Raw genomic sequence first — 57,671 nt, forward strand, 5'->3', positions numbered from 1 at the left:
CGGATGATCTTGCCGTCGTTGACCGGCGTCAGGCCGAGGTCGGACTTGAGGATGGCCTTTTCCACGTCGTTGAAGGCCTTGCGGTCCCAGGGCGCGATGGTGATGGTGCGGCTGTCCGGGGTGGACACCGAGGCCATCTGGTCCAGAGGCGTCGGGGTGTCGTAGTAGTTCACGCGGATACCGTCGAGCAGCGACGTGGAGGCCCGTCCGGTACGCAGACGCGAAAATTCCTTATCCAGCGAAGCCAAGGCCTTTTGCATCCGGTCTTCGGCGTCCTTGAGCACTGCCTGCATGTTATTCCTCTCCTTTGACCACCGTGCCGACGGGCTCACCGACCAGCACCCGCTTGAGGTTGCCCGGCGTGAACATGTTGAAGACCACGATGGGCAGCTTGTTGTCCATGGCCAGGCTTATCGCCGTGCTATCCATGACGCGCAACCGTTTTTCCAGCACGTCCATGTAGGTCAGGGTATCGAACTTGACGGCGTCGGGGTGTTTGACCGGGTCCTTGTCGTAGACGCCGTCGACTTTCGTTCCCTTGAGGATAGCCTCGGTTTTGAGCTCCATGGCCCGAAGCGCCGCGGCAGTGTCCGTGGTGAAGTACGGATTGCCGGTGCCGGCGGCGCAGATGACCACCCGGCCCTTCTCCAAGTGCCGCAGGGCCCGGCGACGGATGTAGGGCTCGCAGACCTCGCGCATGGTGATGGCCGACATGACGCGGGTGGACAGTCCCTGCTTCTCCAGGCCTTCCTGCACGGCCAGGGCGTTTAAGACAGTGGCCAGCATGCCCATGTAGTCCGCCGAGGCCCTGTCCATGCCGGCGGCCTGCTCGGAGACGCCGCGAAAAATGTTGCCGCCGCCGATGACCAGGGAGATCCTGGCTCCGGCCTCGGCCGCCCAGGCGATCTCCTGGCAGAAGTTGGTGATGGTCTGGTTGTCGATCCCGAAGGGGCGACCACCGGCCAGCGCCTCGCCGCTTATCTTTAGCAAAACCTGGGAAAACCGCAAATTCGACATGGCGCCCCCTTGCTGGCTGCGGAAAGTGTGGGGGGAGGCCCTGGCGTCCTGGCCTCCCCGGGAACGGATTGCAAAAAAAACGGGCCTTACGGCCCGTTGTAACCTCGATGCGCGTCGACCTAGGCGGCGTCCTCGCCCAGGGCCATGCGGCAAAATCGCCCGATCTGGACGTTTTCGCCAAGTACGCCGATCAGCTCGTTGAGCAGATCCTTGATGGCGACCTTGTCGTCCTTGATGAAAGGCTGCTCAAGCAGGCAGACTTCCTTGTAATACTTCTTCATGCGCCCTTCGACGATCTTCTCGGCGATGGCTTCGGGCTTGCCCTCTTCCATGGCCTGATGCTTGTAGATTTCCTTTTCCTTGGCCAGAAGCTCGGCCGGCACTTCCTCGGGGCAGAGGCAGACCGGATTGGCGGCGGCGATCTGCATGGCCACGTTCTTCGCGAACTCCTGGAAGCGCTCGGAGCGGGCCACGAAGTCGGTCTCGCACTTGATCTCGACCATGACGCCGAGCTTGCCGTTGGAGTGGATATAGGAACCGATCGCGCCCTCGGAAGTGGCGCGGCCGGCGCGCTTCTGGGCCTTGGCCAGGCCTTTCTCGCGCAGCCAGGCGACGGCTTTTTCCTCGTCGCCGGAGCACTCGCCCAGGGCTTTCTTGCAATCCATCATGCCCGCGCCGGTTTTGTCACGCAGGGCTTTCACGGAGCTGGCGGTAATATCGGCCATGAATCGGTCCTCCTACTCGGCGGTGGTTGCGGATTCGGTTGACGCCGCGGGAGCGGCGGCAGCGGGCTCGGCGGCAGGGGCGACAGCGGCCTCGGCTTCGAGTTCAGGCTTCTCGTCCTTGTCCGGGACCGGCTCGTCGTCCTTATCCTTGTTCTGGGCCGCGCCTTCAAGGCAGGCTTCGGCCACGCTGGAGGCAAAAAGCTTGATGGCGCGGATGGCGTCGTCGTTGCCGGGGATCACGTAGTCGATGACGTCGGGGTCGCAGTTGGAGTCCACCACGGCCACGATGGGGATGCCGAGCTTGCGGCATTCCTGGACGGCGATCTCTTCGCGCTTGGGGTCGATGATAAAGGCCACCTGGGGCAGCTTCTCCATGTCCTTGATGCCGCCGAGGTTGGCGTTGAGCTTGCCCACCTCGCGGCTCATCATCACGATTTCCTTTTTCGGAAAGCGCTTGATGGTGCCGTCCCCGAACATGCGTTCCAGGTTTTTCAGGCGATCGATGCTCTTCTTTATGGTCTGGAAGTTGGTGAGCATGCCGCCCATCCAACGGTTGGTGACGAAGAACTGGCCGGCGCGCTCGGCTTCCTTTTTCACGGATTCCTGGGCCTGGCGCTTGGTGCCGACGAAAACGACCTTGCCGCCGCCGGCAACGACGCCGGCCACGAAGTCGTGGGCCTTCTGGTACAGGCGCACGGTCTGCTGCAGGTCGATGATATGGATGCCGTTTCTGGCCCCGAAAATGAACGGGCGCATCTTGGGGTTCCAACGGCGGGTCTGGTGTCCGAAGTGGACGCCGGTCTCCAGAAGCTGCTTCATGGTTACGTAAGGCATGAGGACTCCTTGGGTTTTCCCTCCGCTTCGCCGGGGAGCGACCGGACCGTCCGGCACCCAGGGAAAAGGCGAAGCGTGCGTGTTTGGTGAACGGGAGTTTGTAGTCATCTTCCCGAAAAAAGGCAAGCCCCCGGCTCCCGGAAATTTCCGGACGCCAGCAGGGCTATTGCAGCGGCGCGAGCTCTTCTTCGGACCTGGCCGCGTTGATGAGCACCCCCACCGCGTCGATCTCCACCCGGACCTCGTCGCCCGGGGCAAGCCGTCCGCCGCCGGCCGGGGAGCCGGTCAGGACCACGTCGCCGGGGAGCAGCGTCATGATGGTGGAGATGAAGCTGACCAGCTCATACGGGGAGAGCACCATGTCGTCGGTCGAGGATTCCTGGGTCACGGCGCCGTTGACCGTGGTGCGCAGCCACAGCGCCGTGGGGTCGGCCACGGCGGTCTCGATCCACGGCCCGATGGGGGCGAAGGTGTCGAAGCCCTTGGCCCGGCCGAGCGGTTCATCCGGGGCCAGGAAATCGCCGGCCGTGACGTCGTTGGCGCAGCTGTAGCCGAAAAGATGGCGCGGCACGTCCTCGGGCGCGACGTTGCGGCAGCCCCGGCCAAGGACCAGGGCCAGCTCCCCCCAGGCCTCCACCCGGGTGGTGGCGCGGGGCAGCATGATGGACTGGCCGTTGCCGATGACGGCCGAGGGGGGCTTGAAAAAAAGCATGGGCGCGTCGGCCGGCCCGCGACCGATCTCGTGCAGGCGGCTGCGGAAATTGCCCTGGGCGCACACCACCTTGGACGGCGCGACCGGCGCCAGCACCGAGACATCCGTCAGCGGCAGCACCTCGGGCAGGCCAAGCGTGCGGTCAAGGCACTTGACCGCACGCTCCTCCAGCAGCAGCTGGGCGTAAAACGTCGTGTTCCCCCGACGCACCCGCAGGACTTTCATGCCGCCACGCCCCGGTTACAAGGTGATGACCAGCGGCACCACCACCGGATCGCGCTCCAGCACCTTGCGGAAAAACCGGCGCAAGGCCGAGCGGATGCGCTCCTTGAGCAGATCGGACTGGCCCGGCGGCACGTTTTCGTAGATGTCGAGGACAATGCACTTGGCGTCTTCCAGCACGTGGCTGTAGTGCTGCTCGAAGACGAACCCCTTGGACAGGATATTGGGACCGAAGGTCAGCTCGCCGGACTTCTCGTCCACCACCATGACCACGATGACCAGCCCCTCGCCGGCCAGCAGCTGGCGCTCCTTGAGCACGGTGACACCCACGTCGCCGACCCCCTTGCCGTCGACATAGATGTGCTCCACCGGAATCGGGTCCTCGAGCCGGATCAGCCCGCCGGAAAAGGTCACGGGCTGGCCGTCCTCGATGACCAGCGCCCGTTCCGGGGCCACGCCGCAGGAGACGCCGATGCGGGCGTGCTTGACCAGATGGCGGTATTCGCCGTGCACGGGGATGAAAAACTTCGGCGAAACGGCCCGCAACATCAGCCGCAGTTCCTCGGCGTGGGCATGGCCCGAGGCGTGGATGGCCTGGACGGACTCGTAGAGGACCTCGGCCCCGAGCTTGTAGAGGCGGTTTATAAGCCGCGTTATGGCCCGCACGTTGCCCGGGATGAACCGCGAGGACAAAAGGACGGTGTCGCCCTTTTGCACCTTGATCTGGCGATGCTCGCCGTAGGCCAGGCGCGACAGGGCCGAAAGCGGCTCGCCCTGGGAGCCGGTGACGAGCAGCACCACCTGGTTGTCCGGCAGGTTCGGCAGGTCGTCGAGGCTGGCCTCGGTCTCGGGCGGCACGCGCAGGTGGCCGAGCTCCCGGGCGATCTCGATGTTGGAAAAAAGACTCTTGCCCGAGACCGCGACCTTGCGGCCCGTGGCGTGGGCCAGGTCGTATATCTCCTGCATCCGCTGGATATGGCTGGAAAAAAGCGTCACCACGATGCGCCCGGAGACATCCTTGAAAATGTCGGCCAGAGCGGATTTGATCTCGCGCTCGGCCAGGGCGAAGCCCTCGCGCTCGGCATTGGTGGAATCGGACAACAGCAGCATGACGCCTTTTTCGGAAAAGGCCTTGATGGCCGGCAGGTCGGTGGCGTGGCCGTCGAGCGGCGTGCGGTCGATCTTGAAGTCGCCGGTGTGGACGATGCGCCCGGCCGGGGTCTCGATGCCGAGGGCAAAGCCGCGCACGATGGAATGGCACACCGGAAAAAAGGTGACCTTGAAATCGCCGAGCGTGATGGTCTGGCCGCCCTCCACCGCCTCGAAGTGCGTGAACTCCTTGAGGCTGTGCTCCTCGAGTTTCTTGGCGGCCAGGGCCAGGGTAAAAGACGAGCCGTAGAGCGTGGCGTCGCAGGAGCGCATAAGCCAGGGCAGCGCCCCGATATGGTCCTCGTGGCCGTGGGTGAGGATGATGCCTTTGAGTTTGTCCTTGTTGGCCAAAATGAAGTCGAAGCGCGGGATGACCACGTCGATGCCGAACAGGGAATCGTCGGGGAACATCAGGCCGCAATCCACGACGATCATGGATTCGCCAGACACCAGGGCCATGCAGTTAAGCCCGATTTCGCCGAGGCCGCCCAGCGGGTAGAGCGTCACGGCGGGGTTGGAATTCATTGTCGCATCTCCTGGTAGGCCCCGTTCATGCGGGCCCAAAGGTCGTTTTTAAAAGCTTCACGCTCCTTGAGCGTATAAAGGGCATGGGGATCGAAGGGGGGCAGGGCGCGCACGGTCACTTCCCCCCCGCGCACCAGCCGGGCGTGCTTGGGCAGGATGTTCCCGGAGCCGGATACGATAAGCGGGGCCACCTTGGCCCGGCACTTGAGCGCCACGATCATGCCCCCGGTCTTGAATTCGCCAAGGCGCGAGTAGTCCATGGAGCGCGTGCCCTCGGGGAAGACGAGCAGCCCCACCCCGCGCGAGACGAGCCCGGTCGCGCAGGCGATGGATTCCATGGCCTTGCGCCGGTTGGCCCGGTCGATGGCCACATGGCCCACCCGGCGCATGGCCGGGCCGAAGACCGGGATGGCGAACAGGCTTTCCTTGGCCAAAAACCGGAAATTATACCCGGAAAGCGTGGCGAAAAGGATCGGGATGTCCATATGGCTCTGGTGATTGGCCATGAAAATATAGGTCTCGCCCGGGTCGAGGGCCGACAGGTCGACAGTGACGCGCACGCCGGAGCACCGGACCAGGCATCTGGCCCACAGGCATTCCAGCCGGTGGGACAGGCGGCCGTCAGTCCCCACGCGGGCGAACAGCCAGCACAGGGAGCTGAAAACGAGGGTCAGCGGCGCGAGGCAGGCCGTAAAAAAAAGCGATCGGATCATGTTTTCCATCGTTCCGTGTTGACAAGTGGGCCAGGCGGGCAAGGATGCCGGGCGGCATCCCGATACTAGGGGCGACGGCGGAAAAAATCCAGCCTTCCCGCCGGGGCCGCATGTCTTGCACAGGTTATTCTTTTTTGGCAACAGTGCCCCGCAGTGCGCAGCGTGCGCAACGCAAGGGGACTTTGCATGAAAATTCTCATTGTCGACGACGACCCCATCTCCCGCCTGACCATGTCCACGACACTCAAACCCTACGGGCAGTGCGACTGCGCCGAACACGGCCAGGACGGACTGGCCCGCTTCACGGCCGCCCTGGACGGCGGCGAACCCTTCGACCTCGTGTTCATGGACATCCAGATGCCGGTCATGGACGGCCACACGGCCCTGGTCGCCATGCGCGAGGTCGAGCGCGCGCGCAGGGTCGCCCCGGGCCGCGAGGCCAAGGCCATCATGATCACCTGCCACGACGACGTCAAAAACGTCAGCGAATCCTTTTTCCACGGCAATGCCTCGTGCTATTTCACCAAGCCCATCGACCTGCGGGCCATGGTGGCGCGGCTCAAGCAGGACGGCCTGCTTTAAGCTGTTCTTTATCCTTCTTTTTCCAAAAAAGATTTTACATCGTCACAAAGAGGCGATACGGCAGAGTTAAGTCCCAAGTTGCGCCGCGCGACGCGATTGCGCTTCGCCGCGGCAAGGCCATTTTCGAGGAGGATGTCCCATGTCGCTGAAAAAAAAGTTCCTGAAAAGCAAACCCGTCTGCAAGGTAACTTTCGTTTTGGCCAAGGAGCAGGCCAAGGACGCCGGCAATGTCGGCCTCGTCGGCGAATTCAACGATTGGGAGATCGACGCCACGCCCATGCGCCGGCAAAAGGACGGTTCCTTTTCCGTCACCCTTGACCTCCCGACCGGTCGGGAATACCAGTTCCGCTATCTGATCGATGGGGAGATCTGGATCAGCGACCCCGAATCGGACAAGCACGCCTTTTCCCCGTTCGGCGACTGCGAGAATTCCGTCGTCACGGCCTAGGCCCGCGCCGATGACCGTGTGCCCGACCCGCGTCCTCCGCCCCGCTCCCCTGCCGGGCCGGGCACGCGGGAATCGAACGGAACCCCGCCGACGCGGGACACGCCGCAACGACATGCCGGCGATCGGAAAGAGCTCGCCCGGGGACGTGTGGAACGCGCCGCGTCGCTGCGGAACGCCATAAACGAACCGCCGCCCTTCCCCGGACCGGACCATGGCCGCCCGGATACAAAACGTCTGCCTCATCCACTCGCACCTCGGGCCGGCCCTTGCGCGCCTGGGCGTGCGCGCAACGCACCTCGACCCGCCCCAGGGAACGGCCAGCCTGCCGGAACTTCTGGCCGGCCTGCCCGAACCGCCCGACTGCATCATCCACCAGGAACACCTCGGCACCCGGCTGGTGTTGACCGACCTCGACGCCGCGCCCTGCCCGGTCATCTACTGGGCCCTCGATCCGCACCTCAACTTTTTCTGGCAGCGCCACTACGCCCGGAGCTGTTCCGCCGTGGCCTCCACCCAGCCCCATCTGGTCACGGCCTTTGCCGCCGCCGGCGCGACAAACGCGACCTGGGTGCCCTGGCACGGCGCGATCCGTCCGTTCGTTCCCCATGGCGGCCGCGACATTCCCCTGGCCTTCGTCGGCCGCATCACCCCCCAGCGTCGGCGCCGCCAGTGGTTCATCGACCACATGGCCCGCCACGGACTCGTCCGGCGCGACGACGTTCACGGCGAGGCCCTGGCCGCGATCTACGACGCCGCGCGGATCGTGCCCAACGAATCCATTGCCGGCGAAATCAACCTGCGCCTGTTCGAGGCCGCTTCCAGCGGTTGCCTGCCCGTGGCCGAACGCCGGCCCGAGGCCGTGGCCACGCTTTTCGTCCCGGACCGGGAAGCCGTTTATTATGATGATGTGCTGGAGCTCGACGACCGCATCCGCTTCGCCCTGGCCCATCCGGGCCTGACCGAAAAGATGGGGCGGGCCGCCCATGCCGCCGTGGCCGCCCGCCACCTGCCCATCCACCGGGCCGCCGCCCTGCTCGAGCTGGCCGCCCGCTGCGGCCCGCCGCCGCGCGGTCCCGATGCGGCCGCCGCGGAAGCCCTCGCCCTCTACCAGCTGCGCCGGTCCGGACAGCTGGTCCTGGCCGGATCGATGGTCTGGCGACGGCTCGCCGCCGGGCCGGACACGCCGGAGGTCATGGCCGCCCGCATCCAGACGGCGCTGGGAGCCCGGGACCGCGACGCCGTACTGGCGCTGATCGGCATCTGCCTGTCCCGGCCGGAGCTTTCGGGGCATCCGCTGACGGCATCGGCCTGCTGTCTGGCGGCCTGCCGCCTGGACGCGCCCGAAGAAGCCCGGCTGGCCTACGTGGCCCAGGCCGGACGCGGACGCCGGGACATCCCGCGCCTGTCCGGCCCGCGCGACTACCTGCTCCACTTCGCCGGGGCCCTGGAAGCGGCCGGCTACGAAGCCTCGCCAGGCATGGTGTTCGACCCGGCCCGCCAGTTGCCGGAAAACGCCGTCCAATGTCTGGTGGCGGCCAAGGCCCTCGACCCGGACAATCTCGAGCTCGACCGCCGCCTGGACAGGCTGCTGGCGCGCCTGCCCGGCAACGAAGCCCAACGCGTGGCCCTGCTCTCCAACCTGACGCTCCACCGGCCGGACGACTGGGCCCTCGGGCTGATGCTCAGTCTGGCCGATCTGGCTGCCTTCCGCCTGGAACCCGGCCTGGAGGAAATCGCCCTAGCCGCGGCCACGGCCGCGAAAACGGGACAGGAAAAACGTTTCGCCAGGCGTCTGGCCCTGGCCGATCCTTCCGGCCGGCTATCCGCGGCGCTGCATTCCCTATTGGAGGTCGCCCCCGCTCCCCAATGGGAAAAATAAGCGCGCCGCTCCCGTACCCTTGACTGCCGACCAACGGCTGGCTACAGGCATACTATAAGCGGTATCGACAGTCGGCCGCACCCAGGCCGGCAAGGAGAGGACGCCATGAGCGCCATCAACTTTTCGAGCGCCGCGGGGGCGGAAGCCTCCTACGGCATCGTGTCCAAGACGCTGGACACCATGAACAACGCCGTTTCCTCCTCCGCCACATCCTTTACGCCGACCGACAAAGAAACCATCGGCGCGGCCGTGGTGAGCAAGACGCTGGATTACTTAAACAGCGGCGGGTCGGGCTCCGCGTCTTCCACCAGCAACGATATGAGCCAGACCTACCAGGCCTCCAAGGACGTGCTCGGCGCCTACACCTCGGGCATTGGCTCCATCGCCGACGCCAACGCCTAGAAGCGGGGCAGACGATCGAGAGGGGAAACCCTTGAAAAAGGGCTCTCTCCTTTTGCGCCCGCCCCTTCCGCAATTTTTCGACCGGCCTTCGGAGGACGACATGGATGATTTGGTCGAGGTCACCATCATGGGGACGAAAGCAGGCTATACCCTCCTGACCATGACGTTGGACAAGGTGGCCGATACGAAACTCTTTGCCGTCACCAACTACGGTTTTTCCCCCGGCGGTCCGGCCTCCCAAGCCCCCAGGGACGCACTCGGCGCGTCCACCTCGGGCGTCGGCTCCATCGCCGACGCCGACGCGTGATAAGAGGATAAGAGAAGAGGGGAAAGAGATGCGAGAGGGGAAACCCTTTGAAAAGGGTTCTCCCCTCTCGCGCTCTCCCCTTCCTCAACTTTTCAATGGGTTGCCGGGATATTGCGACAAAGCGTCCCTGGGCGGACGTTGCCGTCATCCCCATTTCCCGTTAGGCATCTTCCCAATTCCCGTGTATCCCCCAAACCCTTTATGGGGGGTCCGGGGGGCCCTCGGCCCCCCGGCGGAGGGGTGCAGGGGAGGCAGCGCCTCCCCTGCCGGAAAGGTCAAGGAGAGGCGGAGCCTCTCCTTGTCTGATAAAGGAGTACCTGTGCGGACGTTATTGCGAGTGGACATCACGGTTCCCGATGCGGGCGATCTGGCCGAGCGGGTGGAGGCTTGGCTGGCCGGGCGCGCGGCCCAGGGCTGGGAGGAAACGCCTAGCGACGACGGCGCAACCGTGCGTTTCCGGGTGCATCTGGAAGACGGACCGCCGGCCCGGGATTTCGCCGCCGCCGTGGCCGAGGACTGGCCGGAGCTTCCCGTTGCCCTGGAAACCATCGAGGAAGAGGACTGGGGCGCGGCCTGGAAGGAATTTTTCACGCCCATCGCCGTGGGCGGCATTTACGAGATCCTGCCGCCCTGGCTGGCCGACACCGATACCGAAGGCCGCGCGCCCATCCTCATCGAGCCCAAGATGGCCTTCGGCACCGGGCACCACCCGACCACGGCCCTATGTCTGGAAGCGTTCGCCGCCTGCGCCGCCACCGGCCGCATCGCCGCCGGGAAGCGGTTCCTCGACCTCGGCACGGGCTCGGGCATCCTCGGCATAGGGCTCACCAAGCTGGGCCTTACCGGCTTCGGCCTGGACATCGATCCCCAGGCCGTCTGGTGCGCAGCGGAAAACCTGCGCCTAAACGCCGTGGGCGACGCCATGACCCTGGCCGTCGGTGGGGTGGGAGCGGTCACACCGGACGCCGCCTTCGACGTCGTGGCCGCCAATATCCTGGCCGCGCCGCTTATCGCCATGGCCCCCCGACTGGCCGGCCACATGGCTCCGGGCGGCGTGCTCATCCTGTCCGGCATCCTGGTGGAGCAGGCCCCGACCGTGGCCGCCGCCTACCGGGCCACGGGCCTGCCCGAGCCCGAAACCCGCATCAGCGGGGAGTGGGCGTCGCTGGCCTGGCAATGAGTTTACATTCGGAAAAAACGGGTTTACTAGGTCGCCTTGCTTCGCATAACCTTCTACCACAACCGTATTTCAAGGCTTAAGCCATGCACCTGAAAAAACGCGTTCTCGTCACCGGCGGCGCCGGTTTCCTTGGTTCGCATCTGTGCGAACGTCTGATTAACGAGGGTTGCGACGTCATCTGCCTGGACAATTACTTCACCGGTGCCAAGCAAAACGTCAAACACCTGCTCGATAATCCTCATTTCGAGCTCATGCGCCACGACATCACCTTCCCGCTGTACGTGGAAGTCGACGAGATATTCAATCTGGCCTGCCCGGCCTCGCCCATCCACTACCAGCACGACCCGGTGCAGACCACCAAGACGAGCGTGCACGGGGCCATCAACATGCTCGGGCTGGCCAAGCGGCTTCGGGCCAAGATCATGCAGGCCTCGACCTCCGAGGTCTACGGCGACCCCTCCGTCCACCCGCAGCCCGAATCCTACTGGGGCAACGTCAACCCCATCGGCTTCCGGTCCTGCTACGACGAAGGCAAGCGCTGCGCCGAGACCCTTTTCTTCGACTACCGCCGCCAGCACAACCTGCGCATCAAAGTCGCCCGCATCTTCAACACCTACGGGCCGCGCATGCACCCCAACGACGGCCGGGTGGTCTCCAACTTCATCATCCAGGCGCTTCGCGGCGAGCCGCTGACCGTTTACGGCCAGGGCCAGCAGACCCGTTCGTTCTGCTACGTCGACGACCTCATCGAGGCCTTCCTGCGCCTGATGGACACGCCCGACGACTTCACCGGCCCGGTCAACACCGGCAACCCCGGCGAGTTCACCATTCTGGAACTGGCCAAGATGGTCATCGAGTACACCGGCTCCAAGTCGGTCATCGACTACCGGCCCCTGCCCAAGGACGACCCCAAGCAGCGCCGCCCGGACATCACCCTGGCCAAGGCCAAGCTCGGCTGGGAGCCCAAGGTGCCGCTGACCGAGGGTCTCAAGAAAACAATCGAATACTTCGACGCCCTCCTGCGCAAACAGTAGCCGGGCACGGTTCGCTCAATGACGCATGACGACGCCAGCCGCCGCGCCCCCGGGCGCGGCGGCAAAATTTCCCTTGTGGTCCCCGTGTACAACGAGGGCAAGGGCCTTTGCGCGCTCCGCGACAGCGTGGTCGCGGTCATGGACGGCCTGCCCTACGACTGGGACTGCCTTTTTGTCGACGACGGCAGCAGCGACGGCTCCTGGGCCGTGATCGAATCCCTGGCCGACGCCGATCCCCGCTTCAAGGGGCTCATGTTCTCCCGCAACTTCGGCAAGGAGATGGCGCTGACCGCCGGGGTCGAGGCCTCCATAAGCGCCGACGCCGTCATCTGCCTCGACGCCGATCTCCAGCACCCGCCCGAGGTCATCCCCGAGCTCGTCGCCAAGTGGGAGGAAGGCTACGACATCGTGGCCACCATCCGCGAGAAGGTCGCCGACTACACCCTGGTGAAAAAAATCGGCTCCAAGGGCTTTTACTGGTTCATGCGCCGGTTCACCGACCTCGATCTGCCCCCCAATTCCACCGACTTCCGCCTGCTGGACAAGAAGGTCGTGCGCACGCTGGCCAAGTTCACCGAAGGCTCGCGCATGTTTCGGGGCATCATCGACTGGATGGGCTACAAAAAAACCTACATCTCCTTTTGCGCCCCGGCCAGAAGCCAGGGCGAGCCGGCCTATTCCGTCAAGAAGCTCTTCAATCTGGCGATAAACAGCTTCACCTCCTTTTCCCTGGTGCCGCTGCGGCTGACCGGCTACCTCGGCCTCGGCATCATGGCCGTGACCATCCCGCTGCTCGTGCTCATGGTCCTGGCCAACTGGTTTGTCGGAGCCAACATCACGCCCATCGCCTTTTTCACCGTCTTCAACACCCTGCTCATCGGCGTGGTCCTTTGCGCGCTTGGCATGATGTCGCTTTACATCGGCCACATCCACACCGAGGTCGTCAACAGGCCGCTTTACATCGTGCGCTGCCGCGCCGGAAACTGGGACGGGCAGCAGTGACCCGTACCGCCATTCCCGACGCGCCTCTTTTTTCCATCATCATCCCCTTCAAGGCGCCCGGCCCCTACCTCGTCGAAAGCCTGCCGCATCTGCTGGGGCTGATCGAAAAGGATTTCGAGGTCATCCTGCTGCCCGACGCGCCCATGGACGTCGCCGCCTACACGGACGACCCGCGCGTGCGCGCCGTGGCCACCGGCCCGGTTTCCCCGGCCGTCAAGCGCGATCGGGGGGCGCTCCAGGCGCTCGGGGCCTACCTCGCCTTCATCGACGACGACGCCTATCCCGACCCGGCCTGGCTGACCGTGGCCCGGGTGGCCTTCGAGGACGCTCCGGGACTTGCCGCCGTGGGCGGCCCGGCCGTGACCCCGCCCGACGATCCCTTCTGGGCCCGGGCCTCGGGCGCGGTGTTTTTAAGCCGCCTGACCGGCTTTCCCGAACGCTACCGCCCCACCCCGCCAAGCCGGCTGGTGGACGACTGGCCGACCGTCAACCTCATCGTCTCCCGCGAGGCCTTTTTCGATGTCGGCGGTTTCGACACCGCCTGCTGGCCCGGCGAGGACACCAAGTTCTGCCTGGACCTCGTGCACAAAAAGGGCGGCGCCATCCGCTACCTGCCCGAACTTTTCGTCTGGCACCACCGCCGGCCGGGACTGAAGAAACACCTGCGCCAGGTCGGCAACTACGGCCTGCACCGGGGGCATTTCGTGCGCGTGCATCCCGAGACATCCCGCCGGGTGCGCTATTTCCTGCCGTCGCTGTGGGTGCTGTTCCTCGCGGCCGCGATCCTGCACGGCCTTTTCGTGGCCGCCGGCGGCGTCTCCGTGCTTCCCTGCGCCGGGGGACTCATCGGCCTGGGGTTTGTCGCCTATGCCGTCTTTTTGCTTTCGATCCTGGCCGATCTCCTGCGTTTCGAGTCCCCGGCCGTCGCGCTTGCCGCCATGCCCTTCGTGGCGCTGACCCACGTCTGGTACGGCCTGCGCTTCCTTTACGGCCTCACCAAGAAAAAACTGATCAGCAGTCTCGGCAGGTAACATGAAAATTTCCGTGGCCTATCCGCCGCTCGCCTCGGACAAGGGGACCCCGCTCCTTTCCCAGAACCGCCAGTTCCAGTGGTTCACCAACCCGACCTACATCTATCCCATGGTGCCCTCCTACGCCGCGAGCCTTTGCGCCGCGCGCGGCCACAGCGTCACCTTCGACGACGGCATCGCCGACGAGATGACCTACGACGCCTTCCTGGCCGATCTGGTCAAAAAGGCCCCGGACCTCGTCGCCATGGAGACCAAGACCCCGGTCGTGACCAGGCACTGGAAGATCGTGGCCGACGTCAGGGCGCGGCTGCCCAAGGCCGCCGTGGTGCTCATGGGCGACCACGTCACGGCCCTGCCCCGGGAAACCATGGAACAGAGCTCCGTGGATTACGTCATCGCCGGCGGGGACTTCGACTTCATCCTGGCCGATCTGGCCGACCACCTCGACGGCAAGGACGTGCCCATGCCGGCCGGCGTGTGGCGGCGCGAGGGCGGCGAGATCGTCGACGGCGGCATGGGCTCGCTCAACCACAACCTCGACGAGCTGCCCTACATCGACCGCGACCTGACCAAATGGCAGCGTTACGCCTATAAGAACGGCAACTTCAAGTACACGCCCGGCACCTATGTCATGGCCGGCCGCGACTGCTGGTGGGGCCGCTGCACCTTTTGCTCCTGGACCACGCTCTTCCCGGGTGCGACCTACCGCACGGTCTCTCCCGAACGCCACGTGGCCGAGATCGAGCGGCTCGTGACCGAACGCGGCGTGCGCGAAATCTTCGACGACTCGGGCTGTTTCCCGCGCGGGGCCTGGCTCGAGGAATTCTGTAAGCGCCTGATCGACAAGGGGCTCCACAAGAAAGTCGTCATGGGCTGCAACATGCGGGTGGGTGAACTGACCCAGGACCAGTGGAACCTGCTCAAGAAAGCCAATTTCCGCTTCATCCTCATCGGCCTCGAATCCATGTCCCAGAATACGCTCAACCGCCTGTGCAAAGGCATCAAGGTCGAGCAGATCGAACAGACCGTGGCCATGGCCAAAAAGGCCGGTCTCGAACCCCACATCACCACCATGGTCGGCTATCCCTGGGAAACCCGCGAGGACGCCCGACGCACCATCGACTTCGCCAAGTCGCTTTTTTCCCGCGGCCTGCTCAATACGCTCCAGGCCACCATCGTGGTCCCCTACCCGGGCACGCCGCTTTTCACGGAAGCCAAGGAAAACGGCTGGCTGACCACGGAGAACTGGGACGAGTACGATATGCGGGCCTCTGTCTGGAAAAGTCCGATATCGAATGACGACGTGTTGCAATTCAAGGATGAGTTGTATAAAGCCGCTTTGACGCCGGCGTTTATCGCACGCAAGATCATGAGCATCCGCGACGTGGATGACGTGAAGTTCCTGTTTCGGGCCGCCGGCAAGCTCATGGGGCATCTGCTCAACAAAAGCCGCAACAAGGATTGCGGCTGTAAATAAGGCGAGCCCGCCACATCCTTGTCGCCGTCATGACCCGAAAATATCGCGCCGCCGCGAAACAACGTCCATACGCCAGCCGTGCCGCAGGCAGGGGGCGCTAACCTTGGACCGCGTATCGGTGGTGGTCACCACCAAAAACGAAGCCGCCAACATCGACGCCTGTCTGGCGTCCGTGGCCGCCCAGGACTACCCCCGGGAAGACCTGGAGCTCATTGTCGTCGATAACGCCAGCACCGACGACACCAAGGCCATCGCCGGCCGCCATGCCGACATCGTGTGCGAGATGGGCCCGGAACGCTCGGCCCAGCGCAACCACGGCATGCTTAAAGTGGCCAGCGGGCGCTACGTCATGTTTCTCGACGCCGACATGATCCTGTCGCGCACCGTGGTGCGCCGCTGCGTGGAGAAAATGGCCGCCGGCCATCATGTCGCCTTGCACATTCCGGAAATCGTGCTCGGCGCGGACTACTTTCCGTCCGTGCGCCGCTTCGAGCGCAGCTTCTACGACGGCACCGTCATCGACGGCGCCCGCTTCATCACCAAGGACGCATTCGCCGCCGTGGGCGGCTTCGACACCTCCCTGACCGGCCCCGAGGACTGGGATCTGGACAAGAAGCTCAAACGTATCGGCACCATAGGCCTCCTGTCGCGCTACGATTTCGACGCGGTGGACGCCTATGTCGCCGGCCTGCCGCGGCAAGACTTTCTCGAGGCCCTCATCCGCTTCGAGGAAAAAAGCGGCCAGGACACGCCCCTTCTTTTCCACAACGAAGCCGCTTTCGACCTCGTGCGCTACCTCAAGAAAAAGACGTATTACACAGGCAGCGCCGAGGCCTATATCGCCAAATGGACCGGTCGGGACCCCGATGTCCGTCGTCAGTACGGCCTGGGCTATCGGTTTTTTGGCGTTTTTGTTGAACAAGGCCGCTACCGACGGCTTCTTTCCCATCCGGGCAAGGCCTTCGGCATGTATTTCCTGCGTTTTCTCGTGGGCGCGATGTTTCTGGCCAGAAGACCACGCCAGGCCGGAACCGCGTAAGCCGTCCCCGGGACGCGCACCCAATCCGTCAAAAGGAGAACTCCTGTGGCAGTCGCCATCGTTACCGGCTCGGCCGGCCTGATCGGTTCGGAAACCGTCAGATTCTTCAGCGAAAAGGGCTTTGACATCGTCGGCATCGACAACAACCTGCGCAAGACCTTTTTCGGCGAGGACGCCGACACTTCCTGGAACCGCAAGCGCCTGGAAGACACCTACAAGAACTACACCCACTACGACGCCGACATCCGTGACAACGAGGCCATTGCCAAGATTTTCGGCCGCTACGGCAAGGACGTCAAAGCCGTCATCCACTGCGCCGCCCAGCCCTCCCACGACTGGGCCGCCTCCGACCCCTTCATGGACTTCACCGTCAATGCCAACGGCACCCTGACGATGCTGGAGAACTACCGCAAGAACTGCCCCGAGTCGGTCTTCATCTTCACCTCCACCAACAAGGTCTACGGCGATACGCCCAACTACCTGCCGCTGATCGAAAAAGAGACACGCTTCGAAATCGACCCGTCCCACGCCTACAAGGACGGCATCGACGAGACCATGTCCATCGACCACACCAAGCACAGCCTGTTCGGCGCGTCCAAGGTGGCGGCCGACGTGCTGGTGCAGGAATACGGCCGCTACTTCGGCCTGCACACCGGCGTCTTCCGGGGCGGGTGCCTGACCGGTCCGGCCCACTCCGGCACCCGGCTCCACGGCTTCCTGTCCTACCTCATGCGCTGCTGCATCAGCGGCAAGAAGTACTTCATCTACGGCTACAAGGGCAAACAGGTCCGCGACAACATCCACGCCCACGACCTGGTCAACAGCCTGTGGCACTACTTCGAAAAGCCCCGCGTCGGCGAGGTCTACAACATGGGCGGCGGCCCCTACTCCAACTGCTCCATGATCGAAGCCATCGCCCTTTGCGAGCAGATCTCCGGCAAGAAGCTCAACTACGAGTACCAGGACGACAACCGCATCGGCGACCATATCTGGTGGATCAGCGGGCTCAAGAAGTTCGAGCAGCACTACCCCACCTGGAAAATCACCTACAACGTGCCGACCATCCTCAAGGAAATCTACGAGACGCAGAAAGACGTCGTCGAGCACGAGTAGAGAAGAAAGAAGATAAGAGAAGATGCCTCCGGCGGCCGGGGGGCCACGGGCCCCCCGGTCCCCCCTTCTTGCGGGGCGGTTTGGAGGCCGGCGGCGCACGTCGCTTCGCGCCGAGCACGCCGGCCTCCAAACCGCCCCGCGACAAGGGATGTCCGACACCCTTCCCAGCCGTATCGTCGCACCCCCTTTAAGAGTTTTTTGGGAGGGTGGGGGTCCGGGGGAGGGAACCTTTTTTTGCAAAAAAAGGTTCCCTCCCCCGGTTCCTCAATCCCCAAAAGGAGTCTCCATTCCATGTCCATGTCCAAGTACCAGACGATGCTTGTCACCGGCGGGGCCGGGTTTGTCGGCAGCAATTTGGCCGTGTCCTTCAAGCGCCGGTATCCGGAGCTTACGGTCATCGTGCTGGACAATTTGAAGCGCCGGGGCTCGGAGTTCAACGTGCCGCGTCTGGCGGCCGAGGGCATCCGGTTCGTGCACGGCGACATCCGCAATCCTGAGGACATGGAGTTTACGGACAAGATCGACGTGCTGCTCGAGTGTTCGGCCGAGCCTTCGGTGCTGGCCGGTTTCGGCGGCTCGCCCAAGTACCTCATCAACACCAACCTGACGGGCACGATCAACTGCCTGGAGGTGGCGCGCAAGAACGCGGCCGACGTGGTGTTTCTCTCCACCAGCCGCGTCTATCCCTACGATCCGATCAATGCCATCCCGGTGCGTGAAGCGGAGTCGCGGTTTGTCTGGGACTGCGCCGACGGCCCGCGCGGCTGGTCCTCGGCCGGCCTGGACATCGATTTCGACCTCAACGGCCCCAAGTCGATGTATGGGGCCACCAAGCTGTGTTCGGAATTCGTGTTGCGCGAATACGAGGCCATGTACGGCGTGCGGGCGGTGATCAACCGCTGCGGCGTGATCGCCGGCCCCTGGCAGTTCGGCAAGGTGGACCAGGGCGTCTTTTCCCTGTGGGTGCAGGCGCATCACTTCAAGCGCAACCTGTCCTACATCGGCTTTGGCGGGCTGGGCAAGCAGGTGCGCGACCTGCTGCACGTCGACGACCTCTTTGACCTGCTCGACATACAGCTTGGCGACCTTGAGAAGGCCAAGGGGAAGGTGTACAACGTCGGCGGCGGGACATTTTCCAGTCTGTCGCTGTTGGAAACCACGCGCCTGTGCGAGGAAATGACGGGCAACGCCATCGCCATCCGTCAGGACCCTGTCAACCGCCCGGCCGATCTGGCCATCTACATCGGCGACAACCGGCGCGTGACCGCCGATTTCGGCTGGCAGCCGAAACGGGACGCGGCAACCATCCTGCGTGACCTGCTGGCCTGGGTCCGCGAGCAAGAAGCAAGCCTGAAGACGCTGGCAGGGTTGTAGCACGGCGGCCTCCTCGAGGCGCGCTACGGCCAAGGGGAGGCTCCATGATGCATCGCAAGGTCGATCGTACGCGCATGCTGGCGGATGCGCGTACGATTCGTGAAAACATCAGCCGCGCCCGGGGCTATCTGCGGCGCGACGATCTGTATCGCTGCATCGACGCGGCCAACGACGCCCTGGGCATCAAGAGTTCCGGCGCGGCCCTGGGGCTTGGCCGCTCCGAGGTGGACCTGCTTTTCGCGGAAATGTGCGACGATTTCAGCCGCCATCCCCGGGTGCTGGCGTTTCTGCAACGCATCGGCATCACCACTTCCCCCTTTCTGCGCTACAAAGCCGGCGACGAGATCATCCTGGTCAAGAAGCTGACCGCCCTGCGCCTCAAAATGGAGGAAGCCGAGCGGCGCGACCAGGAACGCATCACCAAGCGCCACGACACCCAGAAGGAAGAGTGGCTGCGGCTGGGCCGCGAGCATCTGGCCCAACAGAGTTTTCCCAAGGGCAAGGTCTATCTGCGGCGGGTGGCGGAGACGTTCGGCGCGGAAGAAGGCGTCATCCGCGACGTGGGCGCGCTGTTTATGGAAGCCGGGCTTTTGACCGAGGCGGCGGAGATGTTTTCCCTGGCCATCGAGCGTTTTCCCAACGACCAGCAGGCCTGGCGGCTCGGCATTGACGCCTGGGATTCGATGGGCGAATTCAAGAAGGCCGAGGAGCTCTACCTGGGGGCGATCAGGATTTTCGGCGGCCACCCCAAGACCTTTCTCAACATCGCCAAATTCTACCTCAAGTGGAACCGCAAGGACGACGCCTACGACTACGCCAACCGCGCCCTGGACCAGGACCCGAATATGGCCGAAGCCAAGGAAATCCGCGACAAGCTGGATCGGTAGGGCTGTCTATTTGCCGATGCAGAATTTCGAGAAGACGGCATTGAGTACGTCGTCTGGCGTGGTCTCGCCGGTGATGTCCGAAACAAGCGCCGCGGCGGTTTCGAGCCGCACGCCCAGCAGATCGTAGGGCACGCCCGCCCGGATATCGGCCACAAGCCCCGCCAGCTCCAGCCGGGCGGCCTCGAGGCTTGCCGCCTCGCGCGCATTGGGGGCCGTGGCGCCCGGTTCGGGCAGCCCGTCACCGGCGGTCAGGCGCTCGCGCATGGCGGTCAAAAGCCCGGTCAAGCCGAAACCCGTGCGCGCCGAGACGGCCACCGTCTCCAGGCCACGCGCCCGAAGCGCCTCGGCCGCCCCCGGCCCGGCCGCCGGCAGATCGGCCTTGTTGACCACGACCAGCACGCGCCTTGGCCCAAGAAGCGCCAACAGTTCCTCGGCCTCGGGGTCCGGGGCGTACGGGGCCGCGCCGTCCACGACATAAAGCCCCAGGTCCGCCCGGCCGGCCCTGTCCCGGCCGCGTTTCTTGCCGGCCGCCTCCACGGCGTCCGGCGTCTCGCGCAGTCCGGCCGTGTCCGTCAGGCGCACGGGCAACCCGTCGAGGTCGAGCCCCTCTTCCAGATAATCCCGGGTCGTGCCCGGCTGATCGGCCACCAGCGCCCGGTCCGTGCCCAGAAAGGCGTTGAAAAGGCTCGACTTGCCGGCGTTGACCCTGCCGAAAAGCGCCACGACCGCCCCTTCGCGAAAAGGCCTGGCCCGGCGTCCGGCGGCAAGCAGGGCGTCGATGCGGTCCATGATGGCCACAACCCCGTCGGCAAAGGCCTCCTTGGGCTGGCACTCCACTTCTTCGTCGGGAAAATCCACGGCCAGACAGACCCCGGCCCGCAGCTCGCCAAGCGCCCGGCCCAGTTCCCGGGCGGCCTCGCCCATGCCGCCGGAAAGGCGGGTTACGGCAAGGGCCGCGTCCACCTCGCCGCGCGCGGCGATCAGTTCCGCCACGGCCTCGGCCTGGGACAGGTCGAGCCGACCATTGAGATAGGCCCGCTTGGTGAATTCCCCGGGCCCGGCCGGCCGCGCCCCGGCCGCGCAGGCGGCGGCCAGGACGGCGGCCAGCACCACCGGCGCGCCATGGCAGAAGATTTCCGCCGTGTCCTCGCCGGTGTAGCTCCCGGGACCGGGCATGAAGGCCGCCATGACCTCGTCGAGCACCCGGCCCGAAGCGTCATGCACGGTCCCGTGGTGCAGCCGATAGGGCCTAAGCCCGGCGAAATCCGGCCGGGCCGCGGTGAAGAGCTTTGTCGCGACGGCCTTGGCCAGCGGGCCGCTTATGCGCACGATGCCGACGCCGCCGCGCCCCGGCGGGGTGGCGATGGCGGCGATGGTGTCGCCCGGAAGGCGGCTGGCGGGCATGGCGACGCTTTCCCTACGCGACGGCGGCACAGCTGGTCTTGGCCAGAAGCGCCTTTATACCGCGCCCCATGCGGGCGATGCCCTCCACGATGCGGTCCGGGTCGGCGTTGGAGAAGTTGAGCCGCATGGCCCGCTCGCCCCCGCCGTCGACGAAAAACGGCCCGCCCGGCACGAAAGCCACCTTTTCCTTGATGCACAGGTCGAACAGGGCAAAGGCCGAGCAGCCCTCGGGCAGCGTCACCCACAGGAACATGCCGCCTTCGGGTTCGGTGCAGGTGACGCCTTCGGGAAATTCCGCCTGGATGCGCTCGAGCATGAGGTCCCGTTGCGCGCCGTAGGCGGACTTGATCTTGGCGATATGGGCGTCGATGTCGTTGTCGGCCAGGTAGCGCACGAGCACCCGCTGCACGAAGGTGGAGCTGTGCAGGTCGGAAGCCTGCTTGGCGGTGACGAGCTTGGGCAGGGCTTCCGACGTGGCCGCCACCCAGCCCAGGCGCAGCCCCGGCGCGACAATTTTGGAAAACGTGCCGAGCAGGAAGGCATCCCCGCCGGGCAAAAACGACGACACCGGCGGCATGGGCTCGCCGGCGAAACGCAGCTCGCCGTAGGGATCGTCCTCCACGAAAACCGCGTCGGAGACGCGCAGCGTCTCGGCCACGGCCCGCCGGGCGGCCAGACTGTAGGTCATGCCCGAGGGGTTCTGGAAATTGGGCACGGCGTAAAACATCTTGGCTTTCCGGGTAAGCAGCAGTTCCGTCAGCCGATCGATGTCCGGCCCCTGGGGCGTGAGCGGCACGCCGGCAAATTCCGGCTCGAACAGCGAAAAGGCCTGTATGGCCCCGATGTAACCGGGCAACTCCACGGCGAGCAGGTCGCCCGGGTCGAGAAACACCTTGCCGATGAGATCCAGGCTTTGCTGGGAACCGGTGGTGATAAGGATATTGGCCGGATCGATGTCCATGCCCTTGCGGGCCTTGTAGCGGGCGGCGATCCATTCCCGCAGTTCCGGCTCGCCTTCGGTTACGGAGTATTGCAGGGCGGCGGGACCGTTCTCGGCCAATACGCGGGCGGCGGCGTCGGCCATGGGGCCGATGGGAAAAAGGTCGGGCTTCGGGAGTCCGCCAGCAAAGGAGATGATGGACGGATCGGCGGTGACTTTGAGGATTTCCCGAATGAACGAACGGCGCACCTGGGACATGCGTTTGGCGAAAGCGGGCACTGGTAGGACCTCCTGCGTGCAAGTGGAGGCCGGGTCTGGCGGATAAAAGGCGGGGCGACGGGCCGCCAGACACGGCCGGTCGCGGCATACTAGACCGGAGTCCTTGGAGATGAAAGATTTTTTTCAGTCGCCAAAGCCCTCTCCTATCGCCAAGAGCGCCTCCCGCCGTGCCTTCGCCCCATACGCCGCCGCCGTCAGCCGCGCATTTTCCAGCACCGTCGCCAGCTTCCCGCCGCCCTGGAGCCACAGTAAGCAGGCCGCCTCCAGATAGGCCGTTGCCCCGAAAACGTCATTGTCCGCCGCGTAAAATCCGTTCCCGCCCCAGGGGACGTCACGAAGCGGCACATCCGGCGCGTAGCCGCCCGCGCCGGCCTGACGCATGTAGTCGAACCCGCCGAACCCGGCGAACCCGGCCACGACGCAGCCGCAGGCCATGGCCTCGAGCGGCGGCAACGGACAGCCCTCGGGAAACCCGGTGGCCAGAAAAACATGGCAGGAGCGCATCGCCTCGGCCACCCCGTCCGGCGGCAGGCCGTCGATGGGCACGAATTCGAGGGGCATGCCGGTACGCGGCGCACGCGCTTCGACCATCCGCCGGATCATGCCGGCGAGCCCCTTGTTTTTGCGCGGCATGTACCCCACGCGCACCGGAGCGGGCGCGGGCCTGGCCTGGGGCGGATAAAACCGGGCCGCATCGATGACCGGGCGCAAGACCGGCGGCAGGACGCCGAGCGCCCGCTCGATATAGCGCGCCACCGGATCGGACACGGCCAGAAACGTCACCGGCAGCCTGTCCCAGGTCACGCCCTCGGGCAGGCCGTTGAAAAGATAGGCCCAGTTCTGGCAGTAGACCACGCAGCGCACCCCGGCCGAAAGCCCCGGGGCCAGGGCGTTGGGCCAGCCCTCGGGCACGAGATACACGTCCCCCGGCCCCATGCCGGCATCGGTCAGGGACACCACCGGGATGTCGGCCGGCAGCGTCAGCGGCGTGGCCCCGGCCTCGCGCAACACCAGCCTGACCTCGCGGCCCATGGCCCAAAGCGCCCCGGCCACATCGAGCAGCACCGCCAACCCGCCGGAAACGGCGCGCAACGGCGGCAAAAAAACGAACGTGCGTTCCACGAGGTTTATCCTTGAATGCCGGCGCATGGTTGCCGGCCCGGTTTCAAAAGGCTAACACCAAAAGCGGCCGCGTTATGCAGCCGTGATGCCGCAAGGAGTCGCCATGCGCAACAACAAGGATGCCATACCCGACCTGGCGCTGACCCCCGAGGAGACCGCCGTGACAACCCTCGGCGAACCCGCCTGCGACAGCCCCAAGCATGTGGGCACGTTCGTGCCCGACGACGCGGCCGTGCTGGTCGGCATCACCCGGGCCTCGGTCTCCTGCGACGGACAGGTTCCCGTCTTCTTCGAGGAAGCCGGGCCGCGACAGAAAATCTTCTTTTCGCCCCACAAGACCAAGGTCGCCATCGTCACCTGCGGCGGCATCTGCCCCGGCATCAACGACGTCATCCGTTCCATCGTCATGGAGGCCCACCACCAGTACGGCGCGGCCGCCACCCTCGGCATCCGCTACGGCCTTCGCGGCTTCATCCCGGCCTGCCGCCACGACGTGCTGGAATTCTCCCCGGACAACGTGCCCGAAATCCACCAGTTCGGCGGCACGGTGCTCGGCTCCTCGCGCGGGCCCCAGCCCGTGGACGAAATCGTCGACGCCATGGAACGCCTCGGCATCGGCTTTTGCATCTTCATCGGCGGCGTCGGCACCATGCGGGCCGCCCTGGCCATACAGACGGAAATCGCCTCCCGAAACCTCGCCATCGGCATCGTGTGCATCCCCAAGACCGTGGACAACGACATCCACTTCGTCTCGCGCACCTTCGGCTTTTTGACCGCCGCCGAACAGGCCACCGAGTCCATCGCCTGCGCCCACGTCGAAGCCCTCGGCGCGCCCTACGGCATCGGGCTGGTCAAGCTCATGGGCCGGCAGTCGGGATTTATCGCCGCCGAGGCCAGCATGGGGCTCAAACACGTCAACATGGTGCTCGTGCCCGAGGAGCCCTTCTCCCTCACCGGCCCGGGCGGCGTGCTCGAGGTGCTGGAAAAACGTCTGCGTTCACGGGGCCATGCGGTCATCGTGGCCGCCGAAGGCGCTGGCCAGCACCTGATCCCCAAAACCGGCCGCTTCGACCCCTCGGGCAACCCGGTGCTCGGCGATTTCTGCGGCCTCTTCGCCCGCGAAATCAAACGCCATTTCAAGGAACAAAAGCTCCCCATCACGCTCAAGTCCATCGACCCGAGCTACATCGTGCGCGCCGTGCCGGCCAATACCGCCGATGCCGTCTACTGCGGCTTCCTCGGCCGTCTGGCCGTCCACGCCGGCATGGCCGGCAAGACCGGCATCATGATCGGATCGGTCAACGACCACTACGTCCACGTCCCGCTGTCGCTCGTCACCCGCGAGCGCAAGCACATCGACATCAACTCCGAGTACTGGCAGGCCGTGCTGGATTCCACAGGCCAGCCGCGCTTCGCCGCCCAGACCGATCAACCCTAAAGGAGCCCTCATGCCGCTGACCCTGCCCGAGGTCCTGGCCGCCATCCGGCCGGTGGACCCGGCCCTTTTCGACGTCGCCAAGGCCCATCTCGACAGTCTGACCAAGCCCCGCGGCAGCCTCGGCCGCCTGGAAGAACTGGCCCAGCGCCTCTTCGCCATGACCGGCGGCAAAGCCCCGACCGTGGACCCGGCCCGCATCTACGTTTGCGCCGGCGACCACGGCGTGGCCGCCGAAGGCGTGAGCCTGTTTCCCCAGGAAGTCACCCGCCAGATGGTGGCCAACTTCCTGGCCGGCGGCGCGGGCATCAACGTCCTGGCCAATACCGCCGGCATCGATATCCGCGTCGTCGACGCCGGCTGCCTGGGCGACCCGTTCCCGCCCCATCCCCTTTTCGCCGGCTCCCGCGTCGCCTCCGGCACCGCCAACCTGGCCACCGGCCCGGCCATGACCATCGAAACCTGCACCAAGGCCTTGCTCCTCGGCGCATCCCTGGCCGCCCAGGCCGCCGCCGAAGGCGTCAAATGTCTGGGCACCGGCGACATGGGCATCGCCAATACCACCCCGTCCACAGCCCTTTTCTGTGCCTACCTGTTCCTCGACCCGGAAACCGTCACCGGCCCAGGCACGGGGCTCGACGCTTCCGGCGTGCGCCGCAAGGCCGAAGTCGTGGCCAAGGCCCTCGAACTGCACAAAGAGGTCATCGACTCCGGCGACCCCGTGGCCATCCTGGCGGCCCTCGGCGGCCTGGAAATCGCCTGCCTGGCCGGACTCGTCCTCGGCGCGGCCGCCAACAAACTCCCCATCGCCGTGGACGGCTTCATCTCCACCGCCGCCTACGTCGCCGCCCGGGCCATCGCGCCCTACGTGGCCGACTACGCCGTCGTCAGCCACGCCTCGGCCGAACCCGGCTACGCCCCCATCATGAACGCCCTGGACCACAAACCGCTCCTCGATCTCGGCCTGCGCCTCGGCGAAGGCACCGGCGCGGCCCTGGCCATCTTCCTCATGCGCGCCAGCGCCAACGTCTACAACAACATGGCCACCTTCGCCGCCGCCGGCGTCAGCGAAGGCTAGCCGGGGCGCTGCCCCGGACCCCGCCGGGAGGCCACGGGCCCCCCGGTCCCCCCTTCTCGGCTCTGGTCGGGCGGGGGAGGGATGGCGTGTCGGGAAACGGTTGGGTGAAGATGGAGGCGGAATTTTCCGGGACGGTGCCGCCGCTTGCGCGGCAGGCTCGTCCCGAACAAATTCCGCCTCCACCACGCCGGTCGCCCCTGCGGGGCGACATTCAGAAAGAATGGATTCTTAAAATGCGGCGCTTCGCCGCTGGCGCGGTTGTTGCCGCAATCGTGTCCGGCGTCGAGGAGCGAAGCGCCTCGTGCCGCCGGGCCGATTGCGGCAACAAACATACGGCGTCCCGCCGCCCAACAACACCACCCACCTGCCCCCAATCCCACCCCGCCAACCCAACCCGGTAAAAGGGGGTCCGGGGGACATCAAGTCCCCCGGCGGGGTCCAGGGGCGGAGCCCCTGCTGTCCCTGCTGTCCCTGCTGCTGCCCTCCAGGACAGCGCCCCGCTTCTCCTTCTCCCCTCGCGGCATCTCCTGCTCCAGCTCCTTTTCCCCGCCGGGACGCACGATAATGTAGGCCTGCACGGCCAAGCCGATGGGGAGATGCGGCGTGCCGTCGAGATCGATGACGACGTCGAGGGAGCGGGCGTCTTGGGGACCGCGCAGGCTGGGGGCAAGATGGGAGACGACGCCGGTGAAGCGGTGTTTGGCAAAGGCTTCGGGGATGAGGACGGCGCGCTGGCCCACGGCCAGACGGGCGATGTCGCGTTCGGGCACGGCGACGCGCACGCGAAGCCGGCTTGTGTCGCCGACGGTCAGGACCGGGGTGTCGCGAGAGGGGGAGACGACCTCGCCGGGCCGGCGGAAGGTGCGCAGCACGAGGCCGTGTATGGGCGAACGCAGCACGGCTTTTTCGGCCTGGGCCTGGGCGGCCACCAATGCGGCCCTGGCGGCGTCGACAGCGGCTTTGGCGTCCTGGCGCTCTTTCTTGCCGGCGGATGACGGCAGGTCGTCGAGCCGGGCCTCGCTTGCGGCCAGGGCCTGTCCGGCCGCCGCGACCCGGGCTTGATATTCCTCCCCGGCCAGTCGGGCCAGGATTTGCCCCTGTTGCACGGTGTCGCCCTCGGCCACGTCAACCGCGCCGATAATGCCTTCCCTGGCAAAGCCCAGACGAATTTCCCCGGACCAGGGTTCCACTTCGCCGGGCGAGGCGATCCAGGCCGCCGGAGAACCGGGGGCGGGTCGGGCCGGCGAAGGGGCTGGCGGCATGGCCGGAGCCACGACGGAGGGGGGCGGCGGGCTGACGCTCCGGGGGATATGGCCGCCGGTATAGAGCCACCAGACTCCGGTGAATATCATGGCGGCGGCGGCAAGCAGCAGGAGCAGGCGTTGCAGCATGGGGGAGCGCCTCCATCGGCGACGATGCGCGGATGTGGCCGGGCATGGAAGTTCTTTCCCGGCTTTTTGGGGGCTACCCCATCATGCCGGCTCCGTAAAGGGGCGGGAAGGATCGGCGAAAAATCGGCCGGAGGGCGAAGGAGGCGGCCCGCCCCCCGGCGCGAAACACACTGGAGCCTGTTGCGGCGTCAGTTGGCGATGCCGAAATCGATGAGCAGCTTTTCCAACTCGCCGATGGACATGGGCTTGGGCACCACGAACATTTCGTTGTTGTGGATCTTTTCGGCCAGGGCCCGGTACTCGTCGGCCTGCGGATGCTCGGGGGAGTAGTCGATGACGGTCTTGCGGTGGATCTCGGCCCGCTGGACCTGGTTTTCGCGGGGCATGAAATGGATCATCTGGGTGCCCAGGCGGTTGGCCAGCTCCTCGATCATCTCCCGCTCGTTGTCGACCTTGCGGCTGTTGCAGATGAGCCCGCCCAGGCGCACCGTGCCGGCGTCGGCGTATTTCACGATGCCTTTGCAGATGTTGTTGGCCGCGTACATGGCCATCATTTCGCCGGAGCAGACGATGTAGATTTCCTCGGCCTTGCCGTCGCGGATGGGCATGGCGAAACCGCCGCACACGACGTCGCCGAGGACGTCGTAGAAAACGTAGTCGAGTTGCTTGTCTTCCTGGTAGGCGCCGAGCTGTTCAAGAAGGTTGATGGACGTGATGATGCCGCGGCCGGCGCAGCCCACGCCCGGTTCCGGGCCGCCGGATTCGGTGCAGCGGGTATCCCGGTAGCCGACCTTGAGGATGTCGTCGAGATCGACGTCCTCGCCTTCCTCGCGCAGGGTGTCGAGGACGGTCTTTTGTTGCAGGCCGCCGAGCAGCAAACGGGTGGAATCGGCTTTGGGATCGCAGCCCACCACCATGACGCGGTTGCCCATCTCGGCCAAACCGGCCACGGTGTTCTGGGTGGTGGTGGACTTGCCGATGCCGCCCTTGCCGTAGATGGCGATCTTTCGCATGCAGTGATCCTCCGGTCTCTTGATGCTGAAGGTCTTTTGGTATCCGGCGGTCCCGGAAGGAGCGCGCGCATTTCGCCCCTTCCGCAAACCGCCCCCCTGCAAGAAGCGCTCGGCATGAAGCACTTGCCGTACCATTTCCAAATTGTACCGTGATTATGCAACGCTACCCTGCGTACAGACACGAATATTGTAAAAACAGTAAAAACAAAATTGTCGCTCTGTAATAACACAACTTCAAAAACGAATGAACACCTTTTTATGAAAACCAGTGTTCCTTCATCTCTTCCAATACAACAGAAAAAACAAAAACGACGCTGCTCCGTGCAACGTCGTTCTTGCCACCAAACGCGGGACCTAAAAGCCAACACTGAAAATGGAGCGGGATATCGGCCGGCCAGGAGGAGGACGCCCCATCCGGCCGTTTCCCTGGAAACTGGGGTCGCACGAATTATTACAAGCTCCGTGCCAAAATACGTTTTCCCAGAAACATGGCCGGATCAGGCCGATTTACCTTTTCGCCTCCCGCCCAGGGGACACGTTTTCCCCACGTTTTCGTACCAACAGCGACAATTTGGTAGGTAAAACCTGCCCCCCTCCTGAAAGGGCCACGGACGGGGGGGACCGCCCCTGGCGATGGAGCCGGCGAAAATGCGCTTCTTGCCGGCTCAGCGCGGGCAACCGGCCACGATGGAGCCGGCGAGCCCCTCGATTGTGGCCGGAGGCGGCAGCTCGCCGGCGGGGATGGGCTCGAAGGCCGGCTGCCCTTGCGCACAGGCGGCGGGGTCCGCCTTGCGGCCGAACCAGCTTGCGGCGACGCGACGGGCCAAAAGCTCGGCCACCCAGGCGTTGCCTTCCGGGCTCCAATGGGTGTCGCGGCCGGTGTAGGTCCGCTTACCCTCGGGCGTGTCGCCGGCCAGACAGGGCGTCAGGTCGTAGATGTCGTCCTGGGGCAGGCCGACCTGTCGGGCCAGCTCGCGGGTGACGCGGGTGGGCAGGCCGCTATCCGCCTTGGCCGGGTCCTCGCCAAGAGCGCGGGCCGCCTTGGCCCCGACTTCGGGCGAGACGGCGCATTCCGGCGGGGACAGCATGACCATGACCGGCTTGCCCGTGCCGGCCACCTTGGCTGCCGTGGCCAGAAAGAGCGCATACCAGGGCAGGTCATTCTTGTAGGCGAACATGGTGTCTTTATAATACGGCTTCATGCTGGAACGCATTTCCGAGGCCATCTGGTCCGGAGTGAGCGGCAGAAGCGAGCTGTAACGCGGGTCGACCTTGTCGGGCATCACGCCCAGCGCATCGAGGTCCGGCAAAAAGAGCATCCGGCGTAGCGCCTTGTCGCTTTGCAGCTTGAACAGCACCTGCGCCTTGACGAAATCCATGAACCGAAACGGGTACTGATGCGGCACCAGGGTGTAGGGGCCGTAGGCCATGCCGCGACGGCAGGCGTCGGCCAGACGCGCGGCAAAGGCGGCTGGGTCATAGGGCGTATTGCGCACGTCGTTGAAGTCGTTGCCGAAATAGACGTTGAAAATAATCGCGTCGTAGTCCAGGGCCTGGGTCCAGAAGGCGAAGCGCTCCAGATAGTCAGGGAAGGAGATGGAGGGGAAGCCGAGATTGACCACGCGGAACGTGCGGCCAAGGCCCATGGCGTTGAGCTTTTTTTCCAGCACCGCGCAAAAGCCGTATTCCGGCTTGGTCACGGCGTAGGTGTAGGAGTCGCCGAAGACCAGGATGCGATACTCGCCGGCCGGCTTGCGCTTGGCGACCACGCCGTGGACGTCGTTGAGCAGCATTTTTTCCAGGGAATAGCTGGCGGCATCCCTGGAGGCATACGAATAGACATGCTCCTTTTCATAATCGCGGAACACGAAGTCGACGATATAACACGCCAGCAGCACCTGCACAGCCACAAGCAGCACGATGCCGCCGATGCGAAGAAATCGTTTCATAATAAGGTAAGTCGAAAAGGAAGCCGGGGGAAACCCTTTCTGTAGAAAGGGTTTCCCCCGGACCCCCTTCCCAAAGACTTTCAATGGAGACAGGTTGTTCCCTGTTCCACAGTTCTACCAATAATAAGGTTTGGGAAGGGGAGAGCGCGAGAGGGGCTACGGCCCTTTGCAAAAGGGTTTCCCCTCTCGCACCCTCTTCCCTCCTACTCTTCCCTCCCCCTACTCCTACTCCTTGAGCACCGCGCCTTCGCCGGCGAAGAACACGCTGCCGGCCGGCGGCGGCACGGACGCGCCCAGGGCGTTGCGGGCGGAGCTTGATCCGTAGAGGGCCTTGTAGCCGAAGGAGATGCCGTAATTGCCGGCGGCCTGGTCGGCCGGGGCCAGGGTGAAGGCGAAGGGCACGACCGCGTCCGGCCCGAGCGGCACGGCCTTGAAGGTTTTTTCCGCGCTGGCCAGGACGTTGCCGGCCGGATCGCGCAGGTAGGCGGTCAGCGTCAGTTCCTCCAGCCGGTCGACCCAGGGCGGCAGGCTGGAGGTTATGGGCGTGGCCCGGCCGTGAATGACGTAGGCGTCGCCGGAGAGCGCGCCGGTAAATTCGAAGCGCCAGAATTTCATGGTGATGCTTGTGGGCGCGGTGGCGATGACCGGGCGCGACTCGAGGTGGGACACGGAAAGGCTGGAGCAGCCGGTGAGCATCGCCACGGTGAGAATCATCGCGGCCAATACGCGCGGCGCAACCGCCAAGCGGCGTGGAGACGTCATATTTCCTCCCTTTCCGGTTGAAGCCCTACTCCCCCGGCCGACGCAGCATCATTTCGGCCAGGGTCATGTCCACCTTGGGCGGCCGGCCGGCCTTGCTGCCCCAAAGCTCCATCTCCAGCCCGGCCAGACGGCGCAACAGCGGCGTGCGGTCCATGGCCTTGAGGTTCGGATTTCCCGCCGCCAGCCGCTGGCACGGTTCGCAGCCCGGAAATTCCCGCACGCCCATGCCGCCGATGAGCACATTGGGCACCCCGTGCAGCCGGCAGATCATGAGCCGCTGCCCGTAGATCCCGCACAGCCCGTCGTCGTTGAGCGGGCACATGATGCGCGGCGTTTCGCCGCGGGAGAGCGCCTCCCGGGCGGCCGCCACATACTCCCTGGCCCGGCCGAGATAGGCTTCGCGGCGCTCGGCCGGCAGGGCGTCGAGGCCCTTGTGCAGGTAGAGCCACTCCACGAGCGTGTGGTGCTGGAAAAAACTCACGCAGCAATTTTCGGCGCAGCCCTCGCAGGACAGGCCGGCGGCCGCCGCGGCGGCGGCGTAGGCCGCGTCCATGTCGGCATACAGCGTGGCCAACTTGGCCAAAACGGTCCGCCTGCGGGAAGCGGGAAACGATACGGTCACGAAGCTATTCCTTTGAGGATTTCCTCGACGCACGCCTCGGGCGTGACGCCGCAACTGGTCACGGTCACATCGGCCGCCGCCGCGTACAGCGGCTGGCGTTCGGCATAGACGTCGGGCAGGGTCAATCCCGCCGGCACCACGAAGGCGCGGGCCCCGGGGTCGCCCACCCGGGCAAGAAACGTGGGCAGATCGATGGAAAGATGGACCACCGGCCCGCTCGCCCGCAGCCGGGCCACGGCCCGGGGGCAATACACCACGGAGCCGCCCGTGGCCACCACGCAACGCTTGACGCCAAGCCCGGCCACCACATCCTCTTCCAGGCGCAGAAAGCCGGCAAGCCCCAGGCGCGCAAGCAGATCGGCCAGACGCTCGCCGGTGGTGGCCTCGATGAGCCGGTCGGTATCGAGGCTGGCCCAGCCCAGACGTCGGGCAAGCAGCGTCGCCAGGGTGGTCTTGCCCGCCCCGGCCATGCCGATGAGGCTTACGCAGCGCTCATCCGATATCCGGCTAAACAAAGGTGGTTGCATGGGTCCGCGTCGGCCGCCGTTGCGGCGAAAGGGACCCTAGCCTTTTTCCCGCCGATTTCAAAGCCGGCCTTTGCCGTCGACGCCAACGTTGTCAGGGAGGCGGCCTTTGGCTAAGAAGGTGCGGGCGCGACGTTTTCCGACGTCGCCGACCTACGGGAGAATCCATGTCGGAAACGACCCTGCGGCTGATCGCCGCCTATACCGAGGAAGCAAACGCCCTGCGCGCGCGTTTTTTTTCCGAAAACGCGGCCCTTGTGGACAAGGCGGCCCGCACCGTGGCCGTGGCCCTGGCCCGGGGCGGCAAAATTCTTTTTTGCGGCAACGGCGGTTCGGCCGCCGACGCCCAGCATCTGGCCGCCGAATTCGTCAACCGTTTCGAGCTGGAGCGCCCGCCCCTGCCGGCCCTGGCCTTGACCACGGACACGTCCATACTTACCGCTATAGGCAACGATTACGGCTTCGACCTGGTCTTCGCCAAGCAGGTCCAGGCCCTGGCCCAGCCCGGCGACGTGGTGGTCGGCATCTCCACCTCCGGCAACAGCCCCGACGTGCTGGCGGCGCTTCGGGCCGCCCGGGAAAAAGGCTGCGTCACCGTCGGGCTCGCCGGCCGCAACGGGGCCATCGTGCCGCTTTGCGACATGGCCCTGCTCGTGCCCCACGAACGCACGGCGCTCATCCAGGAAGTCCATATCGCCATCGGCCATCTGCTTTGCAAGTTGACCGACCATTATCTTTTCGAGGCTGTGGTGGAACTCGGCCCCTATCTCGACGCGGGATAATCCCGGGCCGCCACCCGCCTCATAGTTCAAGGAGCCTTAGCCTATGCCCATTTACGAATACACCTGCCAGAAGTGCGGGAACCAGTTCGAGGAGATCGTCTCCAGCACGGCCACCGAATGTCCGCCCTGCCCCAAGTGCGCCTCCACCGACACCAAAAAACTCATGTCCACCTGCCGCACCCGCACCGGTGCCGGCCAGACCGGCGCGCGCACGGCCACGTCCGCCTCCTCGGGCGGCGGCTGTGCCGGCTGCTCCGGCGGCAGCTGCGCCACCTGCCACTAGTGTTTTTGCGATTGCGCCACTGAGGCGATCCCCGACAGGCAACCAGGCCGGCCCCGGCAGGACCCGAAACGTCCGCCAGGGCCGGCCCAACCGACGCTTCCCAAGGCGTCCGGACAGCGCATGCGCGATAAACTCGTCATCGCCACACGCGGCAGCAAACTCGCCCTGTGGCAGGCCAATCACGTCGCGGCAAGGCTCCGGGAAACCTATCCCGGCCTGGCCGTGGACCTGCTCCCCATCAAGACCAAGGGGGACAAGATCCTCGACGTGCCCCTGGCCAAGGTGGGCGGCAAGGGGCTTTTCGTAAAGGAAATCGAGGAGGCGCTCCTCGACGGCCGGGCCGATCTGGCCGTGCATTCCATGAAGGACGTGCCGGCCGAACAGCCGGCCGGGCTCGTGGTCGGCATCACGCCGAAACGCGAGGACCCCTGCGACATGCTGCTCTCCGTGGCCTACGACAACCTCGACGCCCTGCCCAAGGGGGCCAAGGTCGGCACCAGCAGCCTGCGCCGCAAGGCCCAGCTCACCGCCCTGCGCCCGGACCTCGTTATCGTCGATTTGCGCGGCAACCTGGATACGCGCGTAAGCAAGCTCACAGACGGCCTGTTCGACGCCATCATCGTGGCCCGGGCGGGGCTCAACCGGCTGGGGATCACCGCGCCCAAATCCGAGCGCCTGTGCCCGCCGCGCTTTCTGCCCGCCGCCGCCCAGGGCGCGCTCGGCCTCGAGTACCGCCGCGACGACCGCGAAACCGCCTCCATGCTGGCCTTCTTCGACCACCCCGAAAGCCGCGACGCCGTGGCCGCCGAACGGGCCTTCCTGGGCCGTCTGGAAGGCGGCTGCCAGGTGCCCATCGCCGCCCATGCCGTCATCGACGGCAAGCTACTCTCCCTGGACGGGCTGGTGGCCGATCCGGAAACCGGCCGCACCTTCCGCGACGTGGCCACCGGCACCCGCGACGACGCGGTGGAACTGGGCAAGCGGCTGGCCGACTCCGTGCTGGCCATGGGCGCGCGGGCCATCCTGGACGCCGTCTACAAAACCGTATCCTGAGCATGGCCAAAACCGCCTTCAAAAACGGCCTGTTCGCCCTGGTGTGCGCCGCCATCCTGGCCTGCATGTGCACCATGGCCGTCCAGAGCCGCCTGAACGCCCACCCCGACGAGCTGGACCACATCAACGCCGGGCGCTATTTCATCCAGTACTGGGATTTTCCGGCCCTGGACGACCCGCGCCTGGCCCACACCTTCAGCAACTACGGCGTCACCTACCTCCAGCAGCTCGACGTGGTGTATTTTTTCGCCGGCAAATTCGCCCGGCTCGTCCTGCCCCTGGTGGGGAAGGACTATCTGGCCCTGCGCTTTTTCAACATCTTCCTTTTCGCCATCCTGATGGCGCTTTTCTTGCGGCTCCCGGACAAGCGCAAGATCGCCTTTGTGCCGCTTTTTATAACGCCACAAATATGGTATATTTTCAGCTACTTCAATGGAGACGCCTTTCCCTTTTTCCTGACGTTCTGCATGGTTTTCATCGCGGCCGGGTTCGACCCGCCGGTCTCTCCCCTGCCGCTCGACCTGCATGATCGCGACTTCCGGCGGCTTCTGTGGCTGGGGGCGCTGCTCGGCATGGTGTGCATCTCCAAGCAGAACTATTACGTCTTCGCCGGCTTTCTGCTGGCCTATTTCGGGGTGTGCGGCCGGGCCGTCGGCAACTTCCGCGCCGCGGCCAAAAACGCCGCCGTGGTGTTCCTCCTGGCCGGAGCGCTTTTCGGGGCGCGCTGGGGCTACAACGTCTACGTCAACCGCACGGTGCGGCCCGAAGTGCCCACGCAAAACGCCGAAAAGTACGCCCGGGATGACTACAAACCCTCGTCCCAGGAAGCGGGCACCCAGTTCTGGGGCCTGCGCATGCGCGACCAGGGCCTGACCTATCCCCAGCTTTTCAGCATCTGGACCTGGCACATCTGGTCCTTTCGCACGTCATTTGGCGTGTACGACTACATGAAGATCTACGCGCCCTACATCTTCTACCGCTACATCGCCTATCTGCTGTGGGCGCTCATGGGGGCCCTGGCCTTGGCGCTCATCATGCGCGGCGGCCCGGGCGGCACTGCGGCCGTGATGACCTTTCTGGTCTTCGCCGGCCTGACCATCTTCCAGTCCACCTGGCACTCGTGGGTCGCGGATTTCCAGGCCCAGGGGCGCTACCTCTTCCCCATCGGGGCCATGGCCGGCATGCTGCTGGCCCGCTTCGCCAAGGCCGCCGACCGCACCCTGCCCGTGACCCTGCCGTTGGCCATTGGCATGCTGCTCCTCTCGTTTTATTCCTTCATCTGGGTGGGACTGGCCAACATCCCCAGGTAGTTGCCCGAACGCAAGCCCTCGCCCCCAAAATGCCGGTGAGCATTTCGGGGGCGACACCGACCACAGCGACAGCGGGAGGCGGCTACGATTCGAGGGCCTGGTGGAACAGGCGGGACACCAGATCCGCGTCGGCCCGGACCGGGGAATAGGGCAGCAGCATGCGCGCCAGCGACGACTTGAGCACCAGCCGCGACAGCGCCGGCACGTCGGCACCGGTGAAATAGCCCCCGATGCCCGTCGGTTGCCCCACGGCCACGAAGAATTCCTTGAGCCTGTCCACGGCCAGGCGGGCCTCGCCGGGCACGCCGGTCAGTTCCGGGGCGATGGGGGCCAGGATATCGGCCAGGATTTCCGGCGCGGCGGGATACAGGGCGCGCAGCACGGCCGGCAGCAGCATGCCCAGGCCCTCGCCGTGGGGGATGTCGGCGCAAAGCGCGGCCATGGCATGCTCCAGGGCATGGGGCAGATGCGGCATGCCGCCGTCGAAGCCCATGCCGGCGATGGCCGAGGCGTACATGAGCCAGTAGCGGGCGGCCAGGTTACCGGGTTGGGCAATGGCCGTCGGCAGGCATGCGGCGATGAGGCGCACCGCCTCCCGGGCCAGGGCCACGGCGTAGGGCGAGGCCCCGACGGCCGTGGCCGCCTCCAGGGCGTGGGTCATGGCGTCGATGGTCGACGAGACGGTATGCCGGGCCGGCAGCGAGATCGTCAGCGCCGGGTCCTCGATGGCGTAGACGGGATAGAGCAGGGGCGAACGCAAAGCCGGCCGGTGCTCGCCGTCGGTCGGGGCCATGGCCAGGGCGGTGCATTCCGAACCGCCGCCGTGGGCGGTATTGATCGCGACGATGGGAGCGGCGGCCGTGACGGGCACGCCCTTTTCCCAGAAATCCGCCGCGCCCCGGATGGGATGGCGCAGCAGCACGGCCACGACCTTGGCCGTGTCGATGACGCTGCCGCCGCCGATGGCCAGCACGGCCTTGGCCTGCATGTCCCGGCCGCGCCGCGCCGCCGCCTCGCAGCTGGAGAAGGTGGGGTTGAGCCGCACCCCGTCGAAATGCTCGAAGGCCACATGGCGCTCGAGCATGGGCCGGACCGTATCCCAGGCCCCGCTGGCCGAGTAGGCCGTGGCGTCCGTGACCACGAGCACCTTGTCCCGACCCGCGGCCGCCATGTCGGCCAGGATATCGTCCAGGCCACCGAGCGCCCCGACACCGCAGGTGATCCTCGGTGCCGTCGGCCGCAGCACAAAAACTTTGTGGATATCGATCTTTCCTTCCCAGCCGCCCATGATCCGCCTCGCCGGTTCGGGTCCGGCCATGCCTGGCGCGGCACGCCGGGTTTCTCTGCATCAATTCCCGTGCCATCGTGATTCGCAAATTATTGCAATGTGTTATCCAAAACGTAGCACACCAGGCCAAGACAACCCTTCCCGCAACGCCCGGCAAGGCCCCCACCAGCCCCTCCCGCAGGCGCGCCAACAGCCGCCAGCCGGGGATTCGCGCCCATGGGTAAAGAAGAAACACCCCCCTGCCGCACCTGGGAATTAATGACCCGTTTTTCCCATAAGGAAATCTATTGCCCAAAAAAATACCGCGGCTTCGTCCGGTTTGACGAAGCCGCGGCGTTTTTTGGGCGCACGAGCAAGGGTGCGGCCCGACCTGCGCCGGGCCGTGCCCGCGACGGAAAGCTCTACGGCGCCACAGTGGTGGAGCGGGTCACGGTGCCGCTTTGTCCCTGGGGGCCGGTCGAGGTGGTGGTGTTGGTCCAGGTCTTGGTGACCGGGTCCCACTGCCCTTGCGACGTACGGTTGACGCTGGCCCCGCCGGGGCCGGTGGCGGTGCCGCTATGGGTATAGCCGCCCGGGGTGCGGGTGGTGGTGGCATTGCGGTTGACCGTGGCGCCGCCGGGGCCGGTGGTCGTGCTGCCCGTGTTCCAGGTCCGGGTGGCCGGGTTCCATTGGCCGGTGGAATTGCGGGTGGCGCTCTGGCCGCCGGGGCCGGTGGTGGTGGCACTGCGGCTGTAGCCGCCGGGCGTGCGCACGGTGGTGGCCTCGTTGGTCACGGTGCGACCGCGGGGACCGGTCGCCGAACTCTTGCGCCGGAAGGCATGGCCGTTTCCGGATTCGATCAACATCAGGCCGATGAACAAAACGATCAGGGCGACAAGGCGGATGGCGTTCATGGGAGCGCTCCTCGTTGTTGGCACGGCTTGGTTGCAAAGGGTGCGCGCCGAGGGCGCGCGGTGCTCCATGCTGTCCTCCTACCCTACTAGCCAGGATCGTGCCAAGCCTTACCCGCCCCAAACATGGCCAGGGGCCTCATTGACGCCCGGGCGCAAGCAAGGCGAAGGCGGCCTTGAGCTTGCGGACAAAGCCAGATGCATCAGGCTGCTGAAAAGGTTCGAGTGCAAGACGCAAAAAAACTCCAAGACCGACGCGTAGATAACTACGCGAGGGTTTGGAGTTTTTGAAGCAACGCAGCAATCGGGCCTTTGTCGGCAGTCTGAAGGCCGCCCGAAGGCGGCCTTGAAGGGCCGGCGTATTGCCGAAATGTCGTCGATTCGACCTCAGTCCGTGCCCGCGTCCAGCTTGGCGCCCATGGGCGGCTTTTTCATGATCCACATGAGCACGGCCAGCCCCATGAACATCATGGCCTGGGCGTGGAACACGTCGCAAAAGGCCATGGCGTTGGCCTGCTGGAGCATGAGCTTGTACAGGGCCGCCCCGGCCATCTGCGAGGCGTCGTAGAGCCCCAGCGACTTGGCCGCCAGGTAGCTTTTGATCTGCTCGAAGGTCGACTGGTAGGTCAGGTTGTAGGGCGTCATGTTCTCGATCAGCCGGGCCTGGTGGAACTGGGCCCGGCGGGCGAGCAGCGTGGTGACGAAAGCCACGCCAAAGGAGCCGCCGAGGTTTCGCAGCAGGTTGAACACGGCCGAGGCGTTGTTCATGCCCTTTTTGGGGATGAAGGCCATGGTCAGGTAGGAAAGCGGCACGAAGAAAAAGGCGATGCCCACGGCCTGGATGTTGCGGGCGGTTATGGCGGTGCCGAGGTCGATGTCGAGGGAAAAGCCGGCCATGTTGAAGAGGGAATAGGCGCTGACCAGCAGGCCCACGAACAGGATGAAACGGGCGTCGACCTTCTGGGTCAGCTTGCCGACCACAGGCAGGATGACGAGCATGATGAGCCCGCCCGGGCCGAGCACCACGCCCGACAGAAAGGCCGTGTAGCCCATGAGGTTTTGCAGGTAGAGCGGCAACAGCACGATGGCCCCGAAAAAGGCGAAATAGCCGAAGAACATGACCACGTTGCCCATGGCGAAACTCCGGTCCCGAAACACCTTGAGGTCGACGATGGGATCCTTGCGCATCAGCTCCCAGACCACGAAGGACGTCAGGCTGATCGCGGCCACGACCGAAAGCGTCAGAATGAAGTCGTTGTTGAACCAGTCGTCCTGCTGTCCCTTGTCGAGCACCACCTGCAGGCTGCCAAGCCCCAGGCTCAGAAGGGCCAGGCCGATATAATCCACGGTGTCGCCCTTTTTGCGCCGCTCCAGGTAGTCCGGGTCCTTGATGTAGAGCCAGATGAGTACCATGGCCAGCATGCCGACGGGCACGTTGATGTTGAAAATCCAGCGCCAGGAATAGTTGTCCGTGATGTAGCCGCCAAGGAGCGGGCCGAGGATCGGGCCGAGCACCGCGCCCATGGCGAAAATGGCCATGGCCAGCCCCCGCTCCTTGGGCGGATAGGCCTCGAGCAGGATGGCCTGGGACATGGGCTGGAGCCCGCCGCCACCGACACCCTGGACGATGCGGAAAAAGATGAGCATGCCGAGGCTCGTGGCCAGCCCGCACATCATGGAGGCGATGGTGAAGACCACGACCGAGAGCATAAGATAGTTGCGCCGGCCGAAGATCTTGGAAAGAAAGCCGCTTATGGGGATGACGATGGCGTTGGACACGAGATAGGACGTGAGCACCCACGTCACCTCGTCCTGGCCGGCCGAAAGACTGCCCTGAATGTGCCCCAGGGCCACGTTGGCGATGGAGGTGTCGAGGATCTCGATCAATGTCGGCACCATCACCGCGAGGGTGATGAGCCATTTGCTGGGGACGCGCTCTGCCATGGCCTCGTGCCGTGTCCTTGAAAAACAGTTGCGAAAATACGGACCGCGACACTAGTCGGTGTGAATGGTGGGCACGACGCTCATGCCCAGGCGCAGCTTGGGCAATTCCCCGTTTTCCTTGTCGAAAACGATCTTGACGGGGATGCGCTGCACCACCTTCACGTAGTTGCCCGTGGCGTTTTCCGAGGGGAAAAGCGAAAAGACCGAGCCCGTGCCGGCCATGATGGACTGCACATGGCCCGTGATCTCGCGCCCGGGGTAGGTGTCGACCTCGATGGTCGCCTTCTGGCCGGGATGCACGTGCTTGAGCTGGGTTTCCTTGTAGTTGGCCGTGACCCACAGCTCTTCCGGGTCCAAGGGGACAACCGTCATCAGCGCCTGGCCGGCGGCGACGAGCCGCCCGGATTCGATCTGCTTCTTGGTCACGTGGCCGGCCACCGGGGCCACGATTTTGGTGTACTTGAGATTGAGCTCGGCCTGCCGGACCTTTTCCCTGGCCAGATCCACCTTGGCCCGCTGGGCCGCCGCCTCCTTGGTCTGGATGACGGCCTGATCCTCGCCGGTCTTGGCCAGGGTGATCTGGGAACGCAGCCGCTTGATGCTGGCCTGGATCGATTCCACGCCTTGCCCGGCCGCCAAGACTTTGGCCCGAAGCGCCCGCAGTTCGGCCTCGTGGCCACGGCGCTTGTTCTCGATGGCGTCCAGGTCGGACTGGGACACCACGTCCTGGTGGCGCAACCGGCTGATGCGGGTGTAGTCCAGCTTGTCCTGGTCCACCTGGGCCTGGATCTGGGCCACGCCCTCCTCGGCCGCGTCGCGTTCCTTGACGGCCTGGTCGAGGCTGCGCTGCTGCCCTTCCAGATCGGCCTGGGCCGAGGCCACCTTGGAGGAGGTCTGGGAGCGCTGCAACGGCACGCCGAGATCCAGGGCGGCAAGCGAAGCCTCGGCCGCGGCCAGATCCGCCCTGGCCTGGGCCAGGGCGACTTTGTAGTCGGTGGGATCGAGGGTGACCAGCACGTCGCCCGGGGCCACCAACTGGTTGTCCTCCACCGGCACCATCTCGACGTAGCCGGCCACGCGCGGCGTGATGGGATGGACCTTGCCGTCGATAAACGCGTCGTCCGTGGACACCAGCCCCCGCACGTACAGGTAGTAGCCGAAGCTGCCGATGACGGCCACGGCCACGGCCGCGATCAGGATGCGCTTGCGCTTGCCCGGCGTCCCATCGGGTTTGTGCTTGGGACGGAAAGAAAACTTCATGGTTTGTCCTTTGCGTCGAGGATGGCGTCCAGGCGCGCCTCGATGCGACCGAGAGCGGATTTGAGGCCCCGCTCCTCGTCTTCCGTCACATCGACGAAGACCTCGGCGGCGTAACGCCGCACCAGCGGCACGAGTTTTTGCACCAGCGCCTCGCCGGCCGGAGTCAGAAAAATGCGCTGGCTGCGACGGTCCCGGCTGTCGCGGCGGCGCACGAGCAGCTTTTTCGCCTCCAGGCGGTCCAGGATCCGGGTAATGGTGGTCTTGTCCTTGACCGAGCGTTCGCCCAGGCCGCACTGGGTCAGGCCCTGGGTCTCGAACAGGCGGTAGAGCACCACCCACTGCTCCGGGGTCACGTCGCAGCCGGCAGCCACAAACCGCCGCCGCAGCCCTATCTTGAGCCTGGCGGCGGCATGGCCGATGGCGTAGCCCACGGCGTTGTCCATATCGAAAAAGAACGTGTCATCCATGGCGGCGGTCCATATAGTTGTCGCGCTGACAATATTCATGACAACCATTGCCGTCAAGAAAAACTCCCGCCCATTCTTGCCCCCGCCTGCCGCTTCTGTCAGAGTTTGCCGTGGATTTTACCGCCATGGGGAGACGTAACAATGCATCCGCTTAGGCAACTTACCCGGGCCATCGGCGACATGGCCCATTTTCGCGACCGGGTACGCCCGAGGCTCACGGCCCTCGAGATCTTCAAGTACGTGGGGCCGGGGCTGCTCGTCACGGTCGGCTTCATCGACCCGGGCAACTGGGCCTCCAACGTGGCCGCCGGCTCGGAGTTCGGCTACCATCTGCTGTGGATGGTGACGCTATCGACCATCATGCTGATCGTGCTCCAGCACAACGCCGCCCACCTCGGCATCGCGACCGGCCTTTGCCTGTCCGAAGCGGCGGTCAAGCACATGCCGCGCCCGGTCGCGGTCTCGGCCCTGGGCACGGCCGTGGCCGCCGCCGTATCCACGGCCCTGGCCGAGCTTTTGGGCGGGGCCATCGCGCTGCGCATGCTCTTCGGCCTGCCGCTTGCCGTCGGCACGCTGCTGACCCTCGTCGTGGTGCTGTGGATGCTTTTTTCCAAGTCCTACCGCCGGCTCGAGCGCTACATCATCGGCTTCGTGTCGCTGATCGGGCTGTCGTTTATCTTCGAGCTGTCGCTGGTGCACCTCGACTGGGGCGCGGCGGTTACGGGCTGGGTGGTGCCCACCCTGCCGGCCGGGTCGTTGCCCATCGTCATGAGCGTGCTCGGCGCGGTGGTCATGCCGCACAACCTCTTTTTGCACTCGGAAATCATCCAGAGCCGGCAGTGGAACCTGGACAAGCCGGAAATGATCCGCCGTCAGCTCAAATACGAGTACCTGGACACGCTTTTTTCCATGCTGATCGGTTTTTGCATCAACAGCGCCATGATCCTGCTCGCGGCGGCCGTGTTTTTCACCCATGGCACCGCAGTCGGCGAACTGGAGCAGGCCCAGTCCCTGCTCACGCCGCTTTTGGGCCCGTCGGCCGGGATCATCTTCGCCGTAAGCCTGCTGCTGGCCGGCGTGGCCTCGTCGGTGACGGCCGGCATGGCCGGGGGCAGCATCTTCGCCGGCATCTTCGGCGAGCCCTACGACATCCGCGACAGCCACTCGCGCCTGGGCGTGGTCATCACCCTTGTCGGCGCGGCCGTGGCCATCCTGTTCGTGGGCGACCCGTTAAAGGGGCTCATCTGGTCCCAGATCGCCCTGTCCATCCAACTGCCCATCACCATCCTGCTGCAAATCGGCCTGACCTCGCGCAAAGCGGTCATGGGCGAATACGCCAACCGGCCCTTCACCAACGCCGTCCTGATCCTGGTGGCGGCGGTGGTTATAGCGCTCAACATCATGCTGCTCATCGACATCCTGGGCTAAACGGCCCGCAACGCAAAGCGCCGCCGGCCGGACGCGTCTGATGCATCCGGCCGGCGGCGCTTTCCCCTCACACAAAAGCAGCCGCGCTTACTTCTTGGCTTTCTTGGCCTTCTTGTGGGCCTTCTTGGCCTTGACCGGGGCGGCCTTGTCCGGGCCGGGGTAGTTGGCGACCATGCCGCCGAGCTTCATGCACTCGCCAACCGAAGCCGTCATCATGGTCTGACCGCCGACGTTGCATTCCCAGGACTTGGGAGCGACCTTTTTGTGGGACTTGCCCTTTTTGGCGAAAGCCGGAGCGGCGGACAGGGCCAGGGTGAGCGCGGCAACCAAAACGATGATCTTTTTCATGGGAACCCTCCTCGAACGGATCATTTTTCGCGTAACTATAACGCCCCGTGTGGGAGTGCAAGCAAGGCGGCCGTATCCGAAGGACACCATGCTGCACGTCCGGGAAAAATAGAGCCAGGAAGACATATGGTACGCAAACAACATGGGAAAGCATCGTCTGTTGCAGATAAAATTCCCCGGAAAATTCGAACAACCCTTATGTTTTTCCAAAACAATAGCCTGGAATAATCTAAAATGTCACAGATATCCTACGGAAATAAATTCAATCCGAGCCATCCATGCGAGAAATCCATCACATTTTTTTTGTTTCCACCCGGAATACTGTGGCGAGAGGACGGGATGCAGAAGGCCCTTGCCGCAACGGAAAGGGCAGCGGAAAAAATAGGGGTTTCCCGGCAGCGGACGCGGCCGCCGGACGCCCCCCGGCCCAAAACCTGGACCCCAAACGCGCCGGCCCAAGGATAAAGCCGTCGCCGCAGCCGAAATCGGGCGGCCTGGGCCGCGTCCAGGCCTTGCCCTTCGCCCAAAAATCCGTAAACGATGCGGGCCGCGCTTGCGAAAGGGCCTTTCGACCCGTCGCCCTTCGCGAAACGTTGCGAGCCGGGTTTGGCGAACGCGCTGCCGCCCGGAATGTTGCCGCAAAGCCATGGTCCCGCCCGCCGCAAGACACCGTCCGTGTCGTTTTCATGGCGGTGCGGCCCGCTTTTTTATAAGACGCTGTAAAATTACGGCGGAATTCCCCAGCCGCCATCCACCCCCAACCGAGGAGTGCGCCATGCCCGTCACCATCGTCGATCATCCCCTGGTGCGCCACAAACTTGGCCTGTTGCGTGAAAACGGCATCAGCACCAAGGATTTCCGCGAACTGGCCGGAGAAATCGCCCGGCTTCTCACCTACGAAGCCACCAAGTCCCTGCCCACGGAAAAAGTCACCATCAACGGCTGGGCCGGCCCGGTCGAGGTGGACCGCATCGCCGGCAAGAAAATCACCGTGGTGCCCGTGCTGCGGGCCGGCGTCGGCATGATGGACGGCGTGCTCGACATGATCCCCGGCGCCAAGGTCAGCGTGGTCGGCATGTACCGCAACGAGGACACCCTGGAACCCGTGCGCTACTACGTCAAACTGGCCAAGAAGATCCACAAGCGCCGGGCCATGATCCTCGACCCCATGCTGGCCACCGGCGGCACGCTCATCGCCACCATCAACCTGCTCAAGGAAGCCGGCTGCCGCAGCATCCTGGGGCTGTTTCTGGTCTGCGCCCCGGAAGGCCTGGCCAAGCTCGAACGTGAACACCCGGACGTGGCCGTCTACACCGCCGCCATCGACGAGCGCTTAAACGAGCACGGCTACATCCTGCCCGGCCTCGGCGACGCCGGGGACAAGATTTTCGGCACCAAATAGCGGCCCCACGGCCAAAAGGAGAAGGTCATGGCCCCGATTCGGCCGGGTAGTGATTACAACTTGCGGGCGCGGGACATCCCCGTGGGCGCGCAGATGCTGTTCGTGGCCTTCGGCGCCCTGGTGCTGGTGCCGCTTCTGACCGGGCTCAACCCCAACGTGGCCCTTTTCTGCGCCGGCGTGGGCACGCTCATCTACCAGGTCCTGACCAAGGGCCGCATTCCCATCTTCCTGGGCTCTTCCTTCGCCTTTATCGCGCCCATCATGTTTTGCGTCAAAACCTACGGCGTGTCGGCGACCATGGGGGCGCTCGCCGCCGTGGGCGCGGTCTACGCCGTGGTGGCCGTACTCATCCGCCTGCGCGGCGTGGGCATCCTGTCGCGCCTTTTGCCGACCATCGTCACCGGCCCGGTCATCATGGTCATCGGGCTGATCCTGGCCCCGGTCGGCGTCTACATGGCCATGGGCAAGACCGGCGACGGCGCGGCGGCGCTCTTCCCCGAACCGACCGCTATGACCGTGTCCTTCTTCTCCCTGGCCGTCACCGTGCTCGTGGCCATCTACGGCCGGGGCATGATACGGCTGGTGCCGATCCTGTGCGGCATCGCCGCCGGCTACCTCCTCAGCCTCATCCTCGGCATCGTGGACTTCACCCCGGTCATAAACGCCCCCTGGTTCGCCGTGCCGCACTTCGTCGGCCCCACCTTCAGCCTCGACGCCATGGTCATCGTGGTGCCCGTGGCCATCGCCCCCATCATCGAACACTTCGGCGGCATCCTGGCCATCGGCCAGGTGACGGGCCGCAACTACCTGGAAAACCCGGGCGTGCACCGCTCGCTCATGGGCGACGGCGTGGCCACCGCCCTGGCCGGGTTTCTCGGCGGGCCGCCGCTGACCACCTACGCCGAGGTCACCGGGGCCGTGGCCCTGACCAAGATCTACAACCCGGCGCTCATGACCTGGGCCGCCCTGACCGCCATCTGCCTGGCCTTTGTCGGCAAGCTCGGGGCCCTGCTCCAGACCATCCCCACCCCGGTCATGGGCGGCATCATGCTACTGTTGTTCGGCACCATCATGGTGGTCGGCCTCAATTCCCTGGTGCGCGAGGGCGCCGATCTGATGGAGCCCCGCAACATGGTCATCGTGGCGCTCATCATCGTCCTCGGCATGGGCAAGATGACGTTTTCCTTCGGCGGCATGCACCTGGAAGGGATCGGCCTGGCCGGCGTCGCCGGCGTGCTGCTCAATTTCGCGCTGCCCCATCCCAAACGCCGGGAGGCTCCGGACCGCGACAGCGCCTAGACCCCGCATGGCACGGCGAATGCAAGGCATAAGGGCAATCGGAGGTTGCCATTATGTTCATCGATAAAGTCATCCTTGCATCGACCGTGGTTGCCTGCTGTTTGGCCCTTTCCTGGCTGGCCGACATGTTCATGAATAACAAACACGCCGATTAACGGACTTATACATTCCCTCCCCAAGCCGTGACCGGACGGACGGGCCCCCCGTCCGGTCACGACCACTCCTCCCCCCCATCCTCTCCGCCTTCCCCCCCGACTCCACGACTTCGTGACGCCGGTTTCGGTTTGCGTCCGCTTCGTCCGAAAACGCCTTCTCCAAAGCCCGAGCTTGGCCCAGCCATTGCACATAACATGAAAAATTGGTTATACGTGGCAACATTTGGACGATGGCAGCCTTTTATCGGGAAAGGCGCCGAACATGGCCAAGCAATTGGAATTTATTACTAACAAACCGATATGTAAGACTATTTTACCATAGCTTACGAGTATGAAAAGCGGACATCTTGCAGGGCGAAGGCCCGACCGATCGGCAGCGCGGCGAGAGGCCCCGTGAATAAAAAATTAAAAAAATAAAACGCCAGGCCGGCCCATACCGCCAGAGACGGCCGGCAGCCCAGCATTCGATCCAGGGAGTAAGCAAATGCCGCAAGTGGAAGTGTTTCCTCGAGAAAAACCCGACAGGCGCTTTCTGCCGGATATTCCCACCAAAAGCGCTTCCCGAAGAAGTTCCGACACCCGCTATTTCTCCGAGGGAAAGGTCGACGTCTACTCCAGCAACGGCAAGTACCGCTATTGCTCGGGCCGCATCATCAACCTGTCCGAAAGCGGCATGCTCATCGAGCCCGACCGCAAGCTGCGCGTGGGCGACAAGGTGGTGCTGCGCTTCTTCCTGGCCGCCGGGACCATGCCCGAAGGCTACGAGTCCTTCGTCAAGCTGCCGGCCCGGGTGGTGCGTCTCGACGCTTCCCTGGGAGGCGCGGCCTTCACCTTCGAAAAAAACCTCACCGAATACCTGCGCCGCCGCCGCTGGCGCTACTTCGAAGCGGCCTCGCTGCTCGGCATTATGCTCACCCTTGTCGGGGTGTGGTTCATCAAAAAGGAAAGCATCTTCTACTTCTGGTTCGACGTGCCGATCTTTCTCTACGGCCTGTGCGCGCTTTTCTACCTGCTCTCGCGGTTTTTCTTCGCCGCCCTGTACCGGCCCTACCCCGTGGACCCGCAGTTCACCCCCTCGGTCACCATCGTCATTCCCTGCTTCAACGAGGAGGAATGGATCGAAAAGACCGTGCGCGGCTGCCTCAACCAGCAGTATCCCGAGGACCGTTTGCAGTTGATCGTGGTCGACGACGGCAGTTCGGATGGCACCCTGGCCGTGCTCAAAGAGGTCCGGGACAAGATCTACGACGAGGTCGGCGAACGCTTCACCATCCACGCCTTCCCCAAAAACCGGGGCAAGCGCCACGCCATGGCCGCCGGCGCGCGCATGGCCACCGGCGACATGGTGGTCTTCGTCGACTCCGACAGCTTCCTGCAGCCCCTGTCCATCTTAAACGTGGTCCAGCCCCTCAAGAACCCCAAAGTGGGGGCATCCACCGGCCGCTGCGAAGTGGAAAACAAGTGGACCAACCTGCTGACCAAGATGCAGGCCGTGCGCTACTTCGTGGGCTTTCGCATCTTCAAGGCCGCCGAAAGCATCTTCGACACCGTCACCTGCCTGTCCGGCCCCCTGGCCTGCTACCGGCGCGACGTGCTCATGCGCTACCTCGACGCCTGGGAGCACCAGACCTACCTGGGCCAGCCGGCCACCTTCGGCGACGACCGCAGCCTCACCAATTTCGTGCTGACCAGCCATTACGCCGTCTACCAGCACTCGGCCGTGACCCACACCATCGTGCCTTCCACCTACCACACGTTTTACACCCAGCAGATGCGCTGGAAACGCTCCTGGCTGCGCGAGAGCCTCAAGGCGAGCCTGTTCATGTGGCGCAAGGAACCTTTCATGGCCATCTCCTTCTACCTGGGCCTGCTGTTGCCGGTGTTGGCCCCGTTCGTGGTGCTGCGGGCCTTCATCTTCGTGCCCGCCGCCTACGGCGTGTGGCCCATCACCTACATCGCGGGCGTTTTTTTCATGAGCATGCTCATGTGCACCTCGTACCTTTTTCTCAAGCGCTCGAACCTGTGGCTCTACGGCGTGCCGTTCTGCTTTTTCTACCTCACGGTGCTGTTGTGGCAGATCCTGTGGGCCCTGCTCACCTTCTGGCAATCCAACTGGGGCACCCGGCCTTCCTCCCATGACACCCATGACGCGGGGGAGATGTCATGAGAAAGTTCCTGCGCTACCTCTTCCAGTACGCCATCCTGGCCGTCGCCGGCTTCCTCATCTACCAGACGGCCTTCAAGCGGGACACGCCGCCGCAGCACCACCGCGACCAATGGACCCAGCGCGAGGGCTTCATGGCCATCTCCTACGGGGGCCTGAGCCTCGACGAGAAGTCCAAAACGCTCACCAGCAAAAAACGGCTGCGCGAGCAGCTTTCCGCCCTGGCCAAGGCCGGCTACCAGACCGTCACCACAAAGGACGTAAAGAACTTCTACGACGCCGACGGGCCGTTGCCCGACAAGGCCCTCTACCTGATGTTCGAGGGCGGCCGCAAAGACAGCGTCCTTTTCAGCCAGCCCATCCTGGTGCAAACGGGCTATAACGCCTCGCTCTATCTTTCCGGCGACGTGGTGACGGGGTGGAACCGCTTTTTCGTGCGCTCCGACGAACTGCGCAAGGTTGCGGCCAATCCCTTCTGGGACGTGAACTCCATGGGTTTCCATTCGAAGCTCATCAACGAAACGCCCGAGGGCGGGTACGCCTACTACCTGACCGCCCGCCTCGACGCCCGGGACGGCAAGCCCGGGGAGACGCCGGAAGCCTTCGCCGCCCGGGTGGCCGCCGATTACAAGCAGGCCTACGCCACCATCACCGACGAAACGGGCAAGCCGCCCCTCGGCTATCTCTTCATGCCGGCCAACACGCTCGGCGTGAGCCTGCCGCCGGCCATCGCCGCCCCCAACGACGCAGGCCTCGACCGGTATTTTCCGGTCGCCTTCACCCGGGTGGGCGAATCGTACAATTCCCGGCAGGCCGATCCCCGCCGGCTGGCCCGGTTGCAGATCGACCCGACCTGGAGCCCCGACCGCCTGTTGCTCGAGATCGAATCGCGCCTGCCCAGAAGCAGCTTCCTGGATTTTTCCAACTCGGTCCTGCGCGGCCTGTGGCAGGTCGGCACCGGTGCCATTACGGCGAACGGCCAGGGGCTGACGCTGGCCAATCCGGCCGGCAAGGACGGCTTCGCCCTGCTTCGCGGCACCGAAGGGTTCGAGAATTTCCTGTGCCGGGTCAAGGTCGTGCCCGCCCGGGGCGGCGCGGCGCTCATCTATCTGCGCTACCGCAACAGCGGCTCCTACGTCCGCATCCAGGTCACCGAGGACCAGGTCATCGTGCGCGAGAAAAACGAGCATGCCCTAAACACCCTCGTCAACTACGTCCTGCCCGTGGACCAGACCGGCCCGGTGGACCTCGACTGCTGCGTGAAAAATAACCGCCTGCTCATGCGCGTCGGCGGCAAGGACATAAGCCCCTACCCCATCCCCCTGACCGCCGGCACCGAGCGGGGCAGCTTCGCCCTGGGCGCGCTCGGCGAGAAGGGCGAGCACAAGGCGGCCTTCAGCGACCTGCGCCTGACCACCTTCCCGCCACGTTGGCTTGCGGCCCCGTCCCTGGCCGACGCGTCCCTGGACAACGTGCGCACCCTGACCGCCATGGTGCTGCCGGCGACGACCCTGACCGCCGATCCGGTGACCAATGCCGCCGCCCTGGTGACCGTGGCCGCCAATGGCGTGATTCCGTTTCTGGATCTGCACGAAGCCGACCCGGCCAAGGTCGAAGCCGTCGCCACCTCCGTGGCCTCGGCCCCGGCCTCTTTGATCATCGCCAAGCTGCTGGGCGGGTTCGTGTTGTCCCTGGAGGATTTTCCGGATGACGCCGTGCTGACGCGCCTGGAAAAGCGGCTGCGCGAAAAGGGCTTTGCCGTGGCCCTGCGCGTGACGCCTCCGGCCAGGGAGCGCCTGTTTGCCGCCGAGAATCTGCCGCGGCCGGACTGGCTGCTCTTCGATATGCCGCCGCTTGCCGACGCCGAAGACATGACCAGGCTCGCCAACCGCTTCGACAAATCGCGGATGCTTTTTCGAACCCCCGGTCCGGATCCGAAAGGGGCCGTCTATTACGATGTGAAGGAATAAGGCCATGCATATCCGGTTTCTCCTCCTCCTGGCGTTGCTTCTTTCCGCCCCGACCCTGACCCTGGCCGCCGACGCTTCGGTGGTGACCCTGCTGCAGCAATCCCAGCAGGCCCAGGCCCGTGGACAGTACGACCAGGCCTTGCAGCTCGTGGAAAAGGCCTTATCCCAGGACCCGGCCTATCCGCCCCTGTGGACCCAGAAAGCCTCGTTGCAGATCACCAGGAAGGACTATGCCGGGGCCGTCGACACCCTGGCCGTGGCGCGCAAGGTGGAGCCGGACAACGTCATGGCCAACACCCTGACGCTGACGGCGCTTCTGCGCCTGGACGAGCAGTCCGGGGGCAAGGACCCGGACCTGGCCCGCTACCTGGCCGGCGTCAGTGAAAAGACCAGCGGCGTGCTCATCCTCGACCTGCTCTCCAGGCCCAATGCCAAGGCCGACCTGACGCGCTTTCTCGCCGCCTGGAAACCGACCACGAACCGGGACAGGCAGGTGGCGCGCCTCGCCGCCGGCTACGCCGCCGGGGACGCGACGGCCATGGGCGAACTGGCTGCTGCCGACGATGCGGGGCCGCGCAAGGACGTTCTGGCCGCGCTCCAGTTTTACGCCGGCAAGCGGATGCTCGGGGAAAACAACCTCGCCCTGGCCCAGACCCTGCTCGAAAAGGCCCTGGCCGGCGGCTACGACGAGGTGGCCGTTACCGGCGAACTGGGCTGGGTGTTTCTCGACCGGGGCGAACCGGCCAAGGCCGCCGACCTGTGGGAGAAGGACTGGCGCAACGCCCCGGACGTGGGCCGGTGGGCCAGCTGGATCGCCGACGCCCGGCTGACGGCCAAGGAGTATAAGAAAGCCAGCGAGTTTCTGGCCACGAGCCTCCAGTTCGACCCCAAAAATCCCGTGCTCCAGGGCCGCTACATCATGGCCCTGCGCGCCTCGGACCAGGCGGATGCCGCCGCCGCCTTCGAGGACAAGCTGCGGGGCGAGCCCGACCAGGACGGACTCCATTTCGGCCTGGCCCTGACCGCCTGGAACAAGGGCGACCTCGCCGTGGCCTCCGGGGAGATGCGCCGCATCAAGAATCGCCGGCCCTTCCGCGGCCAGTTCATCGACCTGGCCGACGCCATGACCGCCACCATCGGCAAGACCGGCGACGCGGAAAAGACCGTCAAGGAAGTCGAGGCCTTAACCGAGGGACTCGACACCCGGGCCTCCATCCTGCGCGACGTGGGCTGGCGGCTGTGGGCCGCCAACCGCCCCGACGCGGCCCTCGGCATCTGGAAAGTCTCCCTGAAGGAAGGCCTGCCCGCCGGCGATCCGCTCCTGGCCCGGGTGGTGCCGCTGCTGCTCGAAAGCGGCAAGCAGGGCGCCACCATGGCGCTGCTTAAGACCTATGCGCCCGAGGTTTCGCCCCTGGGCCTGGCCTGGACGCTCGGCGCGGTCAACCGCTGGGATCTGGTCGGCAACGTGCTTCAGGGTCAAAACTACGGTCCGTACGGCGAATTGCTCACGGCGCTTGCCGCCCTGCGCAACGGCCAGGAGAACCTGGCCCTCGAAAAACTCCACGCCCTGGCCGTGCTGCCGGCGGACGGACTCGGCCAGTCCGCCGTGACCGGGTTCAATGCCGACGGCAAGCTCGTGCGCGTGGCGTTCTCCCCCCAGCTTGCCGGCAAGCTCTATCTGCGCATCGGCCGCGCCCTGGTCGACGCCCAACTCGGGGACGGCTTTTTCTTCCTGACGCCCCCGGCCTGGGCCAAAAACCTGCCGCCCAAAGCCATGGGCGCCATTCTGGCCGACGCCGGCAAGGTGATGTGGGACGTGGGCCGCATCGCGGAGGCCGCCAACTTCCTGGAAGCCGCCCTGGCCGACGATCCGGAGCAGAACGAGGCCCGGCTCTACCTGGCCCTGGCCCGCAAGCGCCAGGGGCGCTCCGACGACGCCGACCGTCTCCTGGCCGAGGCCATCGCCAAGGCCTCGCCCTTCGACCGGGAATACGCCCTGGGCGAATTCGCCTTCCTCGACGGCAAGGAACAGGAGGCCCTGGGCCATTTCCGCAAGGCCCTGACCCTGGCCCCGAACGACGACCGCATGCGCCTGCGCGTCATCTCCCTGCTCGCCGCCGGGAACAATTTCACCGCCGCCCGGGAGTATGCCGCCTGGTACGAGGCCAGACTGGCCAAGGGCGACCGCGCCGTCTTCGGCACGGCGGCCGTGGTGCGCCTGGAGATGGGCGATCCGGCCGGGTCCGAATCGCTGTATCGCGATCTGCTCGCCCGCGAGCCCAAGTCCTCGGACTATCTGGCCGGCCTCGGCCGGGCGCTCAACCGACAGACCCGCTACCAGGAAACCGTGGACGCCCTGGGCAAGGCCTACGCCGCCAGCAAGTCCCCGGTGCTCGGGGCCATCGTGTGCGAAGCGCTCATGGGCCTTGGCCGCTACGAGGATGTGGTGACCGAAGCGGCCCTCGGTCTTGCCGCCCATCCCAAGGACCGGGAGCTTTTACGCTATGCCGCCGAGGCCACGGAATTCACCCGGGACCTGCCGGCCTGCGAGGACTATGCCCGCCGCGGCCTGGCCCTCGACCCGGATTCCCTGAACCTGCAAAACCTGCTCGGCCGGGTGCTCCTCGACCAGGAAAAATTCCCCGAGGCCAAGGAACAGTTCGAGGCCATGCTGGCCAAGAATCCCGACCACCTCTCGTCGCTTCGCGGTCTTCTCAGCGTCTACCAGCTGACCGGCAAGGAAGCCGAGGCCTACAAGGTGGCCAAGCGGCTCCACGCCGCCGCGCCGGACGACGCCGCCGCCAACATGAAGTTCGCCATCGCCGCCGCCGCCGACCACCGCTTTCGCCCGGCCTATCCCACGCTGGAAAAGCTGCGCGAGTTCGGCCCGGGCAGCGGCGTGTTGTGTCTCTATTACAGCGACGTGCGCGACGCCGACGCGCCGGGCAAGGTGCGCCTGTCCCAGATGGCCGCGCATCTGCGCGCCCTGGCTGAACAAAAAGGGCAGTTCCTGAGCCTGGCGGAGCTGGCCGAGCGCCCGACGGGACAGGCCGCCCGCGACCACAAGGACACGGACACCGCGCCCCAGGTGCTCCTTCTCGTCGACCGCACCGACACGGCCGTGCTGGACAAGATCGACATCCTGCTGGCCGAGGTCGGCGGCAAGGCCGTACTCGTGGTCGGCGGCGAATCCCTGGTGCCCGCAACGCCCTATCTGCCGGACGCGGGCGAAGTGGCCCGGCTCGTCGGCACCGGCCGCTGGTCCCTGGCCCTGACCGACCACAATCCGCCCTATGTGACCGGTCCCGGCGGCTACGCCGTTCCGCTTTGGAGCGTGGCCGGCGCGGCCAAGGGCGTGACGGACAAGGCGGCCATGGAAACGCGGCTCACCGAACGCTTGAAGGCCCTGGACCCCAGCGGCGAACTTTTGGGGCAAAAGCAGCCCGTTTTCTTCTACCCCGGCGGCAACGCCCCGGACGAACTGCTCGTGGCCGACGCCGCCGCCCGGGGCGCCTACACCAGCGTGGTCGACCAGCACTTTCCCCGGGCCTTCAACCTCGCGCCCGAGGGTTTCTGGACGCCCATGGCCAATCCCCGGCTGACCGCCGCCAAGGCCGTCTCGCCGCGCCTCGACGTGGCCGGCCTCGAAAACTACCTCAACCAGGCCGACCCCATGCACCAGGTTTCCCTGGAGCTGGCCAAGGTCTATTCCTGGCAGGAACAGCTCGGCCAGGCCGACAACTATTTCCAGGAAGCCAAGGAACTCAAGGCCAGGCCCGAAGAGCTGGCCTACAATCATGCCGTCAACGCCTACTACGAGCACGACGACCCCGTGGCCGTGCAGCTGGCCGAAAAGGCCGTGGACCTAAGCCCCGATTCCGAGCGCGCCGCGACCCAGCTCTTTCGGGCCAAACTGCGCACCCGGCCGAGGGCCGAAGCGTCCGTGGATACCTGGTGGGACAGCGACAACCGACGCTACTGGTGGTATGGCTTAAGCGGCGAGGTGCATCCGCGCGACGACTTCATGGTGTACGTGCGCGCCGGCCGCATCGAATGGTCCATCGACAGCTACCAGCGCCGCGGGCAGCTGATCAAAGCCGTCAACAACGCCTATGCCAACGGCTATCTCGATCCCCAGGACGCCTACAACGTCTTCAATTCGAGGCATACCCAGTACCTAAACGGCGAGGACCTCACCCTGGGCGCGCGCTGGTTCTTCCGACCCGAATACTGGATCGAAGCCCAGGGCCAGCTCACGAACACCGAGGACGGCCCCGGCACGTTCCCGGGCGGCCAGGTCACCCTCCACGGCCCCATCGCGCCCAAGGGCGTCAAGGTCGACGGCATCTGGGAACTGCAAGGCGCCCATGAGCGCATCGACACCGTGGAGGCCATCTACGCCCAGATCATGGCCAACCGCCTAAGCCTCTTCACCCACACCCGCCTCCTCGACTTCTGGGACCTCTTCGTCAGCGGCCACGCCATCTCCCGCACCGACGGCAACAACACCGGGTCCGTGGACGGCCGCCTGTTGCGCCGCCTGTTCGAATATCCGATGTTCTCGGTGGGCTACGCCTTCCAGTTCGCCAACAGCGACCGCAACCCCATCGAGTACTGGGCGCCCCTGGACCTGGCCACCCACCTGGCCTACGCCAGCTTCGGCTACTCCCCCACCCGCTGGTACAACCTCAACGGCAGCGTGGGCTACGGCCCCTCGCGCGACCGCGACAACGACTGGCGCAACATCTGGCGCGTCAACGCCGGCATGGACATCACCATGAAAGAGCGGTTAAAGCTCTCTATCAAGTACTCCTACTTCAGTACCCCCACCTATAACCTCAATGAAGCATGGGCCAGCATAAGTTATATATTCTAAGGGGAACTCCCGGCGAAAGCCGGAAAATCCCCCTCGCGTCGACCCTTCTTGCCGCGCTGGCCCTGGCCCTTGTCCTTCTGGCCGGGCCGGCCCGGCCGGCCATGGGCCAGACCGGACGGCCCACTGACAGGCTCACGGCCTGGATTGCCTACTGGGACCTGCCCCGGGGCATGGCCGAATGGCGGGCGCATCCCGGGCTTTTCGACACGGTGCGGGTCTTTGCCGCGTCGTTTAACGACAAGGATCAGCCGTACCTGGCCCCGGAATGGGAAGCGCTCTTCCACGGCGACGTGGAGCACGCCTTCGGCCGCACCCCGGCCTTTTTGACCGTGGTCAACGACCTGACTCCGCCCTCGGGCAAAAACGCCAAACTCAAGGACCCGGCGCTGGTCAAGCGGCTGGTCTCCACCCCGGCCGCCCGGGCGGCCCATGGCGACGCCCTGATCGCCCTGGCCAAACGCTCCCGTTTCGCGGGCCTCGAAATCGATTACGAAAATATCGCAGCCGATGACTGGCCGGCCTTCCTGGACTTCATCCGGGAGCTCTACCAGCGCACCAGCCAGCAAGGACTCGCCCTGTCCGTGCTGCTCCAGCCCCAGGCCCGCTACCTCGGCAAGCCGCTGCCCGTCGGCCCCCAATACCTGCTCATGGGCTACAACCTCTTCGGCTCCCACTCCGGCCCCGGCCCCAAGGCCACCCCGGCCTTCCTGGCCGATCAGGCGAACGCGCTGCGCGCCATCGGGGCGCTTTCCGCCACGGGGCTGGCGCTGTCCACCGGCGGCTTCGACTGGACCGAAGGCAAATCCGCCGTCCAACTCGACGAAACCGCCGCCGCGACCTTGCTGGCCCGCAAGAAAGTCCCCTCCACACGCTCCGCCCCCGACGGCTACCTCGTCAGCCAATACCGCGACGCCGAGGGCAAATCCCACGAGATCTGGCACGCCGACGCCCAAACCCTGTCCACCCTGTGGCAGGCCGCCCGCGCCGCCGGTTTTTCCCGCCTGGCCATCTGGCGCCTCGGCGGCAACGCCCCGGGCCTGTTCGACTGGCTGCAAAGTTTGAAGTGAAAAGAGGGGAAGAGAATGCGAGAGGGGAAACCCTTTGAAAAGGGGGGTAGCCCCTCTCGCGCTCTCCCCTTCCTAAACTTTCCAACAGGTTGTGGGAGACAACGCCTTTTTAAAAGGCTTTCTTCCGGCTTGTTTTTTGAAAAACAGCCCCTATGAATGAGTTTCATGGATACACAGAACCGGAGGATATACCCATGCGCCCGCGCATTACCGCCGCCCTTGGCGGCTTTTTCCTTATAGCGTCCATCCTGTTGGCCGCCTGCCCGCCCCAGGTCGCCGCCCAGGGCCTCACCAGCGCCACCAAGGGAGTGCCCCTGCCCGGCAAGGGCCCCCGGGCCTACCTCGCCATCGTCATCGACGACCTGCCCAACCTGGCCCTCTGGTCGAAACTCGCCAGCGACAGCGACGCCTACGGCATCAAAACCACCCTGGCCGTCAATACCGCCAAGGCCACCGCCGACGACTACGCCGTCATGGCCAAACACGTGGCCAACGGCCACGAGATCGCCAACCACACCCGCGACCACGTGCCGGTGGCCCCCGGCGACGTCATCCGGCTGCGCTACTACAACCCCGCCGCCAAATCCGCCTATGCCGCCGTCGACCCGGCCGCCGCCAAGCTGCGCATCTTCGTCAACAACAAGCCCGAGCCCGTGGCCGAATACGACCTGTCCGAAAACGGCCCCACCCCCAACCTCAAAAAGCTCGTCGAGGCCCTCAACAATACCCGCGGCGTCACCGCCGAACTCGGCGACACCTACTACGCCAATATCCACGCCGCCTTCCTGTCCAAAAACGACAAGATGGACATCTTCTTCAAAAACGGCCTGGTGCCGCTCTACGTCGATATTCCCCAAAATGCCCGCTACGAGATGGAAAACGGGAAAAAAGACATCGAGGCCGGACTCCCCGGCTACAGCTGCACCTCCATGGTCTACCCCTTCCTGGTCACCGACGCCGTCTCCCGCAAGATCACCGGCGAACTGGGCTTGAACATCGGCCGCGTCGGCCCGGCCGGCAACGTCGCCCTCGGCTCCCCCGACGGCTACAACCTCTACCGCGTCTTCGCCGAAAAACCCCGCGACCTCTTCGGCACGAACCCCGCCAGCCCCGAATTCAAAGCCAAGCTCGAAGCCTTCCTCAAGAAACTCGACGAGGTGGGCGGCGTCGGCTGCCTCTACTCCCACGGCCCCGGCGAATTCACCAATGAACAATGGGAAGCCCTGCTGCCCATGCTGGCCAAACACAAGGAAATCGCCTTCGTCACCCTGCGCGACTTGGCCAAATACGTCACCACCACCGCAACGCTCAAAGACGGCAGGTACTATTTGAAATAGGGCGTCAGGCGAAAAAGCGGGGGCTCCGCCCCCGCTTTTTCGCCCACCATCCCAACCCGGAAAAGGGAGGTCCGGAGGGCATAAGCCCTCCGGCGGGGTCAGGGGCAGAGCCCCTGTCCTGTCCTGCCCTGTCCTGCTGGCTCGCTCGCCCGCCCGCTACGGCCTGACGTAGACGCG

General features: G+C 65.2%; 51 protein-coding genes (2 of these 51 only partly in view). 28 read left to right on the forward strand and 23 right to left on the reverse strand.

Annotated elements, in window-relative coordinates; translation table 11 throughout:
• The 7 genes from frr to K9F62_02475 all read right to left on the reverse strand — a co-directional run.
• Positions 1–293, reverse strand: partial view of a ribosome recycling factor gene (gene frr / locus K9F62_02445; GenBank protein UJX41578.1) — the 5' portion only. Its footprint begins 262 nt before the window's first position; 293 of the gene's 555 nt are visible here — the first part of the coding sequence; its start codon is at positions 291–293; the stop codon falls past the left edge of the window.
• Position 294: 1 nt separating this feature from the next.
• Positions 295–1,017: a UMP kinase gene (pyrH, locus tag K9F62_02450; GenBank protein UJX41579.1), complete on the reverse strand. Its 723-nt coding sequence runs from the start codon at positions 1,015–1,017 to the stop codon at positions 295–297.
• Between the two features lie 119 nt (positions 1,018–1,136).
• The gene (tsf, locus tag K9F62_02455; protein ID UJX41580.1) at positions 1,137–1,742 is read right to left on the reverse strand and encodes a translation elongation factor Ts; all 606 of its coding nucleotides are present in this window, start codon (positions 1,740–1,742) and stop codon (positions 1,137–1,139) included.
• 12 nt (positions 1,743–1,754) lie between these two features.
• Entirely contained in the window at positions 1,755–2,576 is an 822-nt protein-coding gene (rpsB, locus tag K9F62_02460; protein UJX41581.1) for a 30S ribosomal protein S2, read from the reverse strand.
• 163 nt (positions 2,577–2,739) lie between these two features.
• A complete protein-coding gene (locus K9F62_02465) occupies positions 2,740–3,513 on the reverse strand; it encodes a fumarylacetoacetate hydrolase family protein (GenBank protein UJX41582.1) in 774 nt (257 codons plus the stop codon).
• 15 nt (positions 3,514–3,528) lie between these two features.
• A complete protein-coding gene (locus K9F62_02470; protein ID UJX41583.1) occupies positions 3,529–5,184 on the reverse strand; it encodes a ribonuclease J in 1,656 nt (551 codons plus the stop codon).
• The gene (locus K9F62_02475) at positions 5,181–5,897 is read right to left on the reverse strand and encodes a 1-acyl-sn-glycerol-3-phosphate acyltransferase (protein UJX41584.1); all 717 of its coding nucleotides are present in this window, start codon (positions 5,895–5,897) and stop codon (positions 5,181–5,183) included. The genes K9F62_02470 and K9F62_02475 overlap by 4 nt, the downstream gene beginning before the upstream one ends.
• A gap of 186 nt (positions 5,898–6,083) precedes the next feature.
• On the opposite strand from K9F62_02475, the gene K9F62_02480 reads away from it, so the two are divergent.
• The 14 genes from K9F62_02480 (at position 6,084) to K9F62_02545 (ending at position 19,652) form a co-directional block, all read left to right on the forward strand.
• The gene (locus K9F62_02480; protein UJX41585.1) at positions 6,084–6,479 is read left to right on the forward strand and encodes a response regulator; all 396 of its coding nucleotides are present in this window, start codon (positions 6,084–6,086) and stop codon (positions 6,477–6,479) included.
• A 139-nt stretch (positions 6,480–6,618) separates the two neighbouring features.
• Positions 6,619–6,927, forward strand: coding sequence for an isoamylase early set domain-containing protein (locus K9F62_02485; GenBank protein ID UJX41586.1), 309 nt, complete (start codon positions 6,619–6,621; stop codon positions 6,925–6,927).
• A 211-nt stretch (positions 6,928–7,138) separates the two neighbouring features.
• On the forward strand, positions 7,139–8,806 hold the full coding sequence (locus tag K9F62_02490) for a glycosyltransferase (GenBank protein ID UJX41587.1): 1,668 nt from the start codon (positions 7,139–7,141) through the stop codon (positions 8,804–8,806).
• Between the two features lie 105 nt (positions 8,807–8,911).
• Entirely contained in the window at positions 8,912–9,208 is a 297-nt protein-coding gene (locus K9F62_02495; GenBank protein ID UJX41588.1) for a hypothetical protein, read from the forward strand.
• A gap of 100 nt (positions 9,209–9,308) precedes the next feature.
• Entirely contained in the window at positions 9,309–9,515 is a 207-nt protein-coding gene (locus K9F62_02500; GenBank protein UJX41589.1) for a hypothetical protein, read from the forward strand.
• Positions 9,516–9,834: 319 nt separating this feature from the next.
• Positions 9,835–10,695, forward strand: coding sequence for a 50S ribosomal protein L11 methyltransferase (locus K9F62_02505; GenBank protein ID UJX41590.1), 861 nt, complete (start codon positions 9,835–9,837; stop codon positions 10,693–10,695).
• Between the two features lie 83 nt (positions 10,696–10,778).
• Positions 10,779–11,729, forward strand: coding sequence for an SDR family oxidoreductase (locus K9F62_02510; GenBank protein UJX41591.1), 951 nt, complete (start codon positions 10,779–10,781; stop codon positions 11,727–11,729).
• 18 nt (positions 11,730–11,747) lie between these two features.
• Complete coding sequence (locus tag K9F62_02515) at positions 11,748–12,731, forward strand: glycosyltransferase family 2 protein (GenBank protein ID UJX41592.1); 984 nt, start codon at positions 11,748–11,750, stop codon at positions 12,729–12,731.
• Complete coding sequence (locus K9F62_02520; protein UJX41593.1) at positions 12,728–13,762, forward strand: glycosyltransferase; 1,035 nt, start codon at positions 12,728–12,730, stop codon at positions 13,760–13,762. The genes K9F62_02515 and K9F62_02520 overlap by 4 nt, the downstream gene beginning before the upstream one ends.
• Position 13,763: 1 nt before the next feature.
• The gene (locus K9F62_02525) at positions 13,764–15,239 is read left to right on the forward strand and encodes a radical SAM protein (GenBank protein UJX41594.1); all 1,476 of its coding nucleotides are present in this window, start codon (positions 13,764–13,766) and stop codon (positions 15,237–15,239) included.
• Between the two features lie 103 nt (positions 15,240–15,342).
• Positions 15,343–16,278 (forward strand): glycosyltransferase, encoded by a 936-nt coding sequence (locus K9F62_02530; protein ID UJX41595.1) that lies wholly within the window; start codon positions 15,343–15,345, stop codon positions 16,276–16,278.
• A gap of 45 nt (positions 16,279–16,323) precedes the next feature.
• Complete coding sequence (locus K9F62_02535) at positions 16,324–17,391, forward strand: NAD-dependent epimerase/dehydratase family protein (protein UJX41596.1); 1,068 nt, start codon at positions 16,324–16,326, stop codon at positions 17,389–17,391.
• 291 nt (positions 17,392–17,682) lie between these two features.
• Positions 17,683–18,765, forward strand: coding sequence for an NAD-dependent epimerase/dehydratase family protein (locus tag K9F62_02540; protein ID UJX41597.1), 1,083 nt, complete (start codon positions 17,683–17,685; stop codon positions 18,763–18,765).
• 44 nt (positions 18,766–18,809) lie between these two features.
• Positions 18,810–19,652 (forward strand): hypothetical protein, encoded by an 843-nt coding sequence (locus K9F62_02545; protein UJX41598.1) that lies wholly within the window; start codon positions 18,810–18,812, stop codon positions 19,650–19,652.
• A gap of 6 nt (positions 19,653–19,658) precedes the next feature.
• Here the strand turns inward: K9F62_02545 and mnmE are convergent, their stop codons facing one another.
• The 3 genes from mnmE to K9F62_02560 all read right to left on the reverse strand — a co-directional run bounded on the left by mnmE (position 19,659) and on the right by K9F62_02560 (position 23,397).
• Complete coding sequence (gene mnmE / locus K9F62_02550) at positions 19,659–21,056, reverse strand: tRNA uridine-5-carboxymethylaminomethyl(34) synthesis GTPase MnmE (GenBank protein UJX41599.1); 1,398 nt, start codon at positions 21,054–21,056, stop codon at positions 19,659–19,661.
• Between the two features lie 13 nt (positions 21,057–21,069).
• Positions 21,070–22,275 carry a PLP-dependent aminotransferase family protein gene (locus K9F62_02555; GenBank protein ID UJX41600.1) on the reverse strand — a complete coding sequence of 402 codons (1,206 nt, stop codon included), beginning with the start codon at positions 22,273–22,275 and terminating at the stop codon, positions 21,070–21,072.
• 123 nt (positions 22,276–22,398) lie between these two features.
• The gene (locus tag K9F62_02560) at positions 22,399–23,397 is read right to left on the reverse strand and encodes a glycosyltransferase family 1 protein (GenBank protein ID UJX41601.1); all 999 of its coding nucleotides are present in this window, start codon (positions 23,395–23,397) and stop codon (positions 22,399–22,401) included.
• 103 nt (positions 23,398–23,500) lie between these two features.
• Here K9F62_02560 and K9F62_02565 point away from each other — a divergent pair, with 103 nt between their 5' ends.
• On the forward strand, positions 23,501–24,835 hold the full coding sequence (locus K9F62_02565) for an ATP-dependent 6-phosphofructokinase (protein UJX41602.1): 1,335 nt from the start codon (positions 23,501–23,503) through the stop codon (positions 24,833–24,835).
• Positions 24,836–24,845: 10 nt separating this feature from the next.
• Positions 24,846–25,910, forward strand: a complete 1,065-nt coding sequence (gene cobT / locus K9F62_02570; protein UJX41603.1) for a nicotinate-nucleotide--dimethylbenzimidazole phosphoribosyltransferase — start codon at positions 24,846–24,848, stop codon at positions 25,908–25,910.
• A 419-nt stretch (positions 25,911–26,329) separates the two neighbouring features.
• Here cobT and K9F62_02575 read toward each other — a convergent pair whose 3' ends face one another.
• The 6 genes from K9F62_02575 to K9F62_02600 all read right to left on the reverse strand — a co-directional run bounded on the left by K9F62_02575 (position 26,330) and on the right by K9F62_02600 (position 32,174).
• Positions 26,330–27,301 carry an efflux RND transporter periplasmic adaptor subunit gene (locus K9F62_02575; GenBank protein UJX41604.1) on the reverse strand — a complete coding sequence of 324 codons (972 nt, stop codon included), beginning with the start codon at positions 27,299–27,301 and terminating at the stop codon, positions 26,330–26,332.
• A 188-nt stretch (positions 27,302–27,489) separates the two neighbouring features.
• Entirely contained in the window at positions 27,490–28,314 is an 825-nt protein-coding gene (gene nifH, locus K9F62_02580; protein ID UJX41605.1) for a nitrogenase iron protein, read from the reverse strand.
• A gap of 665 nt (positions 28,315–28,979) precedes the next feature.
• Positions 28,980–30,263 carry a hypothetical protein gene (locus K9F62_02585; GenBank protein UJX41606.1) on the reverse strand — a complete coding sequence of 428 codons (1,284 nt, stop codon included), beginning with the start codon at positions 30,261–30,263 and terminating at the stop codon, positions 28,980–28,982.
• Between the two features lie 225 nt (positions 30,264–30,488).
• On the reverse strand, positions 30,489–31,025 hold the full coding sequence (locus tag K9F62_02590; GenBank protein ID UJX41607.1) for a hypothetical protein: 537 nt from the start codon (positions 31,023–31,025) through the stop codon (positions 30,489–30,491).
• A 25-nt stretch (positions 31,026–31,050) separates the two neighbouring features.
• The gene (locus tag K9F62_02595) at positions 31,051–31,647 is read right to left on the reverse strand and encodes a hypothetical protein (protein ID UJX41608.1); all 597 of its coding nucleotides are present in this window, start codon (positions 31,645–31,647) and stop codon (positions 31,051–31,053) included.
• Positions 31,644–32,174: a shikimate kinase gene (locus K9F62_02600; protein UJX41609.1), complete on the reverse strand. Its 531-nt coding sequence runs from the start codon at positions 32,172–32,174 to the stop codon at positions 31,644–31,646. Before K9F62_02600 ends, K9F62_02595 begins: the two co-directional genes overlap by 4 nt.
• 164 nt (positions 32,175–32,338) lie before the next feature.
• On the opposite strand from K9F62_02600, the gene K9F62_02605 reads away from it, so the two are divergent.
• From K9F62_02605 to K9F62_02620, 4 genes are all read left to right on the forward strand, one after another.
• Complete coding sequence (locus K9F62_02605; protein UJX41610.1) at positions 32,339–32,953, forward strand: D-sedoheptulose 7-phosphate isomerase; 615 nt, start codon at positions 32,339–32,341, stop codon at positions 32,951–32,953.
• A gap of 43 nt (positions 32,954–32,996) precedes the next feature.
• The gene (locus K9F62_02610; GenBank protein ID UJX41611.1) at positions 32,997–33,236 is read left to right on the forward strand and encodes a zinc ribbon domain-containing protein; all 240 of its coding nucleotides are present in this window, start codon (positions 32,997–32,999) and stop codon (positions 33,234–33,236) included.
• Between the two features lie 120 nt (positions 33,237–33,356).
• Entirely contained in the window at positions 33,357–34,289 is a 933-nt protein-coding gene (gene hemC / locus K9F62_02615; GenBank protein UJX41612.1) for a hydroxymethylbilane synthase, read from the forward strand.
• Between the two features lie 2 nt (positions 34,290–34,291).
• Positions 34,292–35,599: a hypothetical protein gene (locus tag K9F62_02620; GenBank protein ID UJX41613.1), complete on the forward strand. Its 1,308-nt coding sequence runs from the start codon at positions 34,292–34,294 to the stop codon at positions 35,597–35,599.
• Between the two features lie 82 nt (positions 35,600–35,681).
• Here the strand turns inward: K9F62_02620 and K9F62_02625 are convergent, their stop codons facing one another.
• From K9F62_02625 to K9F62_02645, 5 genes are all read right to left on the reverse strand, one after another.
• On the reverse strand, positions 35,682–36,887 hold the full coding sequence (locus K9F62_02625) for an iron-containing alcohol dehydrogenase (protein UJX43109.1): 1,206 nt from the start codon (positions 36,885–36,887) through the stop codon (positions 35,682–35,684).
• Between the two features lie 401 nt (positions 36,888–37,288).
• Complete coding sequence (locus K9F62_02630) at positions 37,289–37,780, reverse strand: hypothetical protein (GenBank protein ID UJX41614.1); 492 nt, start codon at positions 37,778–37,780, stop codon at positions 37,289–37,291.
• Positions 37,781–38,164: 384 nt separating this feature from the next.
• A complete protein-coding gene (locus K9F62_02635; protein UJX41615.1) occupies positions 38,165–39,721 on the reverse strand; it encodes a DHA2 family efflux MFS transporter permease subunit in 1,557 nt (518 codons plus the stop codon).
• 51 nt (positions 39,722–39,772) lie between these two features.
• Positions 39,773–40,981 (reverse strand): HlyD family secretion protein, encoded by a 1,209-nt coding sequence (locus tag K9F62_02640; protein ID UJX41616.1) that lies wholly within the window; start codon positions 40,979–40,981, stop codon positions 39,773–39,775.
• Positions 40,978–41,448, reverse strand: a complete 471-nt coding sequence (locus K9F62_02645) for a MarR family transcriptional regulator (protein ID UJX41617.1) — start codon at positions 41,446–41,448, stop codon at positions 40,978–40,980. The genes K9F62_02640 and K9F62_02645 overlap by 4 nt, the downstream gene beginning before the upstream one ends.
• A 141-nt stretch (positions 41,449–41,589) precedes the next feature.
• On the opposite strand from K9F62_02645, the gene K9F62_02650 reads away from it, so the two are divergent.
• Positions 41,590–42,876: an Nramp family divalent metal transporter gene (locus tag K9F62_02650; protein UJX41618.1), complete on the forward strand. Its 1,287-nt coding sequence runs from the start codon at positions 41,590–41,592 to the stop codon at positions 42,874–42,876.
• 87 nt (positions 42,877–42,963) lie between these two features.
• On the opposite strand, the gene K9F62_02655 is transcribed toward K9F62_02650, so the two are convergent.
• Positions 42,964–43,224, reverse strand: coding sequence for a hypothetical protein (locus K9F62_02655; protein ID UJX41619.1), 261 nt, complete (start codon positions 43,222–43,224; stop codon positions 42,964–42,966).
• Positions 43,225–43,999: 775 nt separating this feature from the next.
• Here K9F62_02655 and upp point away from each other — a divergent pair.
• From upp to K9F62_02690, 7 genes are all read left to right on the forward strand, one after another.
• Positions 44,000–44,626: a uracil phosphoribosyltransferase gene (gene upp / locus K9F62_02660; protein UJX41620.1), complete on the forward strand. Its 627-nt coding sequence runs from the start codon at positions 44,000–44,002 to the stop codon at positions 44,624–44,626.
• Between the two features lie 27 nt (positions 44,627–44,653).
• Positions 44,654–45,925, forward strand: coding sequence for a uracil-xanthine permease family protein (locus K9F62_02665; GenBank protein UJX41621.1), 1,272 nt, complete (start codon positions 44,654–44,656; stop codon positions 45,923–45,925).
• Positions 45,926–46,564: 639 nt separating this feature from the next.
• Positions 46,565–48,247, forward strand: a complete 1,683-nt coding sequence (locus K9F62_02670) for a glycosyltransferase (GenBank protein ID UJX41622.1) — start codon at positions 46,565–46,567, stop codon at positions 48,245–48,247.
• Positions 48,244–50,214, forward strand: coding sequence for a hypothetical protein (locus K9F62_02675; GenBank protein UJX41623.1), 1,971 nt, complete (start codon positions 48,244–48,246; stop codon positions 50,212–50,214). Before K9F62_02670 ends, K9F62_02675 begins: the two co-directional genes overlap by 4 nt.
• Positions 50,215–50,218: 4 nt before the next feature.
• Entirely contained in the window at positions 50,219–55,090 is a 4,872-nt protein-coding gene (locus K9F62_02680) for a tetratricopeptide repeat protein (GenBank protein ID UJX41624.1), read from the forward strand.
• Positions 55,063–56,157: a glycosyl hydrolase gene (locus K9F62_02685; GenBank protein ID UJX41625.1), complete on the forward strand. Its 1,095-nt coding sequence runs from the start codon at positions 55,063–55,065 to the stop codon at positions 56,155–56,157. The genes K9F62_02680 and K9F62_02685 overlap by 28 nt, the downstream gene beginning before the upstream one ends.
• Before the next feature lie 194 nt (positions 56,158–56,351).
• Entirely contained in the window at positions 56,352–57,494 is a 1,143-nt protein-coding gene (locus K9F62_02690) for a polysaccharide deacetylase family protein (protein UJX41626.1), read from the forward strand.
• Between the two features lie 156 nt (positions 57,495–57,650).
• Here the strand turns inward: K9F62_02690 and K9F62_02695 are convergent, their stop codons facing one another.
• A protein-coding gene (locus tag K9F62_02695) for a GGDEF domain-containing protein (protein UJX41627.1) crosses the window boundary here: on the reverse strand, positions 57,651–57,671 show its final stretch. 1,026 nt of this gene lie beyond the right edge of the window; 21 of the gene's 1,047 nt are visible here — the last part of the coding sequence; its start codon lies beyond the right edge, outside the window — the gene reads right to left on this strand; it ends in the stop codon at positions 57,651–57,653.

It is taken from the genome of Desulfovibrio sp. JY, from assembly GCA_021730285.1.
GTDB lineage: Bacteria > Desulfobacterota > Desulfovibrionia > Desulfovibrionales > Desulfovibrionaceae > Solidesulfovibrio.

Bases quoted from the DNA above. Each gene is read 5' to 3' on its own strand.
- pyrH (UJX41579.1), bottom strand. From the start codon at position 1,017: ATGTCGAATTTGCGGTTTTCCCAGGTTTTGCTAAAGATAAGCGGCGAG.
- tsf (UJX41580.1), bottom strand. From the start codon at position 1,742: ATGGCCGATATTACCGCCAGCTCCGTGAAAGCCCTGCGTGACAAAACC.
- rpsB (UJX41581.1), bottom strand. From the start codon at position 2,576: ATGCCTTACGTAACCATGAAGCAGCTTCTGGAGACCGGCGTCCACTTC.
- K9F62_02465 (UJX41582.1), bottom strand. From the start codon at position 3,513: ATGAAAGTCCTGCGGGTGCGTCGGGGGAACACGACGTTTTACGCCCAG.
- K9F62_02470 (UJX41583.1), bottom strand. From the start codon at position 5,184: ATGAATTCCAACCCCGCCGTGACGCTCTACCCGCTGGGCGGCCTCGGC.
- K9F62_02475 (UJX41584.1), bottom strand. From the start codon at position 5,897: ATGATCCGATCGCTTTTTTTTACGGCCTGCCTCGCGCCGCTGACCCTC.
- K9F62_02480 (UJX41585.1), top strand. From the start codon at position 6,084: ATGAAAATTCTCATTGTCGACGACGACCCCATCTCCCGCCTGACCATG.
- K9F62_02485 (UJX41586.1), top strand. From the start codon at position 6,619: ATGTCGCTGAAAAAAAAGTTCCTGAAAAGCAAACCCGTCTGCAAGGTA.
- K9F62_02490 (UJX41587.1), top strand. From the start codon at position 7,139: ATGGCCGCCCGGATACAAAACGTCTGCCTCATCCACTCGCACCTCGGG.
- K9F62_02495 (UJX41588.1), top strand. From the start codon at position 8,912: ATGAGCGCCATCAACTTTTCGAGCGCCGCGGGGGCGGAAGCCTCCTAC.
- K9F62_02500 (UJX41589.1), top strand. From the start codon at position 9,309: ATGGATGATTTGGTCGAGGTCACCATCATGGGGACGAAAGCAGGCTAT.
- K9F62_02510 (UJX41591.1), top strand. From the start codon at position 10,779: ATGCACCTGAAAAAACGCGTTCTCGTCACCGGCGGCGCCGGTTTCCTT.
- K9F62_02515 (UJX41592.1), top strand. From the start codon at position 11,748: ATGACGCATGACGACGCCAGCCGCCGCGCCCCCGGGCGCGGCGGCAAA.
- K9F62_02525 (UJX41594.1), top strand. From the start codon at position 13,764: ATGAAAATTTCCGTGGCCTATCCGCCGCTCGCCTCGGACAAGGGGACC.
- K9F62_02540 (UJX41597.1), top strand. From the start codon at position 17,683: ATGTCCATGTCCAAGTACCAGACGATGCTTGTCACCGGCGGGGCCGGG.
- K9F62_02545 (UJX41598.1), top strand. From the start codon at position 18,810: ATGATGCATCGCAAGGTCGATCGTACGCGCATGCTGGCGGATGCGCGT.
- mnmE (UJX41599.1), bottom strand. From the start codon at position 21,056: ATGCCCGCCAGCCGCCTTCCGGGCGACACCATCGCCGCCATCGCCACC.
- K9F62_02565 (UJX41602.1), top strand. From the start codon at position 23,501: ATGCGCAACAACAAGGATGCCATACCCGACCTGGCGCTGACCCCCGAG.
- cobT (UJX41603.1), top strand. From the start codon at position 24,846: ATGCCGCTGACCCTGCCCGAGGTCCTGGCCGCCATCCGGCCGGTGGAC.
- K9F62_02575 (UJX41604.1), bottom strand. From the start codon at position 27,301: ATGCTGCAACGCCTGCTCCTGCTGCTTGCCGCCGCCGCCATGATATTC.
- nifH (UJX41605.1), bottom strand. From the start codon at position 28,314: ATGCGAAAGATCGCCATCTACGGCAAGGGCGGCATCGGCAAGTCCACC.
- K9F62_02585 (UJX41606.1), bottom strand. From the start codon at position 30,263: ATGAAACGATTTCTTCGCATCGGCGGCATCGTGCTGCTTGTGGCTGTG.
- K9F62_02590 (UJX41607.1), bottom strand. From the start codon at position 31,025: ATGACGTCTCCACGCCGCTTGGCGGTTGCGCCGCGCGTATTGGCCGCG.
- K9F62_02600 (UJX41609.1), bottom strand. From the start codon at position 32,174: ATGCAACCACCTTTGTTTAGCCGGATATCGGATGAGCGCTGCGTAAGC.
- K9F62_02605 (UJX41610.1), top strand. From the start codon at position 32,339: ATGTCGGAAACGACCCTGCGGCTGATCGCCGCCTATACCGAGGAAGCA.
- K9F62_02610 (UJX41611.1), top strand. From the start codon at position 32,997: ATGCCCATTTACGAATACACCTGCCAGAAGTGCGGGAACCAGTTCGAG.
- hemC (UJX41612.1), top strand. From the start codon at position 33,357: ATGCGCGATAAACTCGTCATCGCCACACGCGGCAGCAAACTCGCCCTG.
- K9F62_02620 (UJX41613.1), top strand. From the start codon at position 34,292: ATGGCCAAAACCGCCTTCAAAAACGGCCTGTTCGCCCTGGTGTGCGCC.
- K9F62_02625 (UJX43109.1), bottom strand. From the start codon at position 36,887: ATGGGCGGCTGGGAAGGAAAGATCGATATCCACAAAGTTTTTGTGCTG.
- K9F62_02630 (UJX41614.1), bottom strand. From the start codon at position 37,780: ATGAACGCCATCCGCCTTGTCGCCCTGATCGTTTTGTTCATCGGCCTG.
- K9F62_02635 (UJX41615.1), bottom strand. From the start codon at position 39,721: ATGGCAGAGCGCGTCCCCAGCAAATGGCTCATCACCCTCGCGGTGATG.
- K9F62_02640 (UJX41616.1), bottom strand. From the start codon at position 40,981: ATGAAGTTTTCTTTCCGTCCCAAGCACAAACCCGATGGGACGCCGGGC.
- K9F62_02645 (UJX41617.1), bottom strand. From the start codon at position 41,448: ATGGATGACACGTTCTTTTTCGATATGGACAACGCCGTGGGCTACGCC.
- K9F62_02650 (UJX41618.1), top strand. From the start codon at position 41,590: ATGCATCCGCTTAGGCAACTTACCCGGGCCATCGGCGACATGGCCCAT.
- K9F62_02655 (UJX41619.1), bottom strand. From the start codon at position 43,224: ATGAAAAAGATCATCGTTTTGGTTGCCGCGCTCACCCTGGCCCTGTCC.
- upp (UJX41620.1), top strand. From the start codon at position 44,000: ATGCCCGTCACCATCGTCGATCATCCCCTGGTGCGCCACAAACTTGGC.
- K9F62_02665 (UJX41621.1), top strand. From the start codon at position 44,654: ATGGCCCCGATTCGGCCGGGTAGTGATTACAACTTGCGGGCGCGGGAC.
- K9F62_02670 (UJX41622.1), top strand. From the start codon at position 46,565: ATGCCGCAAGTGGAAGTGTTTCCTCGAGAAAAACCCGACAGGCGCTTT.
- K9F62_02675 (UJX41623.1), top strand. From the start codon at position 48,244: ATGAGAAAGTTCCTGCGCTACCTCTTCCAGTACGCCATCCTGGCCGTC.
- K9F62_02680 (UJX41624.1), top strand. From the start codon at position 50,219: ATGCATATCCGGTTTCTCCTCCTCCTGGCGTTGCTTCTTTCCGCCCCG.
- K9F62_02685 (UJX41625.1), top strand. From the start codon at position 55,063: ATGGGCCAGCATAAGTTATATATTCTAAGGGGAACTCCCGGCGAAAGC.
- K9F62_02690 (UJX41626.1), top strand. From the start codon at position 56,352: ATGCGCCCGCGCATTACCGCCGCCCTTGGCGGCTTTTTCCTTATAGCG.